Origin of the sequence: Tindallia californiensis (assembly GCF_900107405.1) — a bacterium.
Taxonomy (GTDB): Bacteria; Bacillota; Clostridia; order Peptostreptococcales; family Tindalliaceae; genus Tindallia; species Tindallia californiensis.
In genome coordinates, this window is the sequence record NZ_FNPV01000003.1 from 1 (window position 1) to 57,671 (window position 57,671).

48 protein-coding genes, 1 rRNA gene, 1 riboswitch and 1 other annotated feature (1 of these 51 running past the window's edge) are annotated in these 57,671 nt (G+C 40.3%); all 49 genes read right to left on the minus strand.

The window, feature by feature from the left end; all coding sequences use genetic code 11:
- Window positions 1-200, minus strand: a 16S ribosomal RNA gene (locus tag BLV55_RS04135); the annotation flags it as partial.
- Window positions 201-757: 557 nt separating this feature from the next.
- Window positions 758-2,257 (minus strand): lysine--tRNA ligase, encoded by a 1,500-nt coding sequence (lysS, locus tag BLV55_RS04140; RefSeq protein ID WP_176968250.1) that lies wholly within the window; start codon window positions 2,255-2,257, stop codon window positions 758-760.
- A gap of 53 nt (window positions 2,258-2,310) precedes the next feature.
- On the minus strand, window positions 2,311-2,793 hold the full coding sequence (gene greA / locus BLV55_RS04145) for a transcription elongation factor GreA (protein WP_093311513.1): 483 nt from the start codon (window positions 2,791-2,793) through the stop codon (window positions 2,311-2,313).
- A 269-nt stretch (window positions 2,794-3,062) separates the two neighbouring features.
- Window positions 3,063-4,034, minus strand: coding sequence for a tRNA dihydrouridine synthase DusB (gene dusB / locus BLV55_RS04150; protein WP_278279995.1), 972 nt, complete (start codon window positions 4,032-4,034; stop codon window positions 3,063-3,065).
- A gap of 348 nt (window positions 4,035-4,382) precedes the next feature.
- A complete protein-coding gene (gene fabG / locus BLV55_RS04155; RefSeq protein WP_093311515.1) occupies window positions 4,383-5,123 on the minus strand; it encodes a 3-oxoacyl-ACP reductase FabG in 741 nt (246 codons plus the stop codon).
- A 92-nt stretch (window positions 5,124-5,215) separates the two neighbouring features.
- Window positions 5,216-6,070, minus strand: a complete 855-nt coding sequence (locus BLV55_RS04160; RefSeq protein WP_093311517.1) for a 3-hydroxybutyryl-CoA dehydrogenase — start codon at window positions 6,068-6,070, stop codon at window positions 5,216-5,218.
- Between the two features lie 81 nt (window positions 6,071-6,151).
- On the minus strand, window positions 6,152-7,453 hold the full coding sequence (locus tag BLV55_RS04165) for a GntP family permease (protein ID WP_093311520.1): 1,302 nt from the start codon (window positions 7,451-7,453) through the stop codon (window positions 6,152-6,154).
- A gap of 45 nt (window positions 7,454-7,498) precedes the next feature.
- Window positions 7,499-9,064 carry an acyl CoA:acetate/3-ketoacid CoA transferase gene (locus BLV55_RS04170; protein WP_093311521.1) on the minus strand — a complete coding sequence of 522 codons (1,566 nt, stop codon included), beginning with the start codon at window positions 9,062-9,064 and terminating at the stop codon, window positions 7,499-7,501.
- A 457-nt stretch (window positions 9,065-9,521) separates the two neighbouring features.
- Complete coding sequence (locus BLV55_RS04175; RefSeq protein WP_242870029.1) at window positions 9,522-10,928, minus strand: sigma-54 interaction domain-containing protein; 1,407 nt, start codon at window positions 10,926-10,928, stop codon at window positions 9,522-9,524.
- A 110-nt stretch (window positions 10,929-11,038) separates the two neighbouring features.
- Window positions 11,039-12,217 carry an acetyl-CoA C-acetyltransferase gene (locus BLV55_RS04180; RefSeq protein ID WP_093311524.1) on the minus strand — a complete coding sequence of 393 codons (1,179 nt, stop codon included), beginning with the start codon at window positions 12,215-12,217 and terminating at the stop codon, window positions 11,039-11,041.
- A gap of 71 nt (window positions 12,218-12,288) precedes the next feature.
- Window positions 12,289-13,131 (minus strand): type III pantothenate kinase, encoded by an 843-nt coding sequence (locus BLV55_RS04185; protein WP_093312266.1) that lies wholly within the window; start codon window positions 13,129-13,131, stop codon window positions 12,289-12,291.
- Between the two features lie 92 nt (window positions 13,132-13,223).
- On the minus strand, window positions 13,224-14,207 hold the full coding sequence (locus tag BLV55_RS04190; protein WP_093311525.1) for a biotin--[acetyl-CoA-carboxylase] ligase: 984 nt from the start codon (window positions 14,205-14,207) through the stop codon (window positions 13,224-13,226).
- 103 nt (window positions 14,208-14,310) lie between these two features.
- On the minus strand, window positions 14,311-15,546 hold the full coding sequence (locus tag BLV55_RS04195; protein WP_093311528.1) for a sodium ion-translocating decarboxylase subunit beta: 1,236 nt from the start codon (window positions 15,544-15,546) through the stop codon (window positions 14,311-14,313).
- A gap of 41 nt (window positions 15,547-15,587) precedes the next feature.
- Entirely contained in the window at window positions 15,588-15,992 is a 405-nt protein-coding gene (locus BLV55_RS04200) for a biotin/lipoyl-containing protein (RefSeq protein WP_093311530.1), read from the minus strand.
- A 188-nt stretch (window positions 15,993-16,180) separates the two neighbouring features.
- Complete coding sequence (locus BLV55_RS04205) at window positions 16,181-16,459, minus strand: OadG family protein (protein WP_093311532.1); 279 nt, start codon at window positions 16,457-16,459, stop codon at window positions 16,181-16,183.
- Between the two features lie 45 nt (window positions 16,460-16,504).
- Window positions 16,505-18,052, minus strand: coding sequence for an acyl-CoA carboxylase subunit beta (locus tag BLV55_RS04210; RefSeq protein WP_093311535.1), 1,548 nt, complete (start codon window positions 18,050-18,052; stop codon window positions 16,505-16,507).
- Window positions 18,053-18,101: 49 nt separating this feature from the next.
- Window positions 18,102-18,512, minus strand: coding sequence for a methylmalonyl-CoA epimerase (mce, locus tag BLV55_RS04215; RefSeq protein ID WP_093311537.1), 411 nt, complete (start codon window positions 18,510-18,512; stop codon window positions 18,102-18,104).
- A complete protein-coding gene (meaB, locus tag BLV55_RS04220; protein WP_093311540.1) occupies window positions 18,493-19,464 on the minus strand; it encodes a methylmalonyl Co-A mutase-associated GTPase MeaB in 972 nt (323 codons plus the stop codon). Before meaB ends, mce begins: the two co-directional genes overlap by 20 nt.
- Before the next feature lie 71 nt (window positions 19,465-19,535).
- Window positions 19,536-19,940: a cobalamin B12-binding domain-containing protein gene (locus BLV55_RS04225; RefSeq protein WP_093311542.1), complete on the minus strand. Its 405-nt coding sequence runs from the start codon at window positions 19,938-19,940 to the stop codon at window positions 19,536-19,538.
- Window positions 19,941-19,969: 29 nt separating this feature from the next.
- Window positions 19,970-21,646 carry an acyl-CoA mutase large subunit family protein gene (locus BLV55_RS04230; protein WP_093311543.1) on the minus strand — a complete coding sequence of 559 codons (1,677 nt, stop codon included), beginning with the start codon at window positions 21,644-21,646 and terminating at the stop codon, window positions 19,970-19,972.
- Between the two features lie 329 nt (window positions 21,647-21,975).
- Complete coding sequence (ftsH, locus tag BLV55_RS04235; RefSeq protein WP_176968251.1) at window positions 21,976-24,027, minus strand: ATP-dependent zinc metalloprotease FtsH; 2,052 nt, start codon at window positions 24,025-24,027, stop codon at window positions 21,976-21,978.
- A 96-nt stretch (window positions 24,028-24,123) separates the two neighbouring features.
- Window positions 24,124-25,536: a tRNA lysidine(34) synthetase TilS gene (tilS, locus tag BLV55_RS04240; protein WP_093311546.1), complete on the minus strand. Its 1,413-nt coding sequence runs from the start codon at window positions 25,534-25,536 to the stop codon at window positions 24,124-24,126.
- Between the two features lie 120 nt (window positions 25,537-25,656).
- Complete coding sequence (kamE, locus tag BLV55_RS04245) at window positions 25,657-26,412, minus strand: lysine 5,6-aminomutase subunit beta (protein WP_093311549.1); 756 nt, start codon at window positions 26,410-26,412, stop codon at window positions 25,657-25,659.
- The gene (gene kamD, locus BLV55_RS04250) at window positions 26,412-27,968 is read right to left on the minus strand and encodes a lysine 5,6-aminomutase subunit alpha (RefSeq protein WP_093311553.1); all 1,557 of its coding nucleotides are present in this window, start codon (window positions 27,966-27,968) and stop codon (window positions 26,412-26,414) included. Before kamD ends, kamE begins: the two co-directional genes overlap by 1 nt.
- Before the next feature lie 13 nt (window positions 27,969-27,981).
- Entirely contained in the window at window positions 27,982-29,610 is a 1,629-nt protein-coding gene (kamC, locus tag BLV55_RS04255; RefSeq protein ID WP_093311556.1) for a lysine 5,6-aminomutase reactivase ATPase KamC, read from the minus strand.
- Window positions 29,607-30,650, minus strand: coding sequence for a lysine 5,6-aminomutase reactivase subunit KamB (kamB, locus tag BLV55_RS04260; RefSeq protein ID WP_093311558.1), 1,044 nt, complete (start codon window positions 30,648-30,650; stop codon window positions 29,607-29,609). The genes kamC and kamB overlap by 4 nt, the downstream gene beginning before the upstream one ends.
- The gene (gene kamA, locus BLV55_RS04265) at window positions 30,647-31,897 is read right to left on the minus strand and encodes a lysine 2,3-aminomutase (protein WP_093311561.1); all 1,251 of its coding nucleotides are present in this window, start codon (window positions 31,895-31,897) and stop codon (window positions 30,647-30,649) included. The genes kamB and kamA overlap by 4 nt, the downstream gene beginning before the upstream one ends.
- A 98-nt stretch (window positions 31,898-31,995) precedes the next feature.
- Complete coding sequence (gene kdd, locus BLV55_RS04270; protein ID WP_093311564.1) at window positions 31,996-33,036, minus strand: L-erythro-3,5-diaminohexanoate dehydrogenase; 1,041 nt, start codon at window positions 33,034-33,036, stop codon at window positions 31,996-31,998.
- Window positions 33,037-33,373: 337 nt separating this feature from the next.
- The gene (locus tag BLV55_RS04275; protein ID WP_093311567.1) at window positions 33,374-34,798 is read right to left on the minus strand and encodes a sigma-54 interaction domain-containing protein; all 1,425 of its coding nucleotides are present in this window, start codon (window positions 34,796-34,798) and stop codon (window positions 33,374-33,376) included.
- 72 nt (window positions 34,799-34,870) lie between these two features.
- Window positions 34,871-36,037 (minus strand): THUMP domain-containing class I SAM-dependent RNA methyltransferase, encoded by a 1,167-nt coding sequence (locus BLV55_RS04280; protein WP_330386572.1) that lies wholly within the window; start codon window positions 36,035-36,037, stop codon window positions 34,871-34,873.
- Between the two features lies 1 nt (window position 36,038).
- Entirely contained in the window at window positions 36,039-36,386 is a 348-nt protein-coding gene (locus BLV55_RS04285; RefSeq protein WP_093311572.1) for a cupin domain-containing protein, read from the minus strand.
- Window positions 36,387-36,530: 144 nt separating this feature from the next.
- Window positions 36,531-36,713: a hypothetical protein gene (locus BLV55_RS04290; RefSeq protein ID WP_143033166.1), complete on the minus strand. Its 183-nt coding sequence runs from the start codon at window positions 36,711-36,713 to the stop codon at window positions 36,531-36,533.
- Window positions 36,714-36,796: 83 nt separating this feature from the next.
- Window positions 36,797-36,886: riboswitch (cyclic di-GMP riboswitch) on the minus strand.
- A gap of 68 nt (window positions 36,887-36,954) precedes the next feature.
- Entirely contained in the window at window positions 36,955-38,238 is a 1,284-nt protein-coding gene (locus BLV55_RS04295) for a dihydroorotase (protein WP_176968252.1), read from the minus strand.
- A 29-nt stretch (window positions 38,239-38,267) separates the two neighbouring features.
- Complete coding sequence (locus BLV55_RS04300) at window positions 38,268-40,622, minus strand: transglycosylase domain-containing protein (RefSeq protein ID WP_093311580.1); 2,355 nt, start codon at window positions 40,620-40,622, stop codon at window positions 38,268-38,270.
- 110 nt (window positions 40,623-40,732) lie between these two features.
- The gene (gene gatB, locus BLV55_RS04305) at window positions 40,733-42,169 is read right to left on the minus strand and encodes an Asp-tRNA(Asn)/Glu-tRNA(Gln) amidotransferase subunit GatB (RefSeq protein ID WP_093311583.1); all 1,437 of its coding nucleotides are present in this window, start codon (window positions 42,167-42,169) and stop codon (window positions 40,733-40,735) included.
- Window positions 42,166-43,644: an Asp-tRNA(Asn)/Glu-tRNA(Gln) amidotransferase subunit GatA gene (gene gatA / locus BLV55_RS04310; protein WP_093311586.1), complete on the minus strand. Its 1,479-nt coding sequence runs from the start codon at window positions 43,642-43,644 to the stop codon at window positions 42,166-42,168. The genes gatB and gatA overlap by 4 nt, the downstream gene beginning before the upstream one ends.
- 16 nt (window positions 43,645-43,660) lie before the next feature.
- Window positions 43,661-43,948 carry an Asp-tRNA(Asn)/Glu-tRNA(Gln) amidotransferase subunit GatC gene (gatC, locus tag BLV55_RS04315; RefSeq protein ID WP_093311588.1) on the minus strand — a complete coding sequence of 96 codons (288 nt, stop codon included), beginning with the start codon at window positions 43,946-43,948 and terminating at the stop codon, window positions 43,661-43,663.
- A gap of 12 nt (window positions 43,949-43,960) precedes the next feature.
- Entirely contained in the window at window positions 43,961-45,247 is a 1,287-nt protein-coding gene (gene aspS / locus BLV55_RS04320) for an aspartate--tRNA(Asn) ligase (RefSeq protein ID WP_093311591.1), read from the minus strand.
- A 170-nt stretch (window positions 45,248-45,417) separates the two neighbouring features.
- Window positions 45,418-45,683: a binding site (T-box leader), on the minus strand.
- Window positions 45,684-45,762: 79 nt separating this feature from the next.
- On the minus strand, window positions 45,763-46,653 hold the full coding sequence (locus BLV55_RS04325; RefSeq protein WP_093311595.1) for a S1C family serine protease: 891 nt from the start codon (window positions 46,651-46,653) through the stop codon (window positions 45,763-45,765).
- A gap of 97 nt (window positions 46,654-46,750) precedes the next feature.
- The gene (locus BLV55_RS04330; RefSeq protein ID WP_176968253.1) at window positions 46,751-47,836 is read right to left on the minus strand and encodes an HD-GYP domain-containing protein; all 1,086 of its coding nucleotides are present in this window, start codon (window positions 47,834-47,836) and stop codon (window positions 46,751-46,753) included.
- A 96-nt stretch (window positions 47,837-47,932) separates the two neighbouring features.
- Entirely contained in the window at window positions 47,933-49,123 is a 1,191-nt protein-coding gene (locus tag BLV55_RS04335) for a GGDEF domain-containing protein (RefSeq protein ID WP_093311602.1), read from the minus strand.
- Between the two features lie 68 nt (window positions 49,124-49,191).
- Window positions 49,192-50,562 (minus strand): PhoH family protein, encoded by a 1,371-nt coding sequence (locus tag BLV55_RS04340; protein ID WP_093311605.1) that lies wholly within the window; start codon window positions 50,560-50,562, stop codon window positions 49,192-49,194.
- A gap of 48 nt (window positions 50,563-50,610) precedes the next feature.
- The gene (locus tag BLV55_RS04345) at window positions 50,611-51,951 is read right to left on the minus strand and encodes a CoA-disulfide reductase (RefSeq protein WP_093311607.1); all 1,341 of its coding nucleotides are present in this window, start codon (window positions 51,949-51,951) and stop codon (window positions 50,611-50,613) included.
- 267 nt (window positions 51,952-52,218) lie between these two features.
- Window positions 52,219-53,085, minus strand: coding sequence for a lipoyl synthase (lipA, locus tag BLV55_RS04350; RefSeq protein ID WP_093311610.1), 867 nt, complete (start codon window positions 53,083-53,085; stop codon window positions 52,219-52,221).
- Entirely contained in the window at window positions 53,063-53,749 is a 687-nt protein-coding gene (gene lipB / locus BLV55_RS04355; protein ID WP_242870049.1) for a lipoyl(octanoyl) transferase LipB, read from the minus strand. Before lipB ends, lipA begins: the two co-directional genes overlap by 23 nt.
- Before the next feature lie 34 nt (window positions 53,750-53,783).
- The gene (locus BLV55_RS04360) at window positions 53,784-54,995 is read right to left on the minus strand and encodes a sensor histidine kinase (RefSeq protein ID WP_093311613.1); all 1,212 of its coding nucleotides are present in this window, start codon (window positions 54,993-54,995) and stop codon (window positions 53,784-53,786) included.
- Between the two features lie 30 nt (window positions 54,996-55,025).
- The gene (locus BLV55_RS04365; RefSeq protein WP_093311616.1) at window positions 55,026-56,120 is read right to left on the minus strand and encodes a D-alanine--D-alanine ligase family protein; all 1,095 of its coding nucleotides are present in this window, start codon (window positions 56,118-56,120) and stop codon (window positions 55,026-55,028) included.
- Between the two features lie 69 nt (window positions 56,121-56,189).
- Window positions 56,190-57,062 carry a 4-(cytidine 5'-diphospho)-2-C-methyl-D-erythritol kinase gene (gene ispE, locus BLV55_RS04370; RefSeq protein ID WP_242870030.1) on the minus strand — a complete coding sequence of 291 codons (873 nt, stop codon included), beginning with the start codon at window positions 57,060-57,062 and terminating at the stop codon, window positions 56,190-56,192.
- Window positions 57,063-57,084: 22 nt separating this feature from the next.
- Window positions 57,085-57,671 carry the 3' portion of a DUF362 domain-containing protein gene (locus BLV55_RS04375; RefSeq protein ID WP_093311619.1) on the minus strand. The gene runs 574 nt beyond the window's last position, so 587 of the gene's 1,161 nt are visible here — the last part of the coding sequence; its start codon lies off the right edge, out of view; the stop codon is at window positions 57,085-57,087.

Here is a 57,671-nt window from a genome sequence, read left to right on the forward strand (position 1 = left end):
ATAGAGCTATGCGGTATTAGCACTGGTTTCCCAATGTTGTCCCCCTGATCAAGGTTGGTTGCCCACGCGTTACTCACCCGTCCGCCGCTAAGTATCCTTCTCTTCCATCCGAAAATTTCCGAAAAGGCACTCCGCTCGACTTGCATGTGTTAGGCACGCCGCCAGCGTTCATCCTGAGCCAGGATCAAACTCTTATATAAATTCTTCCTGTACCCAAGCTTTTGCTTGCGTTTTCCATCACGTTTTAACGTGTGGTTTCGTTCTCTCTGCTGTTCAGTTTTCAAAGAGCTTTGTTGTCGCTATCTTAAGGCGACTTGATTATCTTACCACACTCTGCTTTCGATGTCAATACCTTTTTTCATTTTATTTCCTATCGAAGCTGAGGTTGTATTTCCCGTCGCAATTCGACGACTTATCTAGTCTACCATGCTGCGTTTTCGATGTCAACATCTTTTTTGTCTTGTTTTCATCGAAAGTGAGATCATGTTTGCCACCGTAATTTGGCGACTTGATAATAATAGCATCCATCGCCCTAGAAGTCAACCATTAATTTCGAATAACTCCAGATCCCTTCTAGCGTTAAGCAATAGTACCATCACTACCTTGGTATTTCTCCTCGGATAGTTATTTTACCCCACTCTTTTCTTTGTAAACATTTTTTTATAAAAATACCTCCAAGCAGCTTGTCTGACTTTAAATACATCAGCCAGCTTACTTTAGAGGCATTTTATCGTCTAGCAATTTTTATTCCTAATTACTATTCTTTCTCTCTCGCCATCTCCAGAGGTTTCATCGTAGGAAAAAGGATAACATCTCTAATAGAAGGAGAATCCGTCATCAACATAACAAGCCTATCAATTCCTAATCCCATTCCACCTGTAGGTGGCAATCCAATCTCTAAAGCATTAAGAAAATCTTCATCTAAAGGATGTGCTTCTTCATTACCTGTTTCTTTTTCTTTTACCTGTTCCAAAAATCGTTGCCTTTGGTCTACAGGGTCATTTAACTCAGAAAAGGCATTGGCAATTTCCCATGTATTAACAAACGCTTCGAAACGATTTGTCATCGCTGGATTTTTTGCATTTCTTTTTGCTAACGGCGATACTTCAACAGGGTGGTTGGTAATAAAAGTCGGTTGTATCAGATGCTTTTCCACATAGGTTTCAAAAACTTCGCTAATAATATGGCCTTTACTCATTTCTGGTTCTACATCAAGACCGATTTTTTTGCCTAGCTGTCTTGCTTCTTCATCTGATGCAATCGTAGAAAAGTCAATTTTCGCAAATTCTTTACAAGACTCTTCCATTGTCATTCTTTTCCACGGAGGTTTAAAGTCTATTTCTGTATTCTGATAAGTCACCTTTGTTGTCCCCAGTGTTTTCTCTATTACATAGGCTACTAAATTTTCTGTAAGTTCCATAATATCTTCATAGTCAGCATATGCCTGATACAATTCAATAGAGGTAAATTCCGGATTATGTTTAATGGACATCCCTTCATTTCTAAAAATACGCCCTATTTCATATACTCGATCAAAACCTCCGACAATAAGGCGTTTAAGATGAAGTTCTGTTGCAATTCTTAAATACATATCAATATCAAGGGTATTATGGTGCGTTATAAAAGGTTTTGCATTAGCTCCTCCTGCTATTGTATCCAGTATAGGAGTTTCAACTTCCAGATACTCTCGGTTATCTAAATATTCCCGTATCGCCTTGATTGTATTACTTCTGATCTTAAAAACGTTTTTTACATCAGGGTTGACAATTAAATCTACATACCGTTGCCTGTAACGAATGTCTGTATCTTTCAATCCATGCCATTTCTCCGGCAGAATCTGCAAAGATTTCGTCAACAGCCTTACCATATCAGCTTTTACAGAAACTTCTCCTCGCTTCGTCTTAAATACAATGCCATGGACTTCTATAATATCTCCGATATCATATTGCTGAAAGTATCCATAAGCCTCCTCACCTATTCTGTCAAGACGCACATAAATCTGAAGTTGACCTTCTTTATCCTGTAAGTTAATAAACGTCGCTTTTCCGTGTTCCCGCCTTGTTATTATCCTTCCAGCCATGGTTACTTTTTCATTTTCCAATTCGTCATAATGATCCTTGATGTACTGACTATAGTGACTGACTTCTACTTTTTCAATCTCAAAAGGATCTTTACCGGCTTCTTTTAGCTTCTTTAATTTTGCATGCCTTATTTTTCGTAGCTCATTTAGACTTTGCCCTTCTATGTCATGACTCATGACTTCACCTTCCTCGCTAAATTAATAAAACTTGCTCTCGTTTTGCCTCTTTACTAATTCGCCTTGTCAATCTTTATTACCTCATAAAACGTAACACCGTCCGGAATTTGAACCTCTGCTTTTTCTCCTACTTTTTTGCCTATCAACGCACGTCCTACTGGTGATTCATTAGATATTTTTGCTTCGTAAGGGTCCGCCTCTGCAGAACCGACAATCATGTACTCAACAACTTCGTCGTCTCCCTCTTCTTTAACATGCACCAGTGATCCAATACTAACTGTATCTGTGCGAATATCTTCTTCATCAATAATGACTGCTTGCCTTAAAGTATTTTCTAACTTGTTTATCTTTTCTTCTATTTGTGCCTGTTCGTTTTTCGCCTCATCATATTCAGAGTTTTCGCTAATATCTCCAAATTCAATGGCTTGTTTGATTCGAGCGGCTATTTCTTTCCGACGTACCGTCTTTAGCTGCTCCAGTTCATTTTCGATTTTTTCTTTGCCTTTTGGAGTCAACACCATTTCTTTGTTTGTCATAATTCTTCGCTCCTCTATTTCAAGCCATTAATTGGCTTTATAATTACATTAACTCGTTGTATTTTTTTCTTGCATACCAGCTCTGTTTGCATTATTTCTTATCCTATATACACTTATACACTAGAAGAAGTATCCTATACAGAAGAAACACTGATTCATATCAGTGTCCTCTTCATTATCCAAAATATTATAATTCAATCTGGCTATAATGTCAAGCTTCTACCCACTGATATTAAGGAGTTTATCCTTTGATCACGATTTTTTTCACATCAAGAGCAATCGTTCATTAGTTCAATCATTTCTTCTGCCGATTCGGCCATATTAATCTTTTTTCGTAGCTTTGCTGACCCCAAAAATCCTTTTGTATACCAAGCGGCATGTTTACGCATTTCTTTGATGGCTATTCTCTCGCCTTTTTCTTGAACAGCTAATTTCAGATGTTCTTCAAAGGTAGTTTTCACCGCTTTTTTAATACCGTCTTGTGGCAAATCTATCCATGCTCCTTCTTCTATCATGCTCCGAATAGCATGAAATAGCCACGGATTCCCCTGAGCTCCACGTCCTATCATCACAGCATCACAACCCGTCCTTAAAAACATTTCCCGTGCATCGCTTGCTTCAAAAATATCTCCGTTTCCTATTACAGGAATGGTAACCGCTTCCTTCACAGCTTTGATTACTGACCAATCGGCCTTACCGGAATAAAACTGTTCTCTGGTTCTTCCATGAATGGTAATGGCTTTCGCTCCGTTATCTTCAGCAATTTTTGCCAGGTCAACGGCATTAAGACTATCTAAATCCCAACCAGCTCTTATTTTCACACTTACTGGTTTTGACGTTTTTTCTACCACTGCTCTAATCACACGAGCCGCTAGTTCAGGTTCCTTCATCAGTGCTGACCCATCACCATTTTTCACTATTTTCGGAGCAGGACAACCCATATTAATATCAAGAATATCATGAGGTTGCTTATCTAAATAATCTGCTGCCCAACCCATAATCTCCGGATCCGATCCAAATATTTGCAATCCCACCGGCGTTTCGGTTTCATCGATTCGCATCAGCTCTGACGTTTTTCTATCATGATAGTACAATCCTTTGGCGCTGATCATTTCTGTGACCGTCATTCCGCACCCAAATTTTTTACAGATAACCCGGAAGGCTAAATCAGTTACTCCTGCCATTGGCGCAAGAATCAATGGGGTTTTTATTTCTACTTTACCAATTTTAAAGGGTTTCACTATTCATACCTCTCTTATCTTATATAAACAGGACCCGAACCTTCCAGTGGAGTTTTAGCCGCATTCAGAAGACGGGGTAGGTCATCAGACAAAGTATTTATCGATGCCCTGCTTCATATTTTAGTTTTTCGATTATTGCTGCTTATGCGTATTTGTATCATCCTTGGATCCTTGCTTTTATCAGTTGTGTTTTTATTTCAAGTATCCTCTCATCCTTCGTCTGATCAAGAGAACGAATCGACATTATCATTTTACTCTCTTAATCCTTATAATGCAATATACTAAAAAACGGCTAATGAATATCTTTTTTGATATCATTAGCCGAGAACAAACAGTTGATCCTAATGCTTATAGAACAACGCCACCATCCACACTCAAGACAGTCCCTGTAATAAATCCAGCTTCTTCAGAAGCTAGGAAGGCATAGGCATTGGCGATATCTTCCGGTTTGCCTAACTTCTTAATAGGAGATTTGTCTTTCATCATATCCAGCACGTTTTCTGGCATTTTCTCAACCATTGGAGTAAGAATAAACCCTGGCGCTACGGCATTTACACGAATTCCTTGTTTCCCAAGTTCTTTCGCCCATGTTTTTGTCATTCCAATAACTCCCCATTTTGTTGCCGCATAATTTGTTTGCCCAAAGTTCCCATATATCCCTACTACGGAGGATGCATTTAGAATAACACCACTGCCTTGTTCTGCCATGATTCTTGCTGCTGCCTGACCACAATTAAAAACGCCTTTAAGATTAACGTCTATTACCTTGTCAAAGGCTTCTTCTTCCAGTTTCACCAATCGGCCATCTGCTGTAATTCCAGCATTATTAACAATAACATCTACTGATCCACATTGATCCTTTACATCCTTCATCATTTTTTCCACAGCTTCGCGATCTGTAACATCAACTTCAAAGGCTAACGCTTCTACTTGATTTGCTTTAAGTTCTTCCATTACTTCCGACAAACTGTCCATTGATATGTCGCAAACAACCACTTTCCCACCTTTTTCACCAAATTTCAAGGCCGTCGCTTTACCAATCCCTCGAGCTGCACCTGTAACAACCACCGTTTTTCCATTAAAATTCATCTTAAAAAAACCTCCTCTTTTTTATTTTGCTTATCTAACAATATATATAATTCTCGAAAACTCACCTTATCTATTTTTCAGTTTCTTGTGACTTAGCTTTCATAAGAAAAGAATCCCTGCCCTACTTTTCTACCCAGTAAGTTGCCTCTTACCATTTTCCTTAATAAAGGATGGGGTCTGTATTTTGAATCAGCATACTCCTCATACATCACTTCCATAATATGAAGACAAACATCGTTCCCTATTAAATCAGCAAGAGCCAATGGCCCTATCGGATGGTTTGCCCCAAGTTTCATCGCCGTATCAATATCTTCTGCCGTCGCAACACCATCTGCCAGTACGCCTACCGCTTCATTGATCATCGTTACTAACACTCTATTTACTAAAAAACCTGGTGCTTCCTCCACTTCTACAGATACCTTATCAAGATTCTCTGCCATCGCCACCACCGTATTCCTTGTATCATCACTGGTGTTGATCCCCCTGATCACTTCTACCAGTTTCATCACTGGCACCGGATTAAAAAAATGCATCCCAATAACTTTTTCTGGCCTTTTAGTACTGTTAGCAATTTCTGTAATGGATAAGGACGAAGTATTGCTAGCCAATATAGTCTCAGAAGGACAGATCCTATCCAGTTCTTCAAAAATTATTTTTTTTACTGCCATCTTTTCCGAAGCCGCTTCTATTACCAGTTGACATTCGGTCAGTAGCTGATTGTCAACCGTTCCAGTAATTCTACTTCTTATTTCTTTTTTTTCATCTTCTGTTAGCTTTCCTTTTTCGACAGATTTCTTCAGGTTTTTTTCGATATTTTTAATGCCACTTTGGATATATCCTTCTTCCATGTCTTTCAAGACAACATCATACCCTGATTTAGCAATGATTTCTGCTATGCCAGCCCCCATCACGCCAGCTCCTATAATTCCCACTTTTTCGATGTTCATAAATTACCACCTTTCATAAACAGGATTCTTATCCATGATCAGTAATGAGAACTAGTAAGTTTTTTATATGATGAGTTCCGCCTATACTAATCCTATCGTCGCTAGTAAGATCGCTGTGATAACGGCTAGTACAGGAATAACCGTCCCTACCATAAAAATATCTTTATAAGAATCCTTATGGGTCATGGCACAAACCGCCAATAAGGTTAATACAGCTCCATTATGAGGAAGGGTGTCCAGCCCTCCACTTGAAAGAGAAGCTACACGATGAAATGCCGCTGGGTCAATACCTGTTGAAATCGCTAGTTCCATATACCGATCTCCTAACGCGGCCAATGCAATTCCCATTCCACCTGATGCTGAACCTGTCGCTCCAGCTAATATGTTTACCGATACAGCTTGAGAAATCAATGGATTTCCGGGAATTCCCAGCACTAAATCTGTAAGGGTTTCAAATCCTGGCACTGCACGAACAACGGCTCCAAAACCAACAGCCGCACTCGTATTAATAATCGCTAATACCGAACCGGAAGCTCCTGCATTGACCGTAGCTACTTTTTCTGGCAAACGATTGAAATTCAGTGCAATACCAACAATAATTCCAGCCAAAAGTGCTATAATAATATCGATTTCTCTATTAAAAATAATCGGGAATACGTTAAGAATAACAACTACAGTCAGGAGAGGCAAGAGAGATAGGATAGGGCTTGGTAAGTCCTCTCCATTAGAATCTGCAAGCTTTTCTTTCGGCTCCGTAAATACATCTCCTGCTTCTCGCAATTTTTTCTCGCTACGTGTTAACCAAAGCATACCAACTCCTAGCATGACAGCTGCCCCAGCCATACCCATGATCGGTGCAGCTGTTGGTGTTGTGCCATAGTATTCCATAGGAATCAAGTTTTGAATCTGCGGCGTACCTGGCAGTGCCGTCATGGTAAAGGTAAAGGAGCCTAAGGCAATAGTTCCGGGAATCATTTTTCTTGATATGTTCGCTTCTCTGAAAAGAGCAAGTGCTAAAGGATACATAGCAAATACTACTACAAACAAAGAGACTCCACCATAGGTTAGTACCGCACAACCCATTACAACAGCAAATATAGCTTTATTAGTCCCTATTTTCGCAGTAATCCACTGGGCTACCGATCGGGCAGCACCAGAATCATCCATGACTTTTCCAAAAATAGCCCCTAGCATAAATACAGGGAACCAGGATTTCGTAAAACCGACAAAGCCCCCCATATAAGCTTCCCTATAAGCTTCCACCAGATCTAATCCACCAGTCAAAGCTACTAATCCTGCACAAACAGGCGCTACCCATATAATAGACATCCCTTTATAAGCTAAAAACATAAGCAATGCTAAACCAATAATAATACCAATCATTATTTTCCCTCCTTCTTCGCTAGTTCATCCTTTTAATTTGCGTTTTTAGAGAAGTTCATCAAAACTAAAGTTCATTTTTTCTGGGCTGAAAATCCTTTCATCCATTTTTTTAATATTAGTATCAATCATAGGCTCAAAGTCCATTTGATCAAGGATATCTTTTTGAAGATCGATTCCCGGTGCTATTTCTGTAAGCACTAACCCTTCTTTCGTTAATTCAAAGACCGCTCTTTCCGTAACGTACAGTACAGTTTGTTCTATCTCCGAAGCATAGATTCCGCTGAAAGTTATCTGTTCAACCTCTTTAATGAATTTCTTAAACTTCCCTTCTTCAACAATTTTCAATTCTCCGTTTACGGCTTCTTCTTTTAACCCACCTGCTGTAAAGGTTCCACAGAAAACAACTTTTTTTGCATTCTGGGTTATATTAATAAATCCACCTGGTCCTGTAATTTTAGGTCCAAATTTGCTGACATTTATATTTCCCTGTTCATCGCATTGTGCCAAACCTAAAAACGCAACATCAAGACCACCGCCATCATAAAAATCAAATTGATTTGGTTGATCAATAATTGCCATCGGATTTGTTGCAGCTCCAAAACTAAGTCCTCCTGCAGGGACACCTCCTATAGGTCCTGGTTCAACCGTTAATACCATCTGATCGCCAACACCTTCTTCATTTGCTACATTTGCAACTCCTTCAGGCATACCGATCCCCAGATTCACAACCGCCTGTGGAACTAACTCCATCATCGCTCTCCTGGCAATGATTTTTCTTTCATCTAACGGCATCGACTTCATTTTATTCACTGGTACTCTTATATTACCGGAGTAACTTGGATTATAGTCTTCTGCAAAGGTTTGCATGTGATTTGTCATTTCTTCTACTTCTACGATTGTATCTACATAAATACCAGGAATTTTAACCATCCATGGGTTCAAGGTTCCAGATTTAACCACTTTTTCAACTTGTACGATCACTTTACCTCCGGAATTTTTACACGCTTGTGCAATGGATAAAACTTCCAGCGAACCCGCTTCTTTTTCCATACTGACATTTCCATCCTCATCGGCATAAGTTCCCCTCAACAAGGCATAGTCAACAGGAAATGTTTTATACAGCAAATATTCTTTTTCATGAATATGGATAATTTCCACTAAATCCTCTCTCGTTATTTCGTTTAGTTTTCCACCTTCTATTCGTGGATCTACAAAGGTTTTTAACCCAACATGGGTAATGGTTGCCGGCTTTCCAGCCGCAATATCGCGAAATAAATGAGCCATTACTCCCTGAGGAAACGTATATCCTTCAATTTTATTTTCTAGTGCTAGTTTTTGAACTTTTGGCGCAAGTCCCCAGTGGCCTCCTACCACTCTTTTCAGAAGTCCTTCATGCCCAAAATGATTAATCCCCTTTTCTTTCCCGTCACCTTGTCCAGCACAATAAGCAACGGTAAGGCCCTTTGGTTTTCCTGTTTCTACAAACCGCTTCTCCAGAGCAATTTCTAATTCTTCTGGCACGGCGTTGCCAACAAATCCTCCAGTTGCCACCGTACTATCTGATTCAATCAACTCAACAGCTTCTTTTGCTGTTAAAAACTTTGGTGCCATCGATACCCCTCCTCATAAGTTTAGTGCTTATCTAATATTGCAACAGCTGTGCCAAAACTTGTAAAACTAAAAATTAATTTTATGCTTCTATCCTCAAATTTCTGTTTTTAACTTATTACATACGCTGATAAAAATGACCTGTATTTTCCATTCGCTGTCAGATGCTTAGTTTTTCCATCGAGGGAGTAGCACCGCTTATCCCTCTTGCATCGGAGGGTTATGGACAGCGGTGTTCATCAGATGACAATGACCCATCATTTAAACCACAAAAAAGCCGCTTGCTAAATATATAACAATCAGCTCAGGCGGCTTTATTTTTTCATGTGTTCATTTTCTTTACACCGTATATTGTTTGATGATTTAGAAATTTCCATTTTCTGAATTTAATTGGTATCTCCTAACCATTTAAGAAGATCTTATCTACTAGTGTGCATTTTTTGGTCACTGTTCATATGCTTTACACTTTTATCTGGTAACGGTTAATTTTTTCATATAAACTCGTCCTGCTAATGCCTAATCTTTGCGAAGTTTGATATTTATTTCCCATAGTTTCTTTCAAATGCTTCTCGATTGCATTTTTTTCCACTTCTTCAATAATATGCCGCAAGGATAAAGTATTACTCAAAGATCTATCTCTATTTTTTTGTAATAGGGAAGGAGGTAAATGTTTTAGTTCTATCTTCGCTTCTTTGTCCATTAAGTTAAAAGCTCGTTCAATCACATTTTCAAGTTCTCGTATATTCCCTGGCCAATCATATTCCTGCAAGCATTCCATTGCTGCTGGAGTTATCTCTGTTACAAAACGGTCCATTTCTTTTGATAGTTTTTTAATAATATATTCTACCAGCAAAGGAACATCTTCTTTGCGAGATCTCAAAGATGGAACTACCAGCTTAATCACATTCAGACGATAGTAAAGATCTTCCCGAAATGTTTTGTTTTTAACCATTTCTTCTAGATTCTGGTTCGTTGCCGCAATGATTCTAATGTCTATATCTTTACCTCTCACACCACCGATACGCTCAATCTCTTTTTCCTGAATAACTTTTAATAGTTTTGCTTGCATATTTAATGGCATATCTCCAATTTCATCAAGAAATATGGTGCTTTTATGAGCTAATTCAAATTTTCCTGGTTTTCCACCCTTTTGCGCACCAGTAAAAGCACCACTTTCATATCCAAACAGCTCTGATTCCAAAAGTTCAGCTGGAATCGCCGCACAGTTGACTTTAATTAAAGGATATTCCGAGCGAGGGCTTGCGTTATGAATCGCATTTGCAAATAATCCTTTTCCTGTACCGCTTTCCCCTAATATCAGTACACTTGATTTAGTATCAGAAACTCTTTTGGCAAGGCTTACGGCTTTTAAGATTTCTTCACTATTTCCAATAACCGTTTCAAAAGTATCATCATTTCCTAACGCTTTTTTCAGTTCTTTTTTGAAAAACTCTATTTCTTTTTCCATTTTACTTACTCTTTTTACATACATATCTAATTCTGCCAGATCCTTAAATATAACAGTACCCACAGCTCCAATTACTTTTCCGTCGTGAACGATCGGAAATCGATCAGCAATCATTTTGTTTCCCATAATTTCCTGCACATCGCCCACTTCTTCTTTTCCTGTTTTAATAACAAGATGCATTCTTGTATTTTCAATGACTTTTGTTACATGAACTCCAATCGCATCTTTTTTGTTTATTTTCAAGAAATCACAATACCGTTGATTCATCATCCGTATTAGTCCATTATGGTCTACAACAACAATTAAATTGTAAATTATATCAAAAATAGTTCGATATAGATTCAACTCATTATCGACTTCCTCTAATTTTTTCAACATTTCTTCCGATATTCTTTTCACCAGCACCCCTCTTTTCAGAAAAAAAGTATCAGGATACAACTTATCGATAGTGTCAAAAAGGTCCGGCGCTAATAAGCAAACCGGACCTCTGTACCTTTAAATTCTATCAACTATCTTTTTACTACCAGTGCGGTTCCCATTCCACCACCGATGCATAAGGTGGCTAATCCATGCTTTGCATCTTGTTTTTCCATTTCATGCAACAAGGTTACCAAAATTCTAGCCCCACTAGCACCTACAGGATGTCCCAAAGCAATCGCACCACCATTTACATTTACTTTTTCTGCCTTCCAATTAAGCTCTTTCCCTACAGATAATGCTTGAGCCGCAAAAGCTTCATTAGCTTCAATCAAGTCCATATCGTCTATCGTAACTCCACCTTTTTCAAGGGCTTTTGTGGTAGCATCTACTGGTCCTATTCCCATAATCGCTGGATCTACACCTGCATTACCATAAGATACAATCGTCGCTAATGGCTTTATGCCTAGTTCATCCGCTTTCTCTTTGGACATTACCACAATCGCCGCTGCCCCATCATTAATTCCAGATGCATTAGCTGCCGTAACGCTTCCATCTTTTTTGAATGCTGGCTTCAGTTTAGCCAGTTTATCAGCCGTTACTCCTGCTTTCGGAAATTCATCTTGATCAAAAACAATAGGATCGCCTTTTCTTTGTGGAATTTCAACGGGTACTATTTCATCTTTGAATTTGCCTTCTGAAATAGCTTTTTCCGCTTTATTCTGGCTATTAGCTGCAAATTCATCTTGTTCTTCCCGAGTTAAATTGTATTTCTCAGCTAAATTTTCAGCCGTCATACCCATATGATATTGATTAAATGCGTCTGTAAGAGCATCTGAAATCATGGAATCGATGATCTTATCATGACCCATACGCACACCCCATCTGGCTTTAGGCAGAAGGTAAGGCGCCTGGCTCATATTTTCAGTACCACCAGCAACTACAATATCGTTATCTCCTGCAATAATTGTTTGAGCTGCCATGGAAACGGTCCGCAGTCCAGATCCACACAACATATTAATGGTAGTAGCCGGTACCTCTACTGGAAGTCCGGCATTAACGGCCGCCTGTCTCGCAACGCCTTGACCAGCTCCAGCTTGCAGTATACAACCCATATAAACTTCTTGAACCTGTTCCGGTTTGATTCCTGCTCGACTAACGGCTTCTTTAATAACAATAGATCCAAGATCTGCTGCTGAAACATCTTTTAACGTCCCACCATAGTTTCCTATCGCTGTTCTAACGGCACTTGCAATAACAACTTCTCTCATCGTAATCCTCCTTTAGTAATGGTTTATTATTAATTCTACCTTCTCTTTAACTATGTGCAAATTCTATGCCACTACGCCTCAAGCTGAAGGTTTTTCTCAGGCAGCATCTCTTCACTTCTAATAGACTCCGGAGTTCTTCCTTCTTTATTTTTCTCATAGATGATTTTTAATCCATCCAAGGTAATGGTTTTATCAATCACATCAATTGCATCTGTTTCACTGGCAATCAGTGTCGATAATCCCCCAGTGGCAACAACTGTAATTGTTTGAGATCCATCAGATAACTCTTTTTTCATTTTGTCTATAACATACTCTACCAACCCTACATACCCATAGATAATTCCGGATTGCATGCTTGATACAGTATTGTGACAAATCACTCTTCCCGGCTTCACAAGATCGATGCGAGGTAATTTTGCTGCTTTTTGAAAAAGTGCATCACTGGAGATTTTAATGCCAGGAGAAATAGTACCTCCTAAATATTCTCCTGTATCTGAAATGGCACAAAAGGTGGTTGCTGTCCCAAAATCAACCACAATAAGAGGTCCGCCATATTTTTCGTAAGCCGCCACTGCATTCACAATACGATCCGCCCCTACTTGTTTAGGGTTATCATAGTGAATCTGCATTCCTGTTTTTGTTCCTGAATCCATGGATAACGGATAGATTCGAAAAAGTTTTCTGATGGCCAATTCCAATGTATACGTCAGATCTGGCACAACAGAAGACACGATAACATCCTCCACACTTTCAGGTTTAAGATCATAATACTGCAAAAGTTGATTGATCAGAATAACATATTCATCCGAACTTTTCGCCTGGTCCGTCGAAACGCGCCAAGAATAACTTAACTTATCTTCTCGAAACATCCCTAAGACAATGTTTGAGTTTCCTACATCAAATACTAATAACATCACTTCACCATCCGTTACGCAAATTAACAGCATCTTTTAACACGTTCTATTGTATCAGCTCATATCTACTTTGACAACCAAGAAGCAGTACATCACCCATTGTTCTCCCGGCAAGTTCTAACAGAAATTTCTCCACCGGAAAGAATTTCTCGTGTTTTATCTTTATGCTCTACTTCCAGAGCACCATTATCAAGAATATTGACAGCCTTGGCTTCTATCCGCTGGCCGTACCGTGTGATATAAATCCATTTATTCAGTACAGAAGAATGCTGTCGTATGATTCCCAAAGCGTTTTCAGACGTGGCATTGTGACAAATTTCATCGTAGTAAACTTCAAACTGTTCCAGAAAGTTTGTCAAAAGCTTTGTTCTATCAAGTTTCTTTCCAGTTATTCGCTTTAAGGAAGTTGCCGTATCTTTAATTTCTTCCGGAAAAAAGTCCGTATTCACATTCAATCCTACTCCCACCAACATAAAATCAATTTGACTAAGCTCTCCTGCTAATTCAGTCAATATGCCAGATACTTTTTTTTCACCAATGAGCAAGTCATTTGGCCATTTTACTTTTGTTTCTAGGTCAGTGTTTTTTTTTATTGAATGCCACATCGCCGCTGCGGCCAGTTGCGTAATAAAGGCTGCCTTTTCTATCGAGAATGAAGGTCTTAAAAAAATAGTTACCCATATCCCATCACCTCGGGGAGAAGACCAGGATTTTCCTTGCCGTCCTTTACCCTTTGTCTGTTCTTCCGCAACCACAATATCACCATGCGATAATTTATCTTTCAGCTTGCGGGCATATAGATTAGTTGAATCAACCCTTGGCAATACAATGATTTTTCGCCCTATCCATTTTGTATCAAGGCGTTTTTTAAGATCATCCACTGTAAAGTAAGACTCTCCTACGCTAAGCTGATACCCTTTTCTGTCAATACTTTGAATAGGATAGCCTTGATCTTGCAATGTTTTTATATGTTTCCATACAGCTGTCCTTGATATATTCAACATGCGGCTTATCTGCTGGCCAGACATACAGGATCCAGCATTATGTAGCAATAGGTCAAGAATTTTATCTTTCATAGAAGGCAAATGCTCCTTTAAATAGCTTTCATTTGGTGAAACTGTTTTTTACCAGTAAAATCCCCACAGGTACATCCTGCGGGGATTTCATGAACATCCTTACTTAAAAAAGTGATAACAAGACTCCTGCTGCAACGGCTGAACCAATAACACCCGCTACATTCGGGCCCATCGCATGCATAAGTAGGAAGTTGCTCGGCAATTCTTTCTGACCGACGGATTGAGATACCCTCGCTGCCATTGGCACCGCTGAAACTCCAGCAGAACCAATCAACGGATTGATAGCATTTCCACCCATTGCTTTGTTCATTACTTTGGCTAACAGAACACCGGTAGCTGTACCAACAGCAAAGGCTACCACTCCAAGGACAATGATTTGAATGGTTTCAAATCTAAGGAATTGATCCGCTACCGCTGATGCCCCAACACTGATTCCCAGTAAAATCGTTACAATGTTAATCAATTCGTTTTGAGCTGTTTTAGAAAGCCTATCCGTAACAGCTGACTCTTTTAACAGATTACCAAACATAAGCATCCCTACCAGTGGTGTGGCGGCTGGTAAAAGCAAGGAAACGGCCACGGTTACTAAAATAGGAAAAAGTATTTTTTCTTTTTTGCTGACCGTTCTTAATTGTTTCATTTTGATAATACGTTCTTCTTTTGTAGTCAGCGCATACATGATTGGCGGCTGAATAATTGGCACCAAAGCCATGTAAGAGTAAGCAGCTACCGCAATAGGCCCTAGTAAATGGCTGGCCATCATAGCCGTTACCAAAATCGCCGTCGGACCATCTGCTCCACCTATGATGCCAATGGCTGAAGCTTCCTGGGCTGTAAAGCCTAATAGCAATGCCCCTGTGAAAGTAAAAAAGATTCCAAACTGAGCCGCCGCACCAAGAAAAATGCTTCGCGGATTCGCAATAAGTGGACCAAAGTCAGTCATGGCACCAACACCCATAAAAATCAAGGGAGGAAATATCCCTAGCTGATTCCCTCTATAAAAATAGTTAATCAGCCCTCCAGGGCTTTGAGTGTAGTATTCGACAGGAATACCCTCCCTCAACATTTCAGCCGTCGGTTCAGCTAACATGCGAGCTGTTTCTCCTGCTGCTCCAGGACTTATCGCTCTTAATACGGTGTCACCAATTTCCATAACACCAGACATAGGCAGATTGGTTAAAAGCATTCCAAAGGCAATAGGCACGAGCAAAAGTGGCTCGAAAGATTTGCCAATGGCTAAATATAACAGTATGCCAGCTACAGAAAGCATGACCAGCTCCTGCCAGGTCATGTTGGCGAAGCCGGTGGTCTGCCAGAAGTTCGTCAATAAGGTTACCATGTGTGCATCTCCTTTCGTATCAATGGGCTTTACATTCTACATTACTTAATCGTAACCAGAATATCCCCACCATTTACGGCGTCGCCTTCATTAACATGCAGAGATGCTACCGTTCCATCACATGGAGCTGGTATTTCATTTTCCATCTTCATCGCTTCAAGAATAATCAGTGTTTCGCCGTCTTTCACTTCCTGACCTTCTTTCACTAAAACTTTCCAAACGTTTCCTGGCATTGGTGATTCAACACTTTCACCACCAGCAGGTGCAGATGCAGCCGCCGCGGCCGGTGCTTCTTTCTTAGGTGCAGCAGGTGCAGCCTGTGGTTTTGCGGCCGCCGGCGCTGCCGCTGGCTTTGCGGCTGGTGCGGCAGGTGCCACGCCGTCTTTCACTTCTTCTACATCCACTTCATATGAAACACCATTCACGGTAATGTTAAACTTTTTCATGATTTAGGTTCCTCCTTCATCTTTCCAATAATATTTTAATGCAATTGACGATTAATCTGTTGGATTCTGCCTAATCGATTCCAGGCAGGTGCCGAGTCATTCGTCCGAACAATATTACGAACTACAATATTATGGGTAGAAGTATGCATACTTGACGCTACTGCAGCCGTAATAACAGCTATCAGCTGTTATTGTTCCTGTTCTGCAGCAACCGCATCTTCATCTGAAACAGATTCTTCCGACTCCGTAACTGTTTGAGCCGGAGCAACTTGCTTTTCCTGCTTTTTCTTAGCATCTACATCCGACTGCGCAACTACCTTCTCTAACACTTTGATAATCAGAAACAGCATAAATAAGGCAGCAAACACAATACCTATTCCCATAATAGCTACCTGCACACTGGCATAAAAACGTTCTGCCAATGTCATTTCATGGGATGCTACGCTTAGTCTTTCCAATAAAGTCATGATCGTTTCACCTCGTCTTTTCCTCCTTCATTGGCTCCTGGTTGTTTATACGGGCAGGTTCCCATGTTTTTTAGGAGGTCTGGTTTCCCGTTTACTAGCCAACATGTTTAGCGCATCAATTAACCGCGGACGCGTTGCTGATGGCTCAATCACATCGTCCACATAGCCTCTCTCTGCCGCTTTGTAAGGCGTAGCAAACTCTCGTTTATAATTATCTATCAACTCAGCTCGTGTTTCTTGAGGATTATCTGATTCACTAATTTCTTTTCTGAAGATAATATTGGCCGCACCTTCTGGTCCCATTACAGCAATTTCAGCTGATGGCCACGCCAGAACCATATCAGCGCCAAGCTCCTTGTTACACATACCAATGTACGCACCACCATAAGCTTTACGAACAATCAGAGTGATTTTAGGCACTGTTGCTTCACTATAGGCATACAGCATTTTAGCTCCATGCCGAATAATACCGCCATATTCCTGACTGGTACCCGGCAAAAATCCTGGTACATCAACCAAGTTTAATACAGGAACATTAAAACAATCGCAGGTTCGAATAAAACGTCCAGCTTTATCAGAAGCATTAATATCTAGGCAACCAGCTAACACTTTCGGCTGGTTTGCTATGATTCCAACCGTCTGTCCATTGATCCGAATGTATCCGGTAATCATATTGGTCGCATAGTATGGTGCTACTTCTAAGAAGTCACCTTCATCCGCAATGGCCTTAATGATGTCTTTCATATCGTAAGGCTTATTAGGATTTTCCGGTACCATTGTATCCAATTCAGGAATGATTCGGTTCAAATCATCAGATGATTCAAATACCGGTGCCATCTCTTGGTTATTCGAAGGAAGAAAACTCAACAATCTTCTGATCTCTTGAATGCAAGCTTCATCATTAGCAGATTTAAAGTGAGCCACTCCACTGGTACGATTATGAGTCATTGCACCACCCAGTGCTTCTGCAGAAACCTCTTCACCTGTAACGGTTTTAATAACCTGTGGCCCAGTGATAAACATCTGACTGGTTTTATCTACCATAAACACAAAATCCGTAAGAGCTGGTGAATAAACAGCACCACCTGCACACGGCCCCATAATGGCTGTAATTTGTGGGATTACGCCTGAAGAAATTGTATTTCTATAAAAAATGTTACCATATCCAGAAAGAGCATCTACTCCTTCTTGAATCCGAGCACCACCTGAATCATTAAGTCCAACAATAGGTGCACCCATTTTCAATGCAAGATCTTGCACTTTGCATATTTTTTTGGCATGCATTTCACCTAAAGATCCACCCACTACTGTAAAGTCTTGAGCATAAGCGTATACAAGTCTACTATCAACCTGGCCATAGCCTATGACAACCCCCTCACCGGGAGCTTCAACATTTTCCATTCCAAAATTAACGCACCGATGCTTTACAAAGGCATCCAATTCAACAAAGGTATTTTCGTCAAATAATAGATTGAGTCTTTCTCGGGCTGTCAGCTTTCCTTTTTCATGCTGGCTGGCAATTTTCTTTTCGCCGCCGCCCTGCTGGATTTTTGCTTTGCTTTGCTGCATTTCTTCTAGTTTGTTTACCGTCATCCTTTACCCTCCTACTATTCATTCGGTGAACTTGAAACAGTTTAACTGCTTAATTGTCTTCCCGCTCACTCAATTCTACCAGAACACCGCCCGTGCTCTTAGGATGGCAGAAAGCGATTTTAGCTCCACCTGCGCCGTAGCGGGGCTTTTCATCGATCATGCGAATCCCTTTTTCCTTCATGGTTGCGATGGCCTGTTCGATATTGTCGACACGAAACGCAATGTGTTGGATTCCTTCCCCCTTCTTGTCAATGTATTTGGCAATGGGTCCTTCCGAATCGGTTGACTCCAGAAGTTCTACCTCTGAATCGCCGACAGGAAGAAATGCGACCCGAACCTTTTGTTCTTCAACTTCCTCTTTACCGGTGCATTCCATTCCCAGCACCTCTTCATAAAATTTCAATGTTTCATCAAGATTCTTTACTGCGATCCCAATATGATCAACTTTTAGCGTCTTCATTTTTTATACCTCCTTTTGTACCTACAATCATTTCTTTCAGTACAAGCTGGCTAATACTATATGGATCCCGTTCACGAATGGCTACTTTTTTGGCCAGTTCACGAATGCGGGCTCGATTATCTTCATTTCCCATCATTTTTTTCAAAATAGCTGACTGAGTTAGATCTATGATTTCCAGCTCGCTATTATGAGTTCTTTTCTCAACCAATTGATGACTTTCTGACATGTAGTTCCAATGTTTATCCAGATTATCTGTCAGTTCTTCGATTCCTACGTTGTTAACAGCAACTGCCTGGGATACTGGCGGTCGCCATTCTCCATGATCAAAATCGAGCATCATTTCAATTTCTGTTTTTGTTCGATCGGCTCCATCTCTGTCCGATTTATTGATAACAAAAACATCACCTATCTCCATTGTTCCAGCCTTTAAAGCCTGAATGTCATCACCAAGTCCTGGCACCATCACCATGAGTACAGAGTCTGCTGCTTTGACAATATCCACCTCAGACTGACCTACCCCAACGGTTTCAATGAGTATGTAATCCATCCCCATAATATCCAGTATTTTTACAGCTCCAAGAGTTGATTTTGATAAGCCACCCAAATGACCTCTAGTCCCCATGCTTCGAATAAAAACACCCGGATCAAGATTCAGGTCTGACATCCGTATACGGTCTCCCAGAATAGATCCGCCAGTAAAAGGACTGGTTGGATCAACGGCAAGCACTCCTACTTTTGCTTCTTTTTTTCGAAGTTGTTTTGCCAGCTTATCAACTAAAGTACTTTTGCCAGCACCAGGTGGTCCTGTGATGCCTATCACTCTGGCTTTTCCCGTATGTGAGAAACAGGCTGAAAGGATAGCAACTGCTTTCGGATCATCATTTTCTATCATCGTAATCAATCGAGCCGCTGCCCTTTTATCTCCATCCAAGAGTCTTTTTTCAAGTTCCATAGGAACACCTCCTTTCAGCCCTAATGTCAATAGAAGCATCAAATGCCATTATATACCTTCTTGCAATGAAGTTAAAGGCTTCTTTTCAAATTGTTTTTAATAAAATCAATGGTTACACCGGTTGGTGTCCCTGGTGTGAAAATTTCAGCAACACCTGATTTTTTAAGTTCAGGAATATCATCTTCCGGAATAACACCGCCACCCAGCACCAGCACTTCATCGTATATACCTTCTTCTTTCAGTTTGTCTACTACTTTAGGAAGAAGATGTCCATGTGCACCAGAAAGAATACTGAGGGCCACTACATCCACATCCTCCTGAACAGCTGCCTGAACAATTTGATCCGGAGTTAGTCTGAGTCCTGTGTAAATAACCTCCATGCCAGCATCTCTAAGAGCTCGAGCAATTACTTTAGCGCCACGATCATGTCCATCTAAACCTGGTTTTGCAACTAATACTCTAATGGGTCTATCCATAACAGTTCCTCCTTAAGGTTTTTCAAATTTTAAAGCACAACGCTTTGTTGATACTCACCAAAAACATCTCTAAGGGATCCACAGATTTCTCCCAGAGTGGCATATGCTCTTACCGCGTCTAAGATAAAGGGCATTAAGTTTTGATCGGTTTCAGCTGCATTTTTTAAGGTTTCCAACTTTTTAGCCACTAAATCATTGTCTCGTTCTTGCTTTAATTTTTCTATCTTGTTTTTCTGCAATTCTCCAACAGAAGGATCTACACGCAACAGACCTTGCGGAGGCTGTTCTTCGGTCTGGAATTTATTAACACCAACAACAATCCGTTCATTGCTCTCAATTTGCTTTTGATATTCATAGGCGCTATCCATAATTTCCTTTTGTATATATCCTTTTTCAATCGCCGCAGGCGCACCGCCCATATCTATAATTCGTTCAATGTATTCCATCGCTTTCTCTTCAATATCATTTGTTAAACTTTCTACATAATAGGAGCCTGCTAACGGATCGATCGTTTCTGCCACACCACTTTCATGTGCAACAATCTGTTGTGTTCTTAAAGCTATGCGAACCGAGTCTTCTGTTGGCAACGCCATTGCTTCGTCCTTAGAGTTTGTATGCAAGGACTGTGTACCTCCCAAAACAGCTGCTAAGGTCTGAATCGCTACTCGAACAATATTATTATCCGGTTGCTGTGCTGTGAGGGTTGACCCTCCCGTTTGTGTATGGAACTTCAATTGCATCGATTTTGGATTTTCAGCACCAAATTTTTCTTTCATAATTTTCGCCCATATTCTTCTAGCTGCCCTAAACTTCGCTACTTCTTCCAATAAATCGTTATGAGCATTAAAGAAGAAGGAAAGTCTTGGAGCGAATTTATCTACTTCCAACCCTGCCTCTATAGCCGCTTCTACGTAGGCAATACCGTCTGCCAGTGTAAAAGCAACTTCTTGAACCGCTGAAGATCCGGCTTCACGAATATGGTATCCAGATATACTAATTGTATTCCAATTGGGTACTTCATCAGAACAGTATTCAAATATATTAGTTATCAAACGCATGGAGGGCTCCACCGGGAAAATGTAGGTTCCTCTGGCAATGTACTCTTTCAGTATATCGTTTTGAATGGTTCCACGTAATTGATCAGAAGAAACGCCCTGTTTTTCTGCAACCGCAATGTACATCGCCAGGAGTACAGATGCCGGTGCATTAATGGTCATAGAGGTGCTGACTTGATCCAGAGGTATCCCATCAAATAAGATCTCCATATCCTTTAAGGAGTCAATGGCGACACCAACCTTACCTACCTCTCCTTCCGATAAAGCATGATCAGAGTCATAACCTATCTGAGTCGGCAAGTCAAAAGCAACCGAAAGGCCCGTCTGACCTTGGTCCAGTAAATATTTGTAACGCTTATTTGACTCTTCCGCCGTTGCAAAACCAGCGTATTGTCTCATTGTCCAAAAACGCCCGCGGTACATCGTTGGCTGTACTCCTCGAGTGTAAGGATATTCGCCAGGAAATCCAAGAGCTTCTTCGTATTTCATCTGCTCTAAATCTACCGGAGTATATACCCTTTGAACTTCTTGGTTTGAGCCAGTGACAAAAGTTTCTTTTCTTTCAGATCTTTTTTTCACTGCCTCTTCTGTCTTTTGCGTCCATTTTTCCTGGGCTTCTTTCAATTGCTCCATTTTTTCATTTTCAGCCATCATTTTTCCTCCCTCGTCGATTCGTTTTCCCTCATTCAGTTCTCTTTTATTTATATATATCTAATGACCGTATGCTATTAGCATACCGTCCGTCAAAAAAATTTGGCAGTTCGCTTGCATTCCATTTTTATAATGAAGAGTAAACCGCCAACCTTATTCTACATTTTTTTTCCCCTAAACGCAACTGATTTAAGTCCCAGAATGGAAATCTTTATTTTTTTCTAATTTATTTGAATTACTCAAAATATTCCTTAAACTTTTTGCAGAAGAAAAGGTCTTGTTCCATCTAAAAAAAAGCCCTGCGGACGATTTGTCCGAAAGGCTTTTTTCTAACTATCTGATTCGATATGATCGCTACTAATTGGTTTATACGATTCTGGTGCTGTGGTATTTCTGCGATCAGTTTCTTGTTTTTGTTCCATCTCATTTTCTAAATGACTGGCACTTTCATCTGTGCTACTTTCATCTACTTCTTCTGTCATTTCCAATTCGGACTCTTGTAATTGAACGGATGCAATTTTATTTCTCACCGTATCAATATCATCGTCTTTTTCTATGGTAATATCTCCATAAAAAATTCGTTTATACTCATCAGCGTTTAGTGTTTCTAGTTTAAGTAGCGCATGAGCAATCGAGTGGAGTTTTTCCATGTTTTCTTTAAGCAACAGCTCTGTCCGATGATAAGCTTCTTCAACAATACGACGAATCTCATCATCTATTTGTGCCGCCACTTCCTCTGAATAATTTCGCTTCGATGTCATATCCCGACCAAGGAACACTTCATCTTCGTCACTACCAAAGGTCATCGGCCCCAACTTATCACTCATTCCATATTTAGTGACCATTCCTCTGGCAATAGCCGTTACTCTCTGCAAGTCATTTTGCGCACCGGTGCTAATATCGGAGAGAACTAGTTTTTCAGCTACCCGACCACCTAACAAGTGAATAATATGCTCTTCCATTTCTGTTTTAGTCGCATAGTACTTGTCTTCTTTGGGCAAAATCATGGTAAATCCACCAGCTCTACCTCTAGGAATGATGCTGATTTGATGTACCGGATCTGTATTAGGCAACATAGAAGCTACCAAGGCATGACCAGCTTCATGAAAAGACGTAAGTACCCGTTCTTTTTCACTGATCACACGACTCTTTTTCTCCATACCGGCAATCACTTTGGTAATGGCTTCTTCAATCGTATCCATCATCAGCTTTTTCTGATTTTTTCTTGCGGTTAATAGTGCCGCTTCGTTCATAAGATTTTCAATGTCCGCCGGTGAAAACCCGGGAGTTCTTCTTGCTAGAACTTTTAGATCTACTGATTCATCGATCGGTTTTCCTCTGGCATGTACTTTCAGAATGGCTTCTCTGCCTTTTAAGTCTGGTAACCCAACGGCAACCTGGCGGTCAAAACGCCCCGGTCTTAATAGTGCCGGATCCAAGATGTCTGCCCTATTAGTTGCAGCAACAACAATAACTCCTTCATTAATGCCAAAGCCATCCATCTCAACTAAAAGTTGATTGAGTGTCTGCTCCCGTTCATCATGACCTCCACCAAGACCAGCTCCTCGACGTCTACCAACCGCATCAATCTCATCAATAAAAATAATACAAGGGGCACTTTTCTTCGCCTGATCAAAAAGATCTCTAACCCTTGAAGCTCCTACCCCTACAAACATTTCGACAAAATCAGACCCACTGATGCTATAAAAGGGTACACCCGCTTCACCTGCAACCGCTTTTGTCAAAAATGTTTTTCCTGTACCGGGCGGTCCTACCATTAATATTCCTTTCGGTATTCTCGCTCCCAAGTCTACGAATTTTTTTGGATTCTTTAAGAAATCTACCAATTCCTGTAACTCTTCTTTTTCTTCATCCAAACCCGCAACATCATCAAAATTGATCCGTGTTTTTTCATCTTCTTTGTGTAGCTTCGCTTTGCTTTTTCCAAAAGACATTACCTTATTTCCACCACCCTGGGACTGTTGCATAAAAACAAACCACAGGACAACAAAAATAAGAATCATGAATACGGAAGGTAGCAGCTGAATAAACCAAGGTGTTGATGGCGGCGGAGCGCCTTTTACTTCAGCCCCTATGTCAACCATATTGCTTTCCAGAATGGCTGTTAGCCGTTCATCACTGAAGACAACTGGCACAAAAGACTCAAAATTGACAGATTCACCGTCCCGAATCAGCATTCCTTCTACTGATCTGTCGACAATATTAATTTCTTCCACGTTCCCATTGATCAGTTCCTGATAAAGCTCTGAAAACGGTATTTCAACGGATTCCTGCGGTGGTTGCACAAATTGCTGTACCAGTATCAACAACACAATAAAAATAATGATATAGAAACTGGCACCGCGGAACATTTTCCTCAACCTGTCTTCCTCCTCCCAACAAAAGTCATTTTCACATTACATAATTGTACCACACAACAAGTTGATAGACAACCTGTAAAAAACCTGTCCACAACCTTATTGAACCTTATCAGACCGGAACTGTATTTTCAAGACTTTTTTTGTTTTCTGCGTTATTTTCACCAGTTCGCTGATACGATGACCTACCACCCACAAAATTTCATTCTCAGAAGCAATCAATGGAATCATATTTCTTTTTTCAACTGGTATCTTCTGATCTATAAAAAAATCCTTCACCTTCTTTGATCCATTTGTTCCTAGTGGCTTCAGTCGATCTCCTTCCCGCCGGTTTCTTACAACGATATGCTCCGGCAGCTGATCAAAATCAAAATACTGGCAATAGGGATCCTTGCCCCTGTTTTTCATTTTTTCAATGTTAACAACCTCACAGCGAAAATATCCATTTCGTTGTACCAACCTGGTTATCCCAGGTATTTTCAAAGGAATAGCTTCTTTCATTGTTTCTTCTGAATAGCTTTTTTCAATATCTTCTTTTTTCCCAATCTTTATTTCATCTGTCTTGAACAATACCTTTATTTCCCCCGGAAGCTGTACTTCCTTTTCTGTTTTTTTCTGATCCAATAGGCTTAGTATATGATGTACCTGATCAAAGCTGATGGTCTGTTCCCTTGTATTAAAAAACATATAAGCCTTACGAATAACTCTAGAAACAATCGATGGATGGTATTGAAGTAATTTTGAAGGACTTATACTGATCACCTTATCTGTTTTGTAACAAAGCACTTCCGAATAAGCCTCTTCCACTTTTTCTTCGATATACTGTCTGTCTTGCTCTAATAAAACGGATGTTTTGCCAATAGATTCAATAACGTTAGGCTGATATTTTTTAATTTTAGGAATCAGTTCCAGTCTGATCTTATTTCGAAAATACTCCGTCTCCTGGTTAGATTGGTCTATTTGATAAGGCAGGTCCCAATAACGACAGTACTCTTCTATTTGTTCGCGTCGGCAATGAAGAAGTGGACGCATAATCTTATCACGAACCATCGGCATTCCACTTAGCCCCTCAAGACCTGCTCCACGGATCAGGTTCATTAGGATGGTTTCTGCCTGATCATTCTGATGATGAGCCAGCGCAATTTTGTTCGCACCAATTTTTTCAGCCACTTCTTCAAAAAACTGATATCGACTAATTCGTCCCGCTGTTTCTAAAGAAATTCCTTCCTCTTTTGCAGATTTGGCAATATCTACGCTTTTCACCACGCAGGTTATCTGATGTCGCCGAGCAAAGTTCATGGCAAAGGTGGCGTCTTCATTGGAATCCATTCCCCTTAGATTATGATTGAGATGAGCAGCAACAATCTGAAGTCGATACGTATCGGCCAATTGAAACAATGCATGTAGTAAGCATACCGAGTCCGCGCCTCCTGAAAATCCAACAACTATATGATCATTCACATTAAGTTGCTTTGACTCAATTACTTTTTTGATTATAACAGAGTCTTTCATCTTTAACCTCCGTTCTTTCAATGCATCCCACCTTATTGTAACATAATTTCAACAGAAAAAAAGCCCGTTTTGCATCTTCATCCTGAGATACAAAACGAGCTTATAGATCGGAAAGGTTTTTTAGACTAAGTTCCTCTCCACTAATTCATGAATCACAAAAGCACCTACATCTTCCGCATAAGTGTTGGTTCCAAATCCTGCATCATATCCTAGTTCTTTAGCCAGTTCATGAGATATCCGCGGACCACCACAAACAACAATCAGCTTATCTCTTAAGTTTTCTGCTTCTAACAACTCGATAAGTTCTGTCAAATTTTTGATATGAACATCTTTTTGTGTCACCACTTGCGACACAAGCAATGCATCTGCTTTCATTTCAATTGCTTTTGATATTAATTCTTCATTTTCTACCTGGCTCCCAAGGTTGTGTGCTTCAATTCCTTTGTATCGCTCCAGGCCATAATGCCCATGGTAGCCTTTCATATTCATAATGGCATCAATTCCCACCGTATGAGCATCAGATCCGGTACAAGCACCCAGAATAACCACATCTCTTTTAATCTTTTTCTCAATAAACTCTTCCACTTCTTCCTTTGTCATTCGATCAACATCAACTTTCGGAACATTGATTGCGTTATAATTGATCGTGTGACTGCTTTTTGCATAAACAATAAAGTAGGTATACCCAATCCCTAAATCCATGGCATTAACAACATTCGGTTCTTCCAGTCCCATTTTAAGCATCAGCCGCCTTGCTGCTTCCTTTGCTTCTTCACCATAAGGTACCGGTAAAGTGAAACTTAATTGAATCATCCCGTCATTCAGTGTATCCCCGTAAGGTTTTACATTCGAAAGGTCTACTTTTTCAATAGCCATTACCGGTCACCTCCTAGCATAAGGGATATAAATGGATTAAGGTATCCTTCAGATTTTTCAAACACACCGTCAAGGCCTTTACCACCCGTCCTTGATCTTTTAACGCCTCCAAATTTACCTTCTTCAATGGTTTTCAAAATACCATCTTCTTCTACCTGATCCAAGAGCTGCACTGCATCTCCCAGAACTTTCTGAGCTCTCTTTTGAATAATGCCGTCTCTTTTGAACTCTATCTCATCCCCTATATCTTTACAATTATTAAATACATATTTTGCATTTTCAATAGACAAGGCACGATCATGAAGATGCGGGGTGTGATTAGCTTCTGTCAGCATTCCAAGAAGTTGTATCCCTTGTTGTGTCCAAATGGCCGCCAAATTAAACATAGCATCTTGAATGTGACCCTTAAAGATGTTACCGGTCATAAACTTCGTTGGAGGCATGTATTTCAATGGTGCCTTTGGAAAAATTTCTCTGGCCATTTGAGCCTGGGCCAACTCCAGTAAAAATCCATTGGTAAGCTCCGGATCCATTTCAAAAGCATGTCCAAGAGCCATCTGTTCTTCCGGCAATCCAGCTTTTAGCGCAAATTGTTCGTTAATAAATTGTGATGCCACCACTGTATGGGCTTCTTCCACCGCATCTGCTGTTGTCAGATAGTTGTCTTCTCCCGTGTTGATAATAATTCCTGCAAATCCGTTGATCACCCTGGAAAAATATTGATCCACAAAGGTTCTTTGCATATTAATATCTCTGAACAAAATTCCGTAAAGGGCATCATTCAGCATAACATCCAGCCTTTCCAGCGCTCCCATCGCCGCAATTTCAGGCATACAAAGACCACTACAGTAATTACACAGACGTATATACCTTCCTACCTTTTCTCCCACTTCATCCAAGGCTTTTCGCATGATTCTAAAGTTTTCTTGAGTTGCATAAGTTCCACCAAAACCTTCTGTTGTTGGTCCATAAGGGACATAATCCAGCAAACTCTGAGCAGTACTTCTGATCACCGCAATAATATCGGCCCCTTGCCTTACGGCTGCCTGTGCTTGGATAACATCTTCATAAATATTCCCGGAAGCAACAATAAGGTATAGTAACGGTTTTTTTCCTTCACCCACGGTTTCAATCATGGTTTCTCTCTGCTTTCGATTATGCTTTATTCTTTCGACGGTTTCTTCTGCTTTGCTCGTTACGGCCCGAATTACTTCCTGACGATTTTGAGCAGGAATCTCTGTTAAGGAAAACGCTTCACGACTAACGGCTTCTGCAATTTCCTGAGGCTCTTTTCCTGTATATACCATGGCATTTCCTATCCAGTAGGCAATCCCTTCATTGAGTCCTCCATGTTCCCGCACATGATTTACGACAATATTAGGTAATGGCCGATCAACTTCGTCAATTCCGTCAATTCCTAACAAGCGAGCAATCGTTCTTTCAACACTAACAGTGGTATGCTCATCGATATATGGCTGAATTTCATCGGCTACTGCTTTAGAGGCTCTTCTCGCTTCATCAATCATTTTTTGATCTAAGTTAAGCTTACTGTTCATCCTCATTCCTCCCTCATTCTTCTTTTTCTTTCAAATATGTTTGTGCATTTTTTATGATTGACTCAGGAAGTCCCATAATTTCCGCTACACATATGGCATCTCTTGGAACTGGATCTTTGCTTTCTTTCGGTCGAAGTCGATAGTCCATATATTTCTCAAAAATTCCTGCTACCGATCCTGCCTCTCTCAATTCTTCTTTTAGACTTTCCATGTTTTCTTCACGTAATCCTACTACCTGTAGATGGCGCACCTCCGGGATTTCTCCTATTCCATCATAGTGAGTTGTTAGAATAGAAATAGCCGATCGCTGGCTTAAATTCTCTACAATGGCTTTAGATATCCCATATCCTTCTTTCGGATTTGTTCCGCTTGCCAATTCATCCAACAAAATAAGGCCTTGTTTATCAGCAACTTTCAACGCTTTTTTTAATCCTTCCAGTTCTGCTCCGAAAGTGGATAATCCTTTTTCCTGAGATTGCTGATCCCCTGTTGAAAAGTAGATATACTGCATAGGCATAAAAGAAAAAGAATCCGCCGGCACCCAAAAACCCATTTGCGCCAATGCCAGTAGCAAAGCTGTCATCTTTAGTGACATGGTTTTTCCGCCCATATTAGCACCGGTTATGAGGGTGACGCCTTTTTCTGCCGAAAGGTCTACCGGAACACAGGCCAACTTTTCTTTCTTTAAGCGTTCTTCTAGACCTGTATGCCTTCCATTACAAATGCTTATTTCTGCTTTCTCAGATAATTTTGGTTTGCAACATCGAAAGGTGATTGCCATCGCAACTTTCCCTAGCAATAAATCCAGATGGGCTATCCTATACGTATTTTCCAATAGTTCTTTGCTTTTATCTCCAATGCAACGACTAAGCCATTGACGAATTTTTTGTTCCATCACTTCTTCTTCTCTCCGAATATCTTCCAGAACATCCTCTGCTTCTTGTCTCAAGGGACGGTATATCCAATGGCTTTTGGTTTCATTGGCCAAGACATAAGTATTCAAAGCCTCCAGCTTATCCCGGTAGGCAGCATTTTCTTTGGGGATATGAACTTCTTTATTCCAAAGAACTTTTAACCCCGTTATTTTTTCTATCTGTTTTTCTCGATTCTTTTCTTCTTTTATCATTGTTTCCTGCAGTTGTAATTTCCGGACTCTTAATGATTTCAACTTAGCGTCATAGGCATCGTAAATGTAAAAGGTTTCTATCCCAGTTTTTTCCGGATCCAGAAGTTCCGTTAACCATTGTACCGAATGAAGTCTAACGGATGGAAAAAGGATTCGTTTATGTTTCTCCAAGTGGCAGGACAGTTTTTCAATTGCCATCCCTTGCTTCTTTATTTCAAAGAATTCCACATCAGAAAGCACTTGTTGTTTTCCAGTATTTTCAATGGATTTACGAATGTTTTTTTGTCCATGCAAAAGTCTTCGCAATTCTTTCAATAGTCCTGGATGTTCCTCTTTTGCTTGGATCATTTCCTGAATCTCTGCATATAACACGTTAAGGTTTTCTTTGTCTTCCAGAGGATAAGGATCCAAATTTTCTTTCATGATGCGTCCGTATTCCGTTTCTACGGGTACCTTTGCCATAAAATCTTTTAGTCCGATTTGATCCGGAGTATCCAAATTTATAAAATAGTTCAATTCAGCCCTCCTTCCTTAAGCACATCAATGACAGGAGTTAGCCCGAGTGCCTGTTGCATCTCTGTATGAAACTTTTGTTTATCAAATACATAGCCTTCCGGAGAAACCGGGTTTATGGTTACTGCCAGAAGATTGATCGGGTTTACTACTTTAAGGCTTACGCCCATATGCTTCCATAGTTTCCACTCTTTTTCTGTTATAAACACTTTTGTTGCATCTGCCATAAGGATCGTCACTTCTTTATACAAAGAAGTGACTTGCATCAGTTCCTGGACCGCTTTCCCGGTTAAACTTCCTTTCACCAGTAACCATCGGTCGCCTTCCTCTAGTGCATTCCCAAGTTTTCGACCACTATTGATGGCTGATTGTATCGGCAGTATCTTCATAGAACCTTTCCGGTCAATCACTGCAACACTGCCCTTCTTCACAAACGTATTCCACGCTTTAATGATTTCTTTTTCTTCAACGGCCGGTAATGAATATATATCCACCTGATGTTTTGTCATTTTGATTACCTGCTCCGGATCACGATGCAAGACGGCACCCGTAGCAAGAATACATCCGTCCGATACGGCTGGTGAAGCACTGGCCTTACGATCGATGGCGCCATCGACTAAAATTCGATTAGCGCCATGTTCCTCCATGCTTACCATTACTTTTTTTATTCCCGCATTGGTATCCGGGCCTGCAATTTGAATGAATCCTGCTTGCCTCACCCGCACCATCACCACTTGACCCATCGGGGTGTTTTCACCGGTAGTGTCTAAAATTTCCACCTTCGCTTCACTGTTTCCCAGACAAACCTCTGTGGTGGCCAGTATCGTATTTACCGGAACATAGATGCGCGGCTTTTCTGTTTGTGTCACTAAATCTTCTTCTTCCCCGTCTCTTCCTGTTGATGTGATTCCTATAACCATATTGCTTTCGTTCATTTCTGCTATTAGCCGATTAAGCACCACTGTTTTTCCAGCATTTTTCGACATGCCTATCACCGCAATACGTCGGCAGTCTTTTTCAGAAAGGTAATCTAGTAATCTCATTTTTTGCTTCTTTTGTGACGTTCTAAATCCGCCGGCTCCATGGATATCCCTTCTCCGTTTATCAGTCCTGCAACACCACCAAGATTTTTTCCTTTGCTCTCCTGACAGGTTTTACACTCATCATCGTAAGAATAGTTCGTCGGCTCAGAATAAGCTGAAATAACCCCTTCGTAATTTCTTAGAACAATTTTCCCAGCTCCTTGGGAGATCATATAGCTTGGCATAACAGGTATCTTTCCACCGCCGCCAGGTGCATCTACTACAAAGGTAGGGACCGCATATCCGGATGTGTGACCACGCAGACCTTCAATAATTTCGATGCCTTTTGCTACTGTTGTTCGAAAATGCTCTATTCCTACAGATAGATCACATTGATAAATGTAATAGGGTCGAACCCTTTCCCTTACCAATTCATGAACTAGTTCTTTCATCACAGGAACACAGTCATTAATCCCTCGCAGCAATACGGACTGGTTGCCAAGAGGAATACCGGCATCAGCAAGTTTAGCCAAAGATTTGCGTGCTTCTGGCGTTAATTCTTTGCTGTGATTAAAATGTGTATTTAACCATATGGGATGGTATTTTTTCAACATATTCACCAAAGAATCTGTAATACGTTGGGGCATCACCACTGGCGCACGACTTCCCAGTCGAATGATTTCTACATGAGGAATCTCTCGCAGTTTTTTAATAATCGCCTCAAGTCGTTCATCTGATACTAACAGACAATCTCCCCCGGAGAGAAGCACATCTCTTACCTGGGGCGTTTTTTTAATATATTCTACCGCCGCCTCAATCCGATCCATCGGAAGTCCTGTATCCTGTTGACCGGCAAAACGTCTTCTCGTACAGTGACGACAGTACATAGAACACATATCTGTTATCAACAAAAGAACTCGATCCGGGTAACGATGGGTCAGTCCCTCCACCGGCGAATCAACATCTTCATGTAAGGGATCGTCCATATCCGAACTGCCTTGGTGCAATTCTGACGACTGAGGAACCGCTTGCATTCTCACAGGACAGTTTTCATCATCCGGATCCATTAAAGAAGCATAGTAAGGAGTGATTCCCATTCGCAGTTTTTTTAAGCATTTTTCGATTCCTTCTTCTTCTCCCTCTTTAAGGTTCACTACTTTTTTCAAGTCTTCAACCGTAGTGATGCGATTTTTTACCTGCCATTCCCAACTATTCCACTGATCTTCGCTAACATCTTTCCACAGTTCGATATCGTGATAATCACGCATTTTATTCTCTCCTTTGGGATTTATCAGATTGAAAACCCCGGTAATTTGTGAAAAAATCACCTGGGGTTTTCTGTGCTTTATCTATCAGTACCTATCTATTATGCATAGAGTTCTTCAAACTTTTTACGAAGTGCTTCACTTTCTCTCATGATTTGCAAAGAAATTTCGGCGTGACCTTTTGTATATCCGTTCCCTATCAGCATGGTGGTATCTCTTCCTATTCCTTCCGCACCCAGAGCTGCTTTTGTAAAGCTGGTCGCCATGCTAAAGAAGTAAATTAAACCAGTATCCTTCGCCGCAAGGATGCTTCCCATTTCCGTATTCGGGATATTCACGCAGTTGATCACCACATCGGCCATTTCACCGTTTGTAGCTTCTTTTACAGCTTCCATCAGTTCAACAGCGTTTGTTGAGTTTGCAACAACATATTCATCTGCCAAATCTAAATCACGTATACCATCAATACCTTCTTTGCGACGCCCTACACAAATCACTTTTCCTGTTACGCCGGCACGCTTTTTCGCTTCGTACAAGCAAAGCATTCCAGATTTTCCATATCCACCAATAACAACTACTGTATCTCCTGGCTTCACTAGTTTAGCTGTCTGTGCAGGCGCTCCCGCCACGTCCAAAACAGAAAGTGCTAGGTTCTCGGCAATATCATCAGGCAGTACAGCATAAATACCGCTCTCAAACAAGATGGCTTGGCCTTTGATATCTACTTGGTCAATGTCTTTACGTATTTCATTAATCTCTTCAATTACCAAGGGTGTTAAAGAAAGAGAAACTAAAGTAGCTAACTTATCGCCCACTTTCAAATCTGTTTTTCCTTTTAATCCTTCTCCTATTTTAGCCACTGTCCCAATCAACATTCCGCCTGAACCAGTAACAGGGTTATGATGCTTTCCTCTCTCTGATACAATTCCCGTCATGATTTCTTTAATTTTATCTAAATCGCCACCAGCCTGCTCTTTAATCTGTGTAAAACTGGCAGAGTCAACATTTAACGTCTGAACATCCAGCAAGATTTCGTTATCATAGATTTCCATGCTGTTGTCAATTTTTTGAGCTGGTTGAGGCAATACCCCTTTCGGTTCTATTACCCGATGCGTACCATAAGGACATCCCATTTTTTTCATATTAACATTCCTCCTTTTAAATTTAAGTGCATTAAGCACTGAATAAGCACACAGTCTTCCCTATATGAATTGTTGCAAATATGATGCCAAAACAGCCGGCATTTTTAATAAAATTGATTATCGAAATACTTTCCTCCCTTTCTCCAAACAAAATAATCACTGCAAGCTCTGATAAAACTGAATCGTACTATTTATAACGCAGGATAAAAATAAACTTAGACCACTGTCATTTTTTGAATTAATTTTATTTTTCTTTTTTTTACAACCATAAAGCACCTTTTATTCTTTAATAACATCAAAAAACCGCCTGTTTTTCGGCGGCCTTGGTGTTATTCAATTACTTTTCTTTTTCTAGCTCAATCCCCAGCTTGCTTAATCGATATTGGAGTGTCTGTCGAGGTACAGAAAGCCTTTCCGCCGTTTTCGTGATATTGCCTTTTTCATCCTTGAACACACTGGCGATTACTTGCTTTTCTACGCTATTCATCAATTCCCGGAGAGAAGTATGCGCCCCCAACACCATTTTTGCTCCCAAGTCCTTTTCTTCTCGTTTTCCTCTTTGCAGATAATAGGGCAAATCTTCCATTTTAATCCATTGGCCTTCCATCACATTCATCATACCTTCAATGATATTTTCCAACTCTCTCACGTTCCCGGGCCAAGAGTGATTTTTAAGTTTTCGTAAAGCCTCTGGTGTCACACCGACAATATTTTTGTTTAGCTTGCAATTAAACCGGTTAATAAAATGCGTCAATAATACAGAAAAATCTTTTTCTCTTTCCATCAAATCAGGTAAGCGCAAAGATACCACATTGAGCCGATAAAACAAATCTTCTCTTAGCTTTTTCTCGTGGACAGCTTGGAAAGGGTCCATATTCATTGCCGCTATAATGCGCACATTGACTTCCCGGGTTTTAATATCCCCTACTCGTCTGATGGATTTTTCTTCTAATACACGAAGTAATTTTGCCTGAAGCTCCATAGGCATTGAGTTTATTTCATCTAAAAACAAAGTCCCTTCATTAGCCAATTCAAACAGACCTGGTCGATGATCAGCCCCAGTGAAGCTTCCTTTAACCGTTCCAAATAGAATGCTTTCCAGTAAAGCTACAGGGATCGCTGCACAATTTTGTGCAATAAATGGCTTTTTCCGTCTTTCACTGGCATTGTGGATGGCCTGAACAATCAACTCTTTTCCTGTCCCTGTATTTCCGTATACAATCACCGAAGAATGAGTGGCAGCAGCTTTCATTGATTGATGCTTCAGCTTGATAATCTCCGGACTTTCTCCAATAATATCATCAAAAGTATATCTAGCTGTTCCTTTTACAGCTTTTGACACAGAAGGTTTCTGTGCATATATTTTTTCCTGCAGATCTACTAAACGTTCTGAAAGTTCTCTGACCTGGGTAATGTTTCTGGATAGCTCTAAAGCTCCTACTAATTGTCCATTTTTATGAAGTGGAATCGTACTGTTTACAGTCGTTATCTTACTTCCTTTGTAATTCAAAAAATCTTGTTGGTAGTGATAAATTGCTTTTCCTGTCTTCAAGGATTCTATTAATGTACTGGTCTCTTTCGTTAAGGAAGGGTATATTTCAAGAATATGTTTCCCAACCACTTCTTCTTTTTTCAGACTGTCCAATTCTGCCGCCGCTTCATTGCAATAGACAATGATCCCTTCCAGATTTACCACCTGAATCCCTTCATCCAAAATATCTAAAACAGCTTCCATATCCTCTTTGCTCAACAAACTATCCAAGTAATCACCGCCCGTTTTTCGGCTTTGCCGCTCTTTTTTCGGCTTTAATTCTTTTTGCTTTCTTTCCCTTTTCTAATCTTCCTGCTTTTTAGGTGGTCTTGGACCCTGATATTGATAATACTGGCACATGATTCTGCCATTATATAGCTTTCTTCTTCTATCTGCTTCCTTTCCAAAATCTTCCTCTAAATCTGGATACGCTGTAAGGATATACTTAGACCACGTTTCCAAAGGTTTTAACACTTCACCAAATTCTCTGTAAAGCTGTCTGATTGCTTCTTCTTCACCCATTCGCTCACCATAAGGAGGGTTGGTAATCATGCATCCATAATAGTAGCGTGAGCGCAATTCTCTAAAATCTCTTTTTTCGAAATGAATTTCATCCTCTAGAAAAGCTTCCTGTGCATAGTATCGGGCTGAACTTAATGCTCTCTCATCCGTGTCAAATCCCTGTATTTGAATTGACTGGTCGAAATTAGCGACATCGTGAGTTTCTTTTCGGGCTTGTCGCCATTCTTCCGCTGGTATCCACGGCCAGGATTCTGAAATAAAATCCCGATTCATTCCCGGCGCCAAATTTTTTCCTATGAGTGCCGCTTCAATCGGAATGGTTCCTGAACCACAAAAGGGATCAATCAACACTCTTTCCGGCTTCCAAAAGCTAAGCTGAATCAAAGCCGATGCAAGTGTTTCTTTTAATGGAGCTTGATGTGTACTTCTTCTATACCCTCTTTTATGAAGGCCTTCCCCACTTGTATCAATCGTTAACGTAACTTTATCTTTTAAGAGAGCCACTTCTATTCGATACTCGCTTTCTTTTTCTTCAAACCATTCTTTGCGGTATTTCTTTTTCATGCTTTCAACGACCGCTTTTTTCACAATCGCCTGACAGTCAGGAACACTGCCTAACTGAGATTTAATCGATTTTCCGATAACAGGAAACTTTCCATTTTCCGGAATCCATTGACTCCAATCCAAAGCTTTGGTTTTTTCAAAAAGTTCATCGAAGGTTTTTGCCTGAAACTCACCGACTTTCAACAAAACTCTCTCTGCGGTTCTTAACCAAAGGTTGCTTCTACAGAGTGCTTCTATCGGTCCTGTAAAAGTAACACGTCCGTTCTCTGTTTCTACTACTTCATACCCCAGGCTTTTTATTTCTCTTGATACAATAGCTTCCAAACCAAAAGCAGCCGTTGCCATTAAGGTTATTTTAGATCTTTCATCACTATTCTTTTTCACTTTATTGATGTCCTTCCTCAGGTACAATACAGATAAACTCAAAGGGTTCACTGCCATCATTTCTGAATTGATGTTTTTTATTAGCTGGTACATAGGCATAAGAACCAGCGCTGACAGGATGTTCTTTCCCATCCATGAACAAAGTTCCTTTCCCTTTAACCATATAATTAATATGCGGCCATGGATGTTCATGTCTTGGTGTAAATCCACCCGGCCTCAGTTCCATTAATCTCATTACGTGACCTTCCCAACCTTCATTAGGCGATATAAGCACTTTCGTCGATGCCTGACTGGCATCCGGATGATTTACCTTTTTCTTTTCTGTTTCTTGAACATGAGAAATAATCATATCCTTCCTCCTTTATCATGTTTTAAAGAACCCTATTTATTTTATTATAGCAAATAACCAGCTATTCTGCCAATCCACAGCCCGATTCTACAGTTGTGGAAAATAGAGTCTTTTTGCACATAAAAAAACCCCTATGGAAAGGGGTCAGTTACTTCGAGTTTCCTCGATTGGGACTTCTGTCACTTCTCTTCGTGACAGCACTTTAATCTTTTCTGGAGTTAAGATCGTTCCTTTTTTCATGAGCAAGAGCCCGGAATCATTGTATAAATCTTCCGAAAGCACCATTCCCACTTCACAATCTTCCAGCAAAACTTTTGATTTAATCATGATGACCATCTCCTTTTGCCTCCAGTGAACCAGAAAATCACAAAATAAAGACCCGTCCAAAACGAGTCGCCAATAAAAAACATACGGGCAACCCGACCATCCTATCAGATTTACCTGACGTAGATTCGTGGCTTTGCGTCACCGACTTTCGAACGGCTTTGCCTTTTTCATCTTACTTGCATCTTATCATAGATCGATGCTTTTGACAATGATTTCTGATTTTTTCGTCATTACACTTCGCTTACATTTCTTCTTTCTGATATCGAATATCCCCATTTACCATAGTCATGGTAACGCAGCCTCTAAGGAGCATCCCATGATAAGGGGTATTTCTTGCTTTAGAAAAAAAGGTTTCCCGGTCTACTGTCCACCACTTCTCCATGTCCACTAAGACCAAATCAGCATCCTTGCCATCGGCTAAGCTTCCCTTATTATTTAGCCCCAGTAATTTTGCCGGTTCTGTACTCATTAGCCGAATTAACTGATGCAGCTTCAGAATTTCTTTATCTACCAGATAGGTTGCCCCCACCGCAAAGGCTGTCTCTAACCCAATAATTCCATTAGCCGATGTGATTAAATCTTCTATTTTGTCCGTCAGCAAATGAGGAGCATGATCCGTCGCAATCGCATCAACGATACCCTCTCTTAACCCTTCCTGTATCGAGATTACATCTTTTTCTGTGCGCAAAGGCGGACTCATTTTTGCCATAGATCCTTTTGTCAACACAGCTTCTTCTGTTAAAGAAAAATGATGTGGCGCTGCTTCACAGGTCACCTTAACTCCTTTTTCCTTTGCCGCTCGTATGAGTTCCACGCTTTCCCTCAAACTGACATGTTGAATATGCAAAGGTACATCAAGCTTTTCAGCCAAGTAAAGATCCCGGTGGATCATTATCGCCTCTGCCATTGCCGGCACTCCTTGAAGTTTTAGTTTCCGAGAAATCTCTCCTTGGTTAATGCTTCTGTCAAACATCATGCTTTCGTCTTCACAATGCAGTCCTACCATCAGCCCTTCCCGGGAAGCCTCCTCCAAAGTCTTCATTAATATAGCGGCATTTGTGACTGGTCTCCCATCATCAGTGACACCGACAAATCGAGGATGACGATATAAGCTACACGCTGTCTTTTCCATACCTTCAAGGCCTTTTGTAATACTACCCATTAGCAATACGTTGCAGGGAAGGGTTTCGGTTCTTTGCAATAAATCTTTCACAGTTGTCTCTGTATCTGGAACCGGTTGAGTATTAGGCATGCATACTACAGTAGTATATCCGCCTGCTAAAGCTGCACGACAACCTGTTTCAAAGGTTTCTTTTTCTTCGCCCCCCGGCTCTCGAAAATGTACATGCATATCAATAAAACCAGGAAACAACCATTGCTGCTTTCCTTCATAAATATGGGCACCTTCCCATTCCTGCTGGTCAGTAAAGCCTAAAATCTTCCCTTCAAAGATTTTCACATTACCTTTCTGAACATTGCCATTTTCAGGGGAAAAGTATTTGATATTTTTTATTAATGTTTTCACCGTCATTCTCCTTTTTATTCTTTTCATTATCATTCTTCTTGATGCTCCGACTCCACTTGGTTATCGGCTTCACCCTCACTTCTATCCGTCTCCTCCTCACTTCTATCCGTTTCCTCCGGAGGGGGTGGTGGGGGTGGCGCTCGATGAACACGGCAGTATTGATCTGGTTCTGTTCCCAGTATAAAAACTTCCTGGCGAGTACCAGAACAATGTCTATTTGCCAAAAGACCTGTCGTTGTACAAATGTTTTTTGTCACGATATCCTGCGGTACGGCATAAGCTTTAGGCTCCCTTTCTTCGTGAATCTTCATCATCATTTGTTGCCATAACGTGGCCGCCATCCCACTACCGTCAGAAAGCGACTCCGGCCGGTCATTTCCAACCCATAAACCAGCTGAGTAATATGGCGTATACCCTACAAACCAAGCGTCTTTTTTATCTGAAGTGGTTCCTGTTTTTCCCGCCACTGGAATCAATTCGTTTCGTGGATCTAGTTTTGCACGCGAACCGGTGCCATAGGTAATGCTATGTACCAGCATATCCGTCATAATATAAGCTGTCTGTGCCGTTATCACCCTTTCTCTATGTGGATTTCTTTCAACCAGCACAGTTCCTTTCCGATCGGTAATATGAGTAAAGGTGTAGGGCTCTGTATAGATCCCTTCATTTGCCAGCACACTAAAAGCAGCCGTCATTTCCAGTGGCGAAACACCGTGTGTCATCCCGCCTAAGGCCGTTGAAAAAGTTTCATCATGATAAACCGCTCCGTCAGAACCAGTAAATGGCTTGTCTCTTCTGACCAAAGTAGAAATTCCCAGTCTTTCAAGATAATGAAACATGATGTCATAGGCACCTTGCCGGCTCCCCCCTGTTTCGTGCAAGAGTTTCACCGTCGCTACATTACTTGACCACTGAAGAGCCTCCCTTACGGTGATATTACCAAAATACCCCTGCCGATACCAGTTTCTTGGCCAAGGTCTGTTAGGATTTTCCGGATCTAAGTAAACCGGTGCGTCATGAATCATCGATGCGGCTGTTTTTCCACGATCAATGGCCGGTGTGTAAACAGCCAGCGGTTTTATAGCCGAACCCGGCTGTCTTGGGACTAATCCACGATTTAGGACATTTCTTCCTGTTGTCATCCGTCCCCCTGAAATACCTCGAATCGCTCCGCTTTTCTGTTCGATCACTACAAAAGCACTTTGCGGCTGAATATTGCCATGACTATCTCTTAATAGGTTCCCCTCTGCATCTCGCATGGTTTCCGGGAAGGCTTCAGGATTATCAAAGGTTTCCTCTATCACTTGTTGAATACCCATATCCAGCGTACTATAAATATGAAGACCACCTGCATACAAAAAATGTCTGGCTTCTTCCAAGCTGTATCCCCAATTCTGCAACGAGTTCAATACGTCTTGCTTCACCAGATCTGCAAAATAAGAGCTGATTTCTTCTTGCTGTTGCAAGTTTCCGGGGTTCACTATTTCCCACAAATCTTTTTCTATCGCTTGATGATATTCTTCCTTAGTAATCCAGCCAATTTCACGCATCTTAGCAAGGACTAACCGCTGTCTGTTTAAGGCTTCTGGTTGCAGCACCATTACATAATCTTCTTCAATTTCCTGAAAAACAGTTCTATCTTCTCTTACAGTATCCTTTCGAATGGTTCGCAGCGGTGCATATCGCGATGGATTTCTGGGAATACCGGCTAATAATGCGGCTTCTCCAAGAGTCAATTCTTGAATATCTTTTGAAAAATAGACCTGAGAAGCGGCCTGAACCCCGTAAGCTCCAGCACCTAAATAAATGGTATTGAGATAAGCTTCCAGTATTTTTTCTTTTGAAAGCTTTTGATCCAGCTGAATTCCATAGTACATGTCCTGAATTTTTCTAGTATAGGTTTGCTCATGGCTCAAAAATAAATTTTTTGCTAATTGTTGGTTGATGGTGCTGGCACCTTGCCGACTACCTGTCTGATAGTTGGTCCATCCAGCTCCCAGAATTCTCCTGATATCAATCCCCGGGTGATTCCAAAAACGTTCATCTTCAATGGCAATAAAAGCATTTTGAACAAGGTCAGGTATCTCTTGATACTCAATGATTTCCCGGTACATGGGTGTCGCAATTTTTTCCAAAAGTTCCCATTGGTCCCCATTTTTATAATAAATAAAGGAGCTCTCATCCAATAAATGATATAAGTTTTCTGTTTCAATCGGCTCTAAATCAGATACAATGCTATGTACAATGGCAATAGTGGTGCCAGTTACTGCCCCAAAAAGAACGAGCATTCCTAGCACCACTGTTAAAAAGAGGCGACGAAAAAAGCGAATCCATTTTCGCCTTTTATTCATATTTTTTTCCGTTCGAGGCATTTTGCTTTTCATATCAGAACCTCACCAGTTTCTATCTACTAGTTACTGATACTATTGTAAAAGATAAATCACTATGTTGCAATCATCAGTTCTTTAATCAAGCTAATCCCTTTATCATTACTCTAGTCCTGTAGTAGGTTTTCAAGCATTTCTTTCGCTACCTTAGGGTTTGCCTGTCCTTTTGTTGCCTTCATTACCTGCCCCATTAAATAGCCGACAGCCTGTTTCTTGCCATTTTTGAAGTCTTGAACAGACTCCGGATTTTCTTTAAGCACTTTTTCAGTTATTGTTTGAAGCTCTTCTATGTTGCTGATTTGTTTCAACCCTTTTTCTTCAATAATGAGGTGAGCTTCTTTTCCTGTTTCAACCATCTCATCAAAAACGTCTCTTCCAGCCGTGCTACTAATACTTCCCTTTTGAATGATCTGAATTAACTCTGCCAAATCTCCAGGTTTTAAGGGCTGATTTTCGGCTGACAATTCTTTCTCTTTCAGCATACGAAGAAGATCTCCAAGAACCCAGTTAGCCGCTACTTTAGGATCAGCACCTGCTTTCACCACTTCTTCATAAAATTCGCTTAATGCTTTTTCGCTTACCAAAATGTTAACTTCTTTTTCTGTTAATCCATAGGATTTGGTAAATCTTTCTGCCTTTTCAGCCGGTAATTCCGGTAATTGTTTTTCAATGCCTCTTATTAGATTTTCTTCAATAAAAATAGGCTTTACATCCGGTTCCGGAAAATATCGATAATCATGAGCATCTTCTTTGGTTCGCATAGAAATAGTTCTACCTTTTGCCGCATCCCATCTTCGGGTTTCTTGAACAATTTTATGCCCTTCGTTGAAGCTATATAATTCCAATTGTCTTTTTTCTTCTTTTTCTAAGGCTTTTTGCAGCTCTTTGAATGAGTTGATGTTTTTCAGCTCCACCTTAGGGTTAAAATGTTCCTGCCCATATGGTCTGACTGAAATATTGCCATCGCAACGTAGAGAACCTTGTTCCATTCGACAATCAGAAACACCTGCGTATTGTAAGATAGAACGAACCGCCTTCAGGTAAGAAACCGCCTCTTCTGGGGAACGCATGTCTGCTTCCGAAACAATTTCTATCAAAGGAACGCCTACCCGATTATAATCAATATATGACACTGGTTCATCTTCATCATGTAGCAATTTCCCAGCATCTTCCTCTATATGAATATGGTGAATGCTAACTTTTTTCTTTCCTTTTTTTCCTTCTATATCTACAAACCCACCTGTGCATATGGGCATGTCATGTTGGGAAATTTGGTAGGCTTTAGGCGAATCAGGATAAAAGTAATTTTTCCGATCCATTTTGTTGACGGTTTCAATTTTACAGCCCAACGCTAATCCAGCTTTGACTGCCATTGCTACCACTGCCTCATTTAAGACAGGCAAAGCGCCTGGCAGGCCCAAACAAACAGGACATGTGTTTTGATTAGGAGGAGATCCAAAAGTAGTGGGGCAATGGCAAAAAATCTTTGTTTTTGTATCTAATTCCACATGAATCTCCAGCCCTATGATCGTTTCCCAGTTCATTTTAATCCTCCTTTCACCATATTACTTTTTAAGTCTAACTGTAAACTTTTTTCAAGTTGATAGGCTATTTGAAACAATCTTTTTTCTTCAAAATGATTTCCTATCAGTTGCATGCCTACAGGCAAACCCGCTTCTGTAAACCCACCTGGTAATGAAATAGCCGGCAACCCAGACATGTTTACATCCACTGTATAAACATCTCCCAAATACATGGCTAAAGGATCATCCATTTTTTCGCCTTGTCTAAAAGGCAAATAAGGAGATACCGGACCTAGCACAGCATCATATTTTTCAAATATTCGGGAATACTGTTCTCTTATTTTGCACCTAATTTTTTGTGCCTTCTGGTAATAAGCATCATAATATCCCGAAGAAAGCGCATAAGTTCCAAGCATAATCCTTCTTTTCACCTCTTGCCCAAACCCTTCTGACCGACTATAGACCATTAAATCTTCAATATTTTCCATTCTATCTGTTCGGTGACCATATCGAATACCGTCAAATCTTGCTAAATTTGAACTAGCTTCTGCAGAAGAAATCATATAGTAGGCAGATAGTCCTACGGATGAGTGTGGCAAGGAAACTTTTTCCACAACAGCACCCAGAGAAGTAAGTTCTCTAACGGTATTTTCTAACACCTTATTGATCTCCTTATCTAATCCTTCTTGCTGGTACTCAACAGGCAGTGCAACCTTAACTCCTTTTAAAGACTGATGTAAGCCTTCTGTATAAGATCCAGCAAGATCGATTTTACGACTGGTAGAATCCTTCTGGTCAAAACCAGCAATAACATCTAGGGCTATCGCACAATCTTCAACGTTTTTTGTCATAGGACCAATCTGATCAAGGGAAGAGGCAAAAGCAATGAGTCCGTATCGAGATACCAGCCCGTAACTTGGCTTTATCCCCACTACTCCACAAAAGGCAGCGGGTTGACGAATCGATCCTCCCGTATCAGATCCTAAGGCCAGAGGTACTGTTTCAGCCGCAACGGCGGCGGCCGATCCACCCGAAGACCCACCCGGAACCCGATCCAAATCCCATGGATTCCGAGTTGTTTGAAAAACAGAGCTTTCAGTAGAGGATCCCATTGCAAACTCATCTAAATTTGTCTTACCAATCATAATACCGTCTGCCTCATAAATCTTTTGAACCACCGTTGCGTTATAAGGCGGAATAAAGTTTTCCAACATTTTAGAGGCACAGGTAGTTGGAATTCCTTCTGTACAAATATTGTCTTTCACAGCCAAAGGCACTCCAGCCAGTGCACCGGTTTTTTCACCACGAGCTCTTTTCTCGTCGATTTTTATAGCCTGCTCCATAGCTGTTTCTTTCTGTAAGCAAAGATACGCTTTCACTTGATCCTCTGTTTTTTCTATTCTCTTAAATGTTTCTTCTACCAACTCTTTTGCCGATGCTTCTCCTTTTATCCATAAATCACGTTGATTTTTTAAGCTTTGCATGTCGATTGTCATAGTAACCTCCTTTGACTTAATCCAAAATCTTAGGCACCCGAATAAGTCCATCTTTCAGATCTTTTGTGTTTTGGTACAATTTTTTCTGATCCTCAAATAAGCTTGGTTCATCTTTTCTTAATATGGTTGATGGTTGATGCTGAAAAATATCTTCCTTCGTATCTTCTACAGTAAAATTCGCAATCACTTCAAAGTGTTCCAAAATATTATCAAATTCACGACTATACTGTTCCACTTCCTCTTCACTTAAATCCAATTTTGCCAATTTAGCAATATAAGCCACTTCTTCCGGTTTCATCTTCATTCTTTCGCCTCCTTAAGGTGTGATTCTTTTCATATCTCTTGGCAATAAAGTTGCTTCCCGTATATTTTCCAGTTGGCAGAATTTCATGGTCAAACGCTCTAGTCCTATTGCAAATCCTCCGTGAGGTGGCATTCCATATCGAAAGGTTTCCAGGTAAAAATCAAAATCTTCCGGCTTTAATCCAAAGGTCAGCATATTTTCTTTAAGCTGATCATAGTTATGAATTCGTTGCCCACCCGTGGTAATTTCCAATCCTTTGAAAATAAGGTCAAAACTTCTGGTCAGAGAAGGTTCTTCTTCAAACGGCATGGTGTAAACCGGCCTTTTGCTTACCGGATACCGAGTCAAGAAAACAAATTCACTGTTATATTTTTCTTTAACATAGGCTGAAAAGAGCACTTCTCCTTCTGCATCTAAGTTGCCTGCTGGCGATTTTTTGTCGTACTCTCTCAGCAATATTTCTCTTGCTTCTTCCAGCTCTATACGAGGTATTTTTTGAATCTCCGGTAATGATACCCCAAGAAGCTCCAGTTCTTTTTTACACTTTTGGTTCAAATGCTGAATCATATGCTTTAGTAAACTCTCTTCCAAGTCCATAATATCGTTCTCATCTTCGATAAACCCTAGTTCTACATCCAGGCTAACATATTCATTCAAATGCCGCCATGTATTATGAAGCTCTGAACGGTAGGCATGACCTATTTCAAAAACCTTTTCAAATCCAGCACCTACCATCATTTGCTTGTAGAACTGAGGGCTCTGTGCTAAAAATGCCCGTGAATCAAAGTATTTCACTGTAAACATTTCTGATCCACCTTCGGTGCCTGAAGAAATAATTTTTGGAGTGTGTATTTCTGAAAACATCTCGCCCCTTAAATACTCTCGAAAAGCCGTTACAATTTCTTCCTGAATGATAAATGGTGCCCGAATTTGGGGATTTCTCAAACTGATCGTTCGGTGGTTCAGTTGTGTTTCCAAATGAGTTTTTTCATTCCGGTTTACAGAAAACGGCAATTTGTCATAATGTGCCTCACCCACTACTTTATGCTGTTCTACATTAATTTCCAGTCCGTTCACCGCTTTTGTGTTTTCCGAGACAGTCCCTTTCACTTCCAAAGCCATCTCAAGCCTTAGTCCCTCTTTTTGTTTTTCATCTAATACCAATTGTACCAGGCCAGTTTTGTCCCGTAATGTGACAAAGGCAATTCGTCCCAAATCATGAATTTTGTGAACCCACCCCTTCACTTCTACCTCTTTTCCTAAACTCTGCCCTATCTCCTTTACATAACTTCTGCCCATTCTTATTCTCCTTTCATCTTCGCTGACAAAACAAAGATGCTTCGCATCTGTTGTAATTGAAAATTAATAATTGATAATGAATCATTAGGTTCATATGACCCTTTGATGCTTGTTCCCTTTCCTACAACAAAACAAAAAACCCGTCCACTGCTCAGCGTAAAATACACTGATACAGGGACGGGTACTATTCCGCGGTGCCACCCTTATTAGTCTTAAATCAGACTCTCTCAATTAAACATACGGAAAACCAACGCTTTCGATATGCACTCCCATTATCGGTGGAGAACCGTCCGAGTCTACTAGATAAAAAAATAATCTTTACCGTTCGGTCGGATGCTCCCGGGTGTTCTTCTATTCATCTTACCTGCCGGACTCTCACCATCACCAGCTCGCTTAAAGGCTTTAACAAATATACTCTCCCGTTCCTCACATCAATTTTCTTGATTTTTACCTATTATATCATCTTCTTACAACTTTGCAAGACTATTTTGATTAATTATTATTTCTTTACCTGATCACGGATTAATCCATTGTGGGTTTTCATCTATCAACTGCTTAATATCACTTGCCGAAATGGCAAAGTTCAGATTTTCAGACTGATCAATCTTAAACGTGGTTAATCCTATCAACTCGCCTTTCATGTTTAAAAGCGCACCTCCAGAATTACCAGGTGAAATTGGCGCTGTAATCTGAATTAAAGTCTGTGCTTCCGTCTCCCTTAACCCGGATACAATTCCATCCGAAACAGTGTTAATCAAACCACGGGGACTTCCTATGGTTACAATTCTTTGACCTGCACTAACTTCCGACACGGCTCCTAACGGAATCGGTTTTTGATTCATCCCTTCCCGGTTTTTCACTTGCAAAATCGCCAAATCCTGTCGATTGTCATACCCAAGAAGCATTAAATCTTTTTTCATCACAGTTCCATCTTCAGACTCAAAATAAGCTTTTGCCATATAAGGAGAGGATTCAATGACATGATAATTCGTCACGATATGCCCATACTCACTAATTAACACACCGGAACCCTGACTTTCTCCTGCTTCTATCTGCACAACACTTTCTTTCAGAGATGCTACCTGTTCCATATTTCGCTCCATTGGAGACTCTAAGGTTTGATATGCCGCCACCAAATCTGATGGTGGCGCTTGCAAAGAGGACGGTTCTTCTGCCTCACTGTTTTCCTCCTTGCTTTCCGATTTTTCTTCATCCTTTGGTTCTTCATAAGCCTCTATCGGAGCAGAAGCTACCTCTGGTTGTTCATGCTTAAAATATTGAAACAACAAAAACCCCGCTGTTCCATAAACAAATAAAAGCATAAATGTAATGCCAGCTATCATTGTAATCGCCAGAGACTTCGATATTCTTTTTCCCGTTTCTTTACTATTTTCTTTTTTTGCCATTTTTTTCACCCACTAACACAAATCCAGAACCATTGGTTTCCAATGGTTTCCTTATATTTATACGCCTATCCTTCTATCCAATTAAAATTTTCCCCATCTAGTCAACAGTATCCGACACCTCACCGGGATCTTTCAATGTCTTTATAATCGTATAGCTTCTCGTTTTCATTAAATCAATTTTTTTTCCTCTTAAGGGTCCTTTCACAATGGTAAGAATCGGTCTTGTATGAAAAGGTGCATTGGTTCCCGTAACCACAGCAGAAGTACCATCGTTAAGCTCCACTAATGTATTGATTGGATATGGATTAATATTTTGCTTAAATTCTTCAACCAATTTCGGATTAAAATGCGTCCCCGACTGCGACATAATAAACTCATGGACTTCTGAAACAGAATACGCTTTACGATAAGGCCGATCATTCAACATAGAATCAAAGGTATCGGCTAACCGAATAACTTGACCATTTTCATGAATCGCATGACCCTTTTTCTGATTTGGATAACCGCTGCCATCCCATCTTTCATGATGCTCTAAAATGGCTTTCAAAATCTCAGCATCTAAACTAGCGTTATCTTTTAAGAACAGATATCCTTTTACCGGATGGCTTTTAATTGTCTGATATTCTTCTTCGGTGAGTTTTGGTTTTTTCATGATTTCCAAAGGAATAAATAACATCCCTATATCATGGAAAATGGCAGCTCTTCCTAAGGATTCAAGTTGCATTTTTGACAAACCAAGGCTTGTTCCCAGCAACATTGATTTTATCATGACACCAACAGAGTGTTGATAAAGATATTCGTAAGCCGATCTCATACTGGCCAGTTTTTCAATGACCGCTTTTTCCCCCAAAAAATCTTCCACAACAGAACTCATCATTGCCTTTACTTCGTAGAGCTTAAAATCCCGATCTTCGTCAGGCTTTGTTCCTCTGATTCTAACCAGTTGCCTTAACTGTGCCGTCATTTTATTGTGAACTTCTGGTCGAATTACTTCCTGGAGCTGGTAGTCAAGCATTTTTTCATAGATACGAATATGCTGGACACCCTCCATATATATTTGCATTCTATTAAACACAGTGATCACTGTACCCGAAGGATAGATCATTTTACCTTGTCTGTTATAGACCGGTTCTGCCAAAACGCTTTTTTCTTCTGCGTAATTGGTTTTCACTTCTCTTATCATAATTTCCCTCTCCATTAGTTCAGAAATGACTATCCATTACTATTATACTGGATGAAGTCTTTTTCAACAAGTCCAATGACTAATAGTATGTTAGACTTAGAAAACTTCATGGTGAGAAACATCGTTCCCTCCTTTTTCTTTCGATTTATAAAGACCTTTGTCGGCTATTTGTATTAATTCAAGAACCGTTTCACCATCTTCCGGAAACACAGCGATCCCAATAGAAATGGTAAAGTGTGGCTCTTTTGTTTTTCTGATTTTCTCCAAAAGCCTTTCGGCCACCAGCCTGCTTTCCGCAAGGTTTAACTTTGGCAGCAGTACAATAAATTCGTCTCCTCCGTAACGGCCCAAATAATCGTATTCACGAATAACCCCTTGAGTAATAGAGGCTAAGGTTTTAAGAGCGATGTCTCCCTTTACATGACCTAAGTTATCATTGATACGTTTAAATTTATCAATATCGAACATCAATACCGAAAAAGAAGTGCCATCATTCTGTTTTATCTGTTCATCAATAAAGTCCATAATGCTGATTCGGTTAAAAGCTCCTGTTAATCCATCTTTTTTTGCATTTTCCAAAACAGCCTGATGGCTTCTTATTAATTCATTTTCCTTTCTTTTTGCTGCATTATCAGCTGTTTTTTGCAAACGCCGCTGATAGTTATCCGCTGAACGTTGCAGCATTTTTATTTCTTTTTCCATGGTGCCAGAAAAGTGAATTAACAAAAGGCTATAACCTACTATTTTAAGAATCATGGATACCTCTGGCACATAGAGAGAGCCTCTAAAAAATTGAACCGTATAAGCCAAAACAATCATCAGAAGTCCGTAATGAAATTGATAAAACGCATCTTTTGATTGACGAATTTTTGCAAAAATCACGAAACCAGGAATCCAGAAAAACCATAATGCCGTCCGATAGTTTATCCATCTCAAAAATTCAGTAGCAAACTTATTGATCGATAAAAAAAGGATCCCTGTCATCACTGCAGCTGTTACCATTAAGGCTATTGGGTTTGTTTTTTCTGATAATAAATCCAGATAAACCATCATCACCCCTATTAGCATCAAAAATTCCGCTAGCCAATAAATCTGATCTATCTGCAACCCCGGAGTAAGCAACAGTCCACTCAGCAAGTACCCTGAAAAAGGAATGGCAAAAATAGCGCCTAGCAGCCTTTCACGCTTATGCTGATAAGGGAAGTTAATGGCCATTATCAGAATACTGAAACTGACACTGAGCGAATACAACCATAAAAACCGATTGGCCGTATGATAATAGTCCATCAAACTCCCCCCCTTTTTTCTTTCTTACTTTTCTTTACACATCCTTAGCTTTTATAAAAGGATGTTTTTTACATGTGCTTCTCAGCTAACTGCGCCAACGGGCTTCTCTCTACTTGTCGAAGCGTGATGTGACCGGTAATATCAAAAGGCTTCATTCGATCAACGGTATAAACTAATCCGTTGGATTTTGAGTCAACTAATACGTTATCAATTTGATTATCGGAAGGATCACCTAAGAATAAAAACTTTGCATCCTCACCGGCCCTTGTCAACATTAGCTTGGCTAGGTGTGGCGTTGTTTCCTGCGCTTCATCAACAATTACCAGTGCATTTGCCAGGGTTCTTCCTCGCATATAGTTAAAGGTTTTCATTTCTAACACACCTGCATCCATATAGGTATTAATGAAATGTTCCACTGAAAAATCCGGTTTTTCACTTTTTGCATAGTTCCGAGATCCAGCTTCCTTTTTCCCTTTTTGCTTTTGATCAAAAAGATTATCGACAGCATCATAAAATGCTTGCATCCAAGGCTTTAACTTTTCTTTTTCTTCTCCTGGTAAAAATCCAATATCATTTCCTGCAGGAACAACAGGACGGACAAAAATAATTTTTCTGTACATGTTTTTCTCCAAGACACTCTGCAATGCATAAGCGATACTAATAATGCTTTTACCGCTGCCAGCACCACCTATAATGGTTGCAAAGTTAATATCCGGATCATGTAGCAATTCCATGGCCATCTTTTGTTCTCTGTTAATCGGCTTCAATCCCCACGTATATTCATTGGCATACTCTAAAGGTTGTATTCGATCTCCTTTTGCTTTCGCAAGCACTTCATGACCTGATTGATCCTTACTCTTAATATGAAAAAAATGATTTGGGTATATGGATTCCATCACAGTTTCTGGAACAGTCAACCCACCAGCGTAAATCTTATTGATATCTTCTGAAGGTAACTCCAATTCACTATAGCCTTTATAAAGATCATCTGTTCGCACTTTGTCAGTCTCATAATCCTGAACTTTTAGGCCTAAAGCATCTGCCTTTACGGTCATACACATATCTTTTGTAACAAGAATCGTCGGCCTTTCTTTATCTTTTTCTGCCACTGCTTTTGCAATGGCCAGTATCCGATTATCGTTTTTTTTCGTATCGATGCCTTCCGGAAGGTTATTGACATTCACATAATTCATCTCAATGCGAATCAGTCCTCCTGATGGTAATCGTATCCCCTCCACAAAATCACCATGCTGCCTAACTTTATTTAGCTCTTTTAATACCTGCCGGGCATGATAACCGACCATTCCTGAAGCTTTTTTCAATCCATCCAGCTCTTCTACCGTTACCAAGGGTAAAATCAAATGGTTATCCTGAAAATTATACAGAAATAATGGATCATGAATCATTACATTGGTATCAATTACATAGTTTTTTATCATCTTAACAGCTCCTTTATGGTGTATTTTTTTATTATTCAGTAAAACCCTTTATTCAGCAGCGTTAGCCGCAATTTGAATAACATCCCAAACGGTAGCAAAGGGAGGTGCATAACAAAAATCAACTAACCCTAGTGTTTCAGGTGTCATTTTTTGAAAAATAGCCAAGGCTAATACATCCAGTCGCTTTCCAGCTTCTACAGGTCCTACTATCTGTCCCCCTAAAAGATGACGACTATCTCTATGATATACCAGTTTCACCGTTACTTTCTCTGATCCAGGATAGGATTTAGCATGACTTTGTCCTTTAACCGTCACTGCCTTGACCGGTATTCCGGCTGCTGCAGCTTCCTTCTCTGTAATTCCAGTTTTCCCAAAAGCCAGGTCCATTACTTTTACAATAGAAGTACCCAAAATTCCAGGGAAACTGTCATTTTTTCCCCCAATGACCGCACCGGCTATTTTTCCTTGCTTGTTTGCCGTAGTTCCCAGAGGCATATAGACCTGCTTATTCAGAATTCGATGAAAAACCGTTGCACAATCGCCGGCTGCAAATACATCCGGTACATTGGTTTGGCTTTTTTCATCAACCATAATCGCTCCTTGTTCCGTCATTTTAATTCCTGATTCTTTCAACCATGACGTGTTCGGCCTAATTCCAAGAGCAAAAATCAACTGATCTGTCGGATAGCGTTGCCAATCCGTTACTACACACTGAACTTTATTCTCACCTTCTACTTTCTTTACGGTTTCCTCCAAACGAATGGTAGCTCCATATTTTCTTAATATTTCTGCTGCCATTTCACCAAATTCAGGGTCCATCGTGTTTAAGAGTTGTGACGGTCTTTGAATCACAGTGACTTTTTTGCCGCGTTTCAACATCGCTTCGGCAATTTCCATATTAATATAACCGCCGCCGACCAGCGTTATTTGATGCACCTCCTCCTGCATCATGTTTTCGTGTATTTTTTTTCCATCTGGGATTGTTTTAAGAAGGTGCACGCCGTTCAGCTCAGTTCCTTGCATCGCAGGGCATACAGGATCGGCTCCTGTAGCAATAACTAAATAGTCATAAGATGCCTTTATCAAGTTTCCATTCTGCCTATTTTGGATCTCTACTATTTTTGACGAAGGATCCAACTTAATCGCTTCATGATGCAAATATATTTTGATTCCTTTTTCTCTAAATTGATCTGGCTGCCTAACAATCAAGTCTTCTGCCTCTTTTAAGTATCCAGCCAAGTAATATGGCAGTCCGCACTGACCGTAAGCCACATGTCCACCTCGTTCATATACAGTTACGTCCAGATTAGGATTTTCTCTTTTTGCTTTCGAAGCAGCACTCATTCCTGCTGCAACACCGCCAAGAACAATTAACTTTTCTTTTTTCAATCAAAGTCTCCCCCTTTTAGCGGATGCTTGTATCCGTTCATCCTATTTCATTAATAAATAGCTTTTCCCTGTTCTTGTACTGCAATCAATAAAGAGTTCTTTCTTTAAGAAATATGTACCCCACTTAGCGCCAAGCATTCAACATCATAGCGAAATATCAGCGAAATATCCAGAGAGTTCTGAAGTTTATCCGACGAAACTACCGTTAAGGCTCCAGCTTCCTTAAATAACCAAAAACGTAAAAAGCCGCTGTTTGCGGCTTCTGCATCATTTTTTACTCAGCACTTCCATGGCACGAGCAGCGTTATAAGAACTACGAATAAAAGGGCCGCTCTCCACAAAAGAAATCCCTATTGCCAGCCCCTGTTGTTGATAACTTTCAAACTGTTCCGGTGTGATAAATTCTTCTACAGGCAAATGCTCTGGTGATGGTTGCAAATATTGACCAATCGTTAAAATATCACAGTGAATTTTCGATAACTCCTGCATGACTTCCACTACTTCTTTCTCCGTCTCCCCCAGTCCAACCATGATCCCTGTTTTAGACAGTATAGAAGGTGTTTTCTTTTTCACTTCTTCAAGCAGATTCATTGAACGTTGAAAATTCGCACCAGGTCGCACTATCTCATAAAGAGAAGGGACTGTTTCAATATTATGGTTAAGTATTTCTGGCTTTGCCTGTAAAACGGTTTCTAAGGCCTTGTGATCTCCTTGAAAATCCGGAATCAATACTTCTATTGTTGTCGTAGGATTTTTTTTCCGAATGCTTCGAATGGTTTCAGCAAAATGTTCTGCTCCGCCATCTGGCAAATCATCCCTTGTAACCGAAGTAATCACGGCATGTTTTAATCCCAGCTGCGCTACCGCATCGGCTACATGTTGGGGTTCACACAAGTCCAAAGCTGGAACTTCGCCTTTCGTAACCGCACAAAACCGACATCCCCTGGTACATATATCACCCATAATCATAAAGGTAGCCGTACGCTTTTCAAAACACTCTCCTACATTGGGGCAATTTGCTTCCTGACATACGGTATGCAGTGACAGATTTTTTACCATTGCTTGCATTTTATCCAAGCTCTTTTTATCTGGCATTTTCTTTCTTAGCCATTCAGGCTTCCGTTTTACTGGCAATCCATTTCACCTCTTCCATTGTAATTGATTCTAATTCGGTCATATACATACCTTCAAAGTTTTTTTTCAAAAACTGTATCATATCCTCACGCTGATAATCAACGCCCTGCTTTTCTATGGATGTGATCCCGTATTCCGTAATGCCGCAGGGATTAATATAACGAAAATGGTCTAGATTGGTTGTGTGATTCAGTGCAAACCCGTGCATCGTAGCCCATCGTTTGATCGCAACTCCTAATGCACATATTTTTTCATCTTCTATCCATATGCCTCGATATTTCTCTTTCCGATTGCTTTTCATATTTACATGTTTAAGGGTTTCCATAATCCACTCTTCCATTTGCCAAACAAACCACTGTACATCCTTTTTAAAATGTTCCATGTTTACTAATAAGTATCCTACAATCTGTCCAGGTCCATGATATGTCACATTACCTCCCCTGTTGCTCTCGAAAACTTGAAATCCTTGATTTTTAACATAGTCAACAGAAAAAAGAAAATCTTCTTCCTTTCGATTTCTTCCTAATGTAAATACTGGTGGATGTTCCACAAAAAATAGATACCCGGGTATTTCACGATTCATTTGAAGCTGTCGGTTTATTTTTTTTTGAATCTCAAAAGCTTCTTCATAGTCCATCACACCTAAATCAGCTGTCTTAATCATCTTCACCTTATCACCCCTTACGTTTATCTGATGACTATTCTATCCCTAAGATCCGTACGGCCATTTTTGTCCCTTTTCCAGGAGTGCTTTGAATCACCAGCTCAGCCCCAGTCTGCTCAATGAGCTCTCTGGATATCAACAAACCCATCCCTGTGCCCTTTTCCTGATTGGTTCCTAAACGACTTTCACCTTTGTCTTTCATAATCTTCAGGATTTGTTGTTCTGTCATCCCGATACCCGTATCCTTCACACCTATTAAAACTCCTTGCTCAGTGGTCTCAGCAAATAAAGTAACCACACCACCTGTTTCTGTATACTTCAAAGCATTGGTAAGAAAATTTCGCAAGACGGTTTTTAAGACATTATAATCATACGCAACTTTTATTTGTTGTGTCTTTTTTCCTTTGTGAATCAGATGAATTTGCTTTTGATTTGCTTGTTGCTTAAACAGGTTTTCCATCTCTTCCAATACGGATGCCACATAAAATTTTTCCGGCTTCTGATCTATACTTCCCTTATGAGTACTGGCCCACTGAAGGATGTTTTCTAACAGCGTATAGCTGTTTTTTGAAGCTTCCTGCAACTCTCTCATGATGTGATCTTTTTCTTCTTCCGAAAAATCTTCCGGCGATTCCAACATCATTTCAAACAAACTCACCACATTTCCTAAAGAATTTTTAAGGTCGTGAGCCATAATACGCATCATTCGGTTCATGATTTTATTAGATTTTTTTAATGCTTTTTCTGAATCAAATAATTTGTTTTCTGCTATTTTTCTTTCTGTAATATCAAAAACAATTCCCCGAATTCGATGTGGCGCTCCACCTTTTGTCTTCTCAATAATTTTTCCGCGATCATAAAACCATTTAACTTTTCCTGTACGGGTTAAAATCCGATATTCCGTCTCGTATACCGGCTTTTCTCCCCGCAGATGTTCTCTCATCGCCTGATTAGCTTCTTCTCTATCTTCTGGATGAATCATCTCAACAAAATCTTCTATGCTGAAAAAATCTTTTTCCGGATCGTATTCCAAGGCTTCCAGCTTCAAAGGATTGGCATGCACTTTTCTTGTTACATAATCCATTTCCCAATGTCCCAAGTTTCCAGCCCAAGCAAACTCCAATTTTTCATCCCTTGCCTTTTCTTCCATAAGTTCCTTTTCCCGTTTTTTTAGTTCTTTTATTTCAGCTTGACATTCTTCAAGCTCCCGCTTCAGATCTTTCACTACTTCTGGAGAATTTTTCAACGTTTCACCTCCTGCTGTCCACCTTTTTCCTCATTCTATCGCTTCTTCAACAAGAAAACTAATTAGTTCCTGATAGGTCACACCCGAAGCTTCCCACATTTTAGGATACATGCTTATTTTAGTAAAACCTGGCATGGTGTTTATCTCATTCAATAAGAGATTTCCTGTTTTGCGCTCTAAAAAGAAATCAATTCGGGCTAAGCCCTTACACTCTAGTAATCGATACACTTGTACAGACAGTTGCTTCACTTTATCTTTCATCTCTTGAGAAAGGTTGGCCGGAATCTGATAGACACTTTTCCCTGCCATATATTTATCTTCATAATCATAAAACTCTCTGGAAGGTATGATTTCTGAGGGTTCTGCCACTCTTGAATGTTGATAATGACCCAGAACGGCACATTCGATTTCTCTACCATCAATAAAGGCTTCCACTACTACTTTGCAGTCATGAGCAGCCGCTTGCCAAATCGCTTTTTTCAGTTCATTCATGTCGGAAGCTTTACTAATACCAACACTGGAACCTAGCCTGGACGGTTTCACAAACATAGGGTAGCCTAGCTTTTCTTCTAAACAACCTATTAATTCCTTCTCTATCACATCCCGACTCTTCCCTTCCCATTCTCTAATGTTAACCACATGGTATGCGGCCTGATCGATGCCCTCGTTTTCAAATATTTTTTTAACCATTGCTTTATCCATGGCTAAAGCCGAGGTCATCACACCGGCACCTACATAAGGAATGTGGCACGCCTGCAACAAGCCTTGCAATGTCCCATCTTCGCCGTAAGGTCCATGCAATATAGGAAGCGCAACATCCACAGCTTTTTTACAAAAGCTTTCGTTTTCTTTCAACAATAAGGCCGAACATCCCGGAATCAAGAATATATCTTTTCGCTCCTTCCGATATTGAAACCGAGCCTCCTCAAATCCTTCCCACTGATTATTTTGAATTTGCCAGTATGCTTCATAAAGCTGAAATTTTCCCTCTGTTGTTATGCCTACCGGAATCACTTCATATTTTTTTTTATCGATTTGCTTCATAACAGATGTTGCGGACATTAAGGATACTTCATGTTCCGATGACGGACCTCCAAAGAGTACTAACACTTGTTTTTTTTTCATAAACCCAGCCTTTCCAGGGATTGTCCCTATGTCTTTCTATGATGAGCAATTTTTCTCTTACACAGCTATTCACCGGTGATGGATCGTATGGGCTATGTATGTTTCCTGATATATTTTCCTAAGTTTTTCATAAGCACTTTCTGCTTTTTTCCTGGTTTTGAACAAACCAAAAACCGTTGTTCCACTCCCACTCATCATTGCATGAAAAGCATTAAACTCCAAAAGCTTTTTTTGAACCTTTTCTATTTCCGGCACCATCGACGTGGTTACCGGCTGTAAGACATTCTCCATAAAAAAAGCTAAGGTTGCAAGTTTGCCTTTACTTAATGCTTCTATGATTTTTTGATTATCTGGTCGTCGGTTCCCGCTTGCCATCGAAAAAGCTTTATACACTTCAGCTGTCGACGCAGAAAAAGGAGGCTTTACCAACACCATCCACATTGGTGTTTTCACCTTCAATGGTGTCAGCTTTTCTCCAATACCTTCTGCAAGAGCTGTTCCTCCCATTAAACAGTAAGGCACATCTGCTCCAATTTCTTTCCCCAAATCCATCAAATCATTTTCAGCTACTTCTTTTTTCCAATAACGGTTCAAGGCACAAAAAGTAGCTGCTGCATCAGCACTGCCACCAGCTAAGCCAGCCGCTACAGGTATGTTTTTTTCAATATGAATAATGATTGATTCTTTTTGCAAATGAATCTGATGGTAATTCGCCAACTTTTCAGCTGCTTTATATACCAGATTATTTTTATTAAGTGGTAATTTCGACTTGTTTGAAGTGATTTTGATGCCAGGTTGTCTCCCTGTAGATATTTCAATTAAATCATGAAGCGAAATTTGTTGCATGATCATTGATACTTCATGATATCCATCTTGCCTTTTGCCCAAAATATCTAAAGATAAATTCACTTTTGCATATGCTTTTTCTCTAATAGGTTCCACTGATGCTCACTCCACTTATTTATTATTTGGTTCCACCAAACCACTTCAGTATTTTCGGTCTATAAATCCATATGGCTTTTTCCGGACAAACTTCCTGACAACAATAACATCGAATACATTTATCATATCGAAACCCAGGTACCTTTTCCAGCATGTCAATAGCTTCCGCCGGGCAAATCGTATAACATTCTTTGCATTTCGTGCATTTTTTAGGGTTTACGACCGGCTTTGGTCGCAAATGTTTTCTGCTGATCTGCTTAAATATGGAGCCCACTACTGGCCAACGCCCATATTTTTCTAAAAAGTCCGGTTCTCTGGTATCTGGAAGCTTAAAAGATTTTTTGATTCCTTCCCCTAACGATGTATCCAGTGTAACCTTTTCTAAACTCTGACATAGATTTCTCTGACGAGCCGCCTTCAGCGTTGGTACACTATCCGGTTTAATGCCCATGTGTTCCGAAGCCACTATATCCAAGGAATAGGGGTCTTCCGAAACAAGTATCATGCCATTTTTGACCACGTCGCCTGCCGAAGGACCAGCACCCTCCATCGCTTCAATCCCGTCCATAATGGATATTACTGGACTGGCATATTCACATATGTCCACCA

Coding starts and splice junctions, on each gene's coding strand:
- lysS (WP_176968250.1), bottom strand. CDS start 2,257: ATGAGTCATGACATAGAAGGGCAAAGTCTAAATGAGCTACGAAAAATA.
- greA (WP_093311513.1), bottom strand. CDS start 2,793: ATGACAAACAAAGAAATGGTGTTGACTCCAAAAGGCAAAGAAAAAATC.
- fabG (WP_093311515.1), bottom strand. CDS start 5,123: ATGAATTTTAATGGAAAAACGGTGGTTGTTACAGGTGCAGCTCGAGGG.
- BLV55_RS04160 (WP_093311517.1), bottom strand. CDS start 6,070: ATGAACATCGAAAAAGTGGGAATTATAGGAGCTGGCGTGATGGGGGCT.
- BLV55_RS04165 (WP_093311520.1), bottom strand. CDS start 7,453: ATGATTGGTATTATTATTGGTTTAGCATTGCTTATGTTTTTAGCTTAT.
- BLV55_RS04170 (WP_093311521.1), bottom strand. CDS start 9,064: ATGGCACCAAAGTTTTTAACAGCAAAAGAAGCTGTTGAGTTGATTGAA.
- BLV55_RS04180 (WP_093311524.1), bottom strand. CDS start 12,217: ATGAGAGAAGTTGTTATTGCAAGTGCCGTTAGAACAGCGATAGGAAAC.
- BLV55_RS04185 (WP_093312266.1), bottom strand. CDS start 13,131: ATGTTATTAGTATTTGATGTAGGAAACTCAAACATTGTCTTAGGGATG.
- BLV55_RS04190 (WP_093311525.1), bottom strand. CDS start 14,207: ATGAAAGATAAAATTCTTGACCTATTGCTACATAATGCTGGATCCTGT.
- BLV55_RS04195 (WP_093311528.1), bottom strand. CDS start 15,546: ATGGTAACCTTATTGACGAACTTCTGGCAGACCACCGGCTTCGCCAAC.
- BLV55_RS04200 (WP_093311530.1), bottom strand. CDS start 15,992: ATGAAAAAGTTTAACATTACCGTGAATGGTGTTTCATATGAAGTGGAT.
- BLV55_RS04205 (WP_093311532.1), bottom strand. CDS start 16,459: ATGACTTTATTGGAAAGACTAAGCGTAGCATCCCATGAAATGACATTG.
- BLV55_RS04210 (WP_093311535.1), bottom strand. CDS start 18,052: ATGACGGTAAACAAACTAGAAGAAATGCAGCAAAGCAAAGCAAAAATC.
- mce (WP_093311537.1), bottom strand. CDS start 18,512: ATGAAGACGCTAAAAGTTGATCATATTGGGATCGCAGTAAAGAATCTT.
- meaB (WP_093311540.1), bottom strand. CDS start 19,464: ATGGAACTTGAAAAAAGACTCTTGGATGGAGATAAAAGGGCAGCGGCT.
- BLV55_RS04225 (WP_093311542.1), bottom strand. CDS start 19,940: ATGGATAGACCCATTAGAGTATTAGTTGCAAAACCAGGTTTAGATGGA.
- BLV55_RS04230 (WP_093311543.1), bottom strand. CDS start 21,646: ATGGCTGAAAATGAAAAAATGGAGCAATTGAAAGAAGCCCAGGAAAAA.
- tilS (WP_093311546.1), bottom strand. CDS start 25,536: ATGAAAGACTCTGTTATAATCAAAAAAGTAATTGAGTCAAAGCAACTT.
- kamE (WP_093311549.1), bottom strand. CDS start 26,412: ATGGCTATTGAAAAAGTAGACCTTTCGAATGTAAAACCTTACGGGGAT.
- kamD (WP_093311553.1), bottom strand. CDS start 27,968: ATGAACAGTAAGCTTAACTTAGATCAAAAAATGATTGATGAAGCGAGA.
- kamB (WP_093311558.1), bottom strand. CDS start 30,650: ATGAGATTACTAGATTACCTTTCTGAAAAAGACTGCCGACGTATTGCG.
- kamA (WP_093311561.1), bottom strand. CDS start 31,897: ATGCGTGATTATCACGATATCGAACTGTGGAAAGATGTTAGCGAAGAT.
- kdd (WP_093311564.1), bottom strand. CDS start 33,036: ATGAAAAAAATGGGATGTCCTTATGGTACGCATCGGGTAATAGAACCG.
- BLV55_RS04285 (WP_093311572.1), bottom strand. CDS start 36,386: ATGATTATTTCTCATGTTCAAGAAACAGAAAAGAAAAAGGTAAATCAT.
- BLV55_RS04290 (WP_143033166.1), bottom strand. CDS start 36,713: ATGATTAAATCAAAAGTTTTGCTGGAAGATTGTGAAGTGGGAATGGTG.
- BLV55_RS04300 (WP_093311580.1), bottom strand. CDS start 40,622: ATGAAAAGCAAAATGCCTCGAACGGAAAAAAATATGAATAAAAGGCGA.
- gatB (WP_093311583.1), bottom strand. CDS start 42,169: ATGAACTGGGAAACGATCATAGGGCTGGAGATTCATGTGGAATTAGAT.
- gatA (WP_093311586.1), bottom strand. CDS start 43,644: ATGACAATCGACATGCAAAGCTTAAAAAATCAACGTGATTTATGGATA.
- gatC (WP_093311588.1), bottom strand. CDS start 43,948: ATGAAGATGAAACCGGAAGAAGTGGCTTATATTGCTAAATTGGCAAAA.
- aspS (WP_093311591.1), bottom strand. CDS start 45,247: ATGGGCAGAAGTTATGTAAAGGAGATAGGGCAGAGTTTAGGAAAAGAG.
- BLV55_RS04325 (WP_093311595.1), bottom strand. CDS start 46,653: ATGGCAAAAAAAGAAAATAGTAAAGAAACGGGAAAAAGAATATCGAAG.
- BLV55_RS04330 (WP_176968253.1), bottom strand. CDS start 47,836: ATGATAAGAGAAGTGAAAACCAATTACGCAGAAGAAAAAAGCGTTTTG.
- BLV55_RS04335 (WP_093311602.1), bottom strand. CDS start 49,123: ATGGACTATTATCATACGGCCAATCGGTTTTTATGGTTGTATTCGCTC.
- BLV55_RS04340 (WP_093311605.1), bottom strand. CDS start 50,562: ATGATAAAAAACTATGTAATTGATACCAATGTAATGATTCATGATCCA.
- lipB (WP_242870049.1), bottom strand. CDS start 53,749: ATGATTAAGACAGCTGATTTAGGTGTGATGGACTATGAAGAAGCTTTT.
- BLV55_RS04365 (WP_093311616.1), bottom strand. CDS start 56,120: ATGAAAAAAAAACAAGTGTTAGTACTCTTTGGAGGTCCGTCATCGGAA.